This window comes from Paenibacillus tritici (genome assembly GCF_013204885.1).
Lineage (GTDB): Bacteria > Bacillota > Bacilli > Paenibacillales > Paenibacillaceae > Paenibacillus_AQ > Paenibacillus_AQ tritici.
This window is the reverse complement of the sequence record NZ_JABMKX010000008.1, coordinates 288,357-346,027: the sequence shown is the minus strand read 5'-3', so window position 1 is coordinate 346,027 and position 57,671 is coordinate 288,357. Positions and strand designations below refer to the sequence as shown.

50 protein-coding genes, 1 tRNA gene and 1 other RNA gene (1 of these 52 only partly in view) are annotated in these 57,671 nt (G+C 44.7%); 36 read left to right on the top strand and 16 right to left on the bottom strand.

Annotated features, from left to right (window positions below; all coding sequences use genetic code 11):
* Positions 1 to 56 precede the first annotated feature (56 nt).
* A tRNA-Arg gene (locus HQN87_RS16660) sits at positions 57 to 131 on the bottom strand.
* A gap of 291 nt (positions 132 to 422) precedes the next feature.
* Here HQN87_RS16660 and HQN87_RS16655 point away from each other — a divergent pair.
* The 6 genes from HQN87_RS16655 to eno all read left to right on the top strand — a co-directional run bounded on the left by HQN87_RS16655 (position 423) and on the right by eno (position 7,680).
* Entirely contained in the window at positions 423 to 1,475 is a 1,053-nt protein-coding gene (locus HQN87_RS16655) for a sugar-binding transcriptional regulator (protein ID WP_173135649.1), read from the top strand.
* Positions 1,476 to 1,591: 116 nt separating this feature from the next.
* Positions 1,592 to 2,602, top strand: a complete 1,011-nt coding sequence (gap, locus tag HQN87_RS16650; RefSeq protein ID WP_036690087.1) for a type I glyceraldehyde-3-phosphate dehydrogenase — start codon at positions 1,592 to 1,594, stop codon at positions 2,600 to 2,602.
* 217 nt (positions 2,603 to 2,819) lie between these two features.
* The gene (locus HQN87_RS16645) at positions 2,820 to 4,001 is read left to right on the top strand and encodes a phosphoglycerate kinase (protein WP_173135646.1); all 1,182 of its coding nucleotides are present in this window, start codon (positions 2,820 to 2,822) and stop codon (positions 3,999 to 4,001) included.
* A gap of 27 nt (positions 4,002 to 4,028) precedes the next feature.
* Entirely contained in the window at positions 4,029 to 4,784 is a 756-nt protein-coding gene (tpiA, locus tag HQN87_RS16640) for a triose-phosphate isomerase (protein ID WP_173135643.1), read from the top strand.
* A gap of 2 nt (positions 4,785 to 4,786) precedes the next feature.
* Complete coding sequence (gpmI, locus tag HQN87_RS16635; RefSeq protein WP_173135639.1) at positions 4,787 to 6,331, top strand: 2,3-bisphosphoglycerate-independent phosphoglycerate mutase; 1,545 nt, start codon at positions 4,787 to 4,789, stop codon at positions 6,329 to 6,331.
* 62 nt (positions 6,332 to 6,393) lie between these two features.
* Positions 6,394 to 7,680 (top strand): phosphopyruvate hydratase, encoded by a 1,287-nt coding sequence (gene eno, locus HQN87_RS16630; protein ID WP_173135636.1) that lies wholly within the window; start codon positions 6,394 to 6,396, stop codon positions 7,678 to 7,680.
* A 69-nt stretch (positions 7,681 to 7,749) separates the two neighbouring features.
* On the opposite strand, the gene HQN87_RS16625 is transcribed toward eno, so the two are convergent.
* From HQN87_RS16625 to HQN87_RS16590, 8 genes are all read right to left on the bottom strand, one after another.
* Entirely contained in the window at positions 7,750 to 9,039 is a 1,290-nt protein-coding gene (locus HQN87_RS16625; protein WP_173135632.1) for an MFS transporter, read from the bottom strand.
* On the bottom strand, positions 9,036 to 9,395 hold the full coding sequence (locus tag HQN87_RS33005) for a CPBP family intramembrane glutamic endopeptidase (protein WP_367272737.1): 360 nt from the start codon (positions 9,393 to 9,395) through the stop codon (positions 9,036 to 9,038). Before HQN87_RS33005 ends, HQN87_RS16625 begins: the two co-directional genes overlap by 4 nt.
* A 572-nt stretch (positions 9,396 to 9,967) precedes the next feature.
* Complete coding sequence (locus HQN87_RS16615) at positions 9,968 to 10,225, bottom strand: PqqD family protein (RefSeq protein WP_173135626.1); 258 nt, start codon at positions 10,223 to 10,225, stop codon at positions 9,968 to 9,970.
* Positions 10,226 to 10,238: 13 nt separating this feature from the next.
* Positions 10,239 to 11,042, bottom strand: a complete 804-nt coding sequence (locus HQN87_RS16610; RefSeq protein WP_173135623.1) for a nucleotidyltransferase domain-containing protein — start codon at positions 11,040 to 11,042, stop codon at positions 10,239 to 10,241.
* A 15-nt stretch (positions 11,043 to 11,057) separates the two neighbouring features.
* On the bottom strand, positions 11,058 to 11,672 hold the full coding sequence (gene tmk, locus HQN87_RS16605; protein WP_173135620.1) for a dTMP kinase: 615 nt from the start codon (positions 11,670 to 11,672) through the stop codon (positions 11,058 to 11,060).
* A gap of 42 nt (positions 11,673 to 11,714) precedes the next feature.
* On the bottom strand, positions 11,715 to 12,668 hold the full coding sequence (locus HQN87_RS16600) for a peptidase U32 family protein (protein WP_173135617.1): 954 nt from the start codon (positions 12,666 to 12,668) through the stop codon (positions 11,715 to 11,717).
* 92 nt (positions 12,669 to 12,760) lie between these two features.
* The gene (locus HQN87_RS16595; RefSeq protein ID WP_173135614.1) at positions 12,761 to 13,621 is read right to left on the bottom strand and encodes a hypothetical protein; all 861 of its coding nucleotides are present in this window, start codon (positions 13,619 to 13,621) and stop codon (positions 12,761 to 12,763) included.
* 20 nt (positions 13,622 to 13,641) lie between these two features.
* Positions 13,642 to 15,015: a radical SAM protein gene (locus HQN87_RS16590; protein WP_173135611.1), complete on the bottom strand. Its 1,374-nt coding sequence runs from the start codon at positions 15,013 to 15,015 to the stop codon at positions 13,642 to 13,644.
* Between the two features lie 270 nt (positions 15,016 to 15,285).
* Here HQN87_RS16590 and secG point away from each other — a divergent pair, with 270 nt between their 5' ends.
* From secG to HQN87_RS16515, 15 genes are all read left to right on the top strand, one after another.
* A complete protein-coding gene (gene secG / locus HQN87_RS16585; protein WP_173135608.1) occupies positions 15,286 to 15,519 on the top strand; it encodes a preprotein translocase subunit SecG in 234 nt (77 codons plus the stop codon).
* Between the two features lie 232 nt (positions 15,520 to 15,751).
* On the top strand, positions 15,752 to 18,736 hold the full coding sequence (gene rnr, locus HQN87_RS16580) for a ribonuclease R (protein ID WP_173135832.1): 2,985 nt from the start codon (positions 15,752 to 15,754) through the stop codon (positions 18,734 to 18,736).
* Between the two features lie 267 nt (positions 18,737 to 19,003).
* Positions 19,004 to 19,483, top strand: coding sequence for an SsrA-binding protein SmpB (smpB, locus tag HQN87_RS16575; protein ID WP_039296783.1), 480 nt, complete (start codon positions 19,004 to 19,006; stop codon positions 19,481 to 19,483).
* Between the two features lie 201 nt (positions 19,484 to 19,684).
* Positions 19,685 to 20,049, top strand: a transfer-messenger RNA (tmRNA) gene (gene ssrA / locus HQN87_RS16570).
* A 330-nt stretch (positions 20,050 to 20,379) separates the two neighbouring features.
* Complete coding sequence (locus HQN87_RS16565; protein ID WP_173135605.1) at positions 20,380 to 20,955, top strand: hypothetical protein; 576 nt, start codon at positions 20,380 to 20,382, stop codon at positions 20,953 to 20,955.
* A gap of 330 nt (positions 20,956 to 21,285) precedes the next feature.
* Positions 21,286 to 22,383, top strand: coding sequence for a recombinase family protein (locus HQN87_RS16560; RefSeq protein WP_367272736.1), 1,098 nt, complete (start codon positions 21,286 to 21,288; stop codon positions 22,381 to 22,383).
* A 103-nt stretch (positions 22,384 to 22,486) separates the two neighbouring features.
* A complete protein-coding gene (locus HQN87_RS16555) occupies positions 22,487 to 22,921 on the top strand; it encodes a hypothetical protein (RefSeq protein ID WP_173135602.1) in 435 nt (144 codons plus the stop codon).
* A gap of 22 nt (positions 22,922 to 22,943) precedes the next feature.
* Positions 22,944 to 24,071 carry a protein kinase family protein gene (locus HQN87_RS16550; protein ID WP_173135599.1) on the top strand — a complete coding sequence of 376 codons (1,128 nt, stop codon included), beginning with the start codon at positions 22,944 to 22,946 and terminating at the stop codon, positions 24,069 to 24,071.
* A gap of 117 nt (positions 24,072 to 24,188) precedes the next feature.
* Positions 24,189 to 25,493: a glycosaminoglycan attachment protein gene (locus HQN87_RS16545; protein ID WP_173135596.1), complete on the top strand. Its 1,305-nt coding sequence runs from the start codon at positions 24,189 to 24,191 to the stop codon at positions 25,491 to 25,493.
* A 107-nt stretch (positions 25,494 to 25,600) separates the two neighbouring features.
* Positions 25,601 to 25,903, top strand: a complete 303-nt coding sequence (locus HQN87_RS16540) for a hypothetical protein (RefSeq protein WP_173135593.1) — start codon at positions 25,601 to 25,603, stop codon at positions 25,901 to 25,903.
* Between the two features lie 261 nt (positions 25,904 to 26,164).
* Entirely contained in the window at positions 26,165 to 27,097 is a 933-nt protein-coding gene (locus HQN87_RS16535; RefSeq protein ID WP_173135590.1) for a restriction endonuclease, read from the top strand.
* A 641-nt stretch (positions 27,098 to 27,738) separates the two neighbouring features.
* Positions 27,739 to 28,879, top strand: a protein-coding gene (locus HQN87_RS16530) for an IS630 family transposase (protein WP_436836472.1) whose coding sequence is annotated in 2 segments (ribosomal slippage) — positions 27,739 to 28,163 and positions 28,162 to 28,879 — 1,143 coding nt in all. Because the reading frame shifts where the segments join, the coding sequence is not laid out codon by codon here.
* 54 nt (positions 28,880 to 28,933) lie between these two features.
* Positions 28,934 to 29,341, top strand: a complete 408-nt coding sequence (locus HQN87_RS16525) for a hypothetical protein (RefSeq protein WP_173135584.1) — start codon at positions 28,934 to 28,936, stop codon at positions 29,339 to 29,341.
* 1 nt (position 29,342) lies between these two features.
* Positions 29,343 to 30,593, top strand: coding sequence for a hypothetical protein (locus HQN87_RS16520; protein ID WP_173135581.1), 1,251 nt, complete (start codon positions 29,343 to 29,345; stop codon positions 30,591 to 30,593).
* Between the two features lie 591 nt (positions 30,594 to 31,184).
* The gene (locus tag HQN87_RS16515) at positions 31,185 to 32,840 is read left to right on the top strand and encodes a reverse transcriptase domain-containing protein (RefSeq protein WP_173135578.1); all 1,656 of its coding nucleotides are present in this window, start codon (positions 31,185 to 31,187) and stop codon (positions 32,838 to 32,840) included.
* A 713-nt stretch (positions 32,841 to 33,553) separates the two neighbouring features.
* On the opposite strand, the gene HQN87_RS16510 is transcribed toward HQN87_RS16515, so the two are convergent.
* Positions 33,554 to 33,958, bottom strand: a complete 405-nt coding sequence (locus HQN87_RS16510; protein ID WP_173135575.1) for a hypothetical protein — start codon at positions 33,956 to 33,958, stop codon at positions 33,554 to 33,556.
* 164 nt (positions 33,959 to 34,122) lie between these two features.
* On the opposite strand from HQN87_RS16510, the gene HQN87_RS16505 reads away from it, so the two are divergent.
* The 4 genes from HQN87_RS16505 (at position 34,123) to HQN87_RS16490 (ending at position 36,924) form a co-directional block, all read left to right on the top strand.
* Complete coding sequence (locus HQN87_RS16505; RefSeq protein ID WP_173135572.1) at positions 34,123 to 34,923, top strand: polymorphic toxin type 44 domain-containing protein; 801 nt, start codon at positions 34,123 to 34,125, stop codon at positions 34,921 to 34,923.
* A 442-nt stretch (positions 34,924 to 35,365) separates the two neighbouring features.
* A complete protein-coding gene (locus HQN87_RS16500) occupies positions 35,366 to 36,013 on the top strand; it encodes a 2OG-Fe(II) oxygenase (protein ID WP_173135569.1) in 648 nt (215 codons plus the stop codon).
* A gap of 223 nt (positions 36,014 to 36,236) precedes the next feature.
* Entirely contained in the window at positions 36,237 to 36,530 is a 294-nt protein-coding gene (locus HQN87_RS16495; RefSeq protein ID WP_173135566.1) for an AbrB/MazE/SpoVT family DNA-binding domain-containing protein, read from the top strand.
* Between the two features lies 1 nt (position 36,531).
* Positions 36,532 to 36,924, top strand: a complete 393-nt coding sequence (locus HQN87_RS16490) for a type II toxin-antitoxin system death-on-curing family toxin (protein WP_173135562.1) — start codon at positions 36,532 to 36,534, stop codon at positions 36,922 to 36,924.
* A gap of 36 nt (positions 36,925 to 36,960) precedes the next feature.
* Here the strand turns inward: HQN87_RS16490 and HQN87_RS16485 are convergent, their stop codons facing one another.
* Complete coding sequence (locus tag HQN87_RS16485; RefSeq protein ID WP_173135559.1) at positions 36,961 to 39,372, bottom strand: TOTE conflict system archaeo-eukaryotic primase domain-containing protein; 2,412 nt, start codon at positions 39,370 to 39,372, stop codon at positions 36,961 to 36,963.
* Positions 39,373 to 39,499: 127 nt separating this feature from the next.
* Between HQN87_RS16485 and HQN87_RS16480 the strand changes: the two genes are divergently transcribed.
* The 3 genes from HQN87_RS16480 to HQN87_RS16470 all read left to right on the top strand — a co-directional run bounded on the left by HQN87_RS16480 (position 39,500) and on the right by HQN87_RS16470 (position 41,291).
* Positions 39,500 to 40,000, top strand: coding sequence for a DUF6155 family protein (locus HQN87_RS16480; protein ID WP_173135556.1), 501 nt, complete (start codon positions 39,500 to 39,502; stop codon positions 39,998 to 40,000).
* A 132-nt stretch (positions 40,001 to 40,132) separates the two neighbouring features.
* The gene (locus HQN87_RS16475; RefSeq protein ID WP_173135553.1) at positions 40,133 to 40,732 is read left to right on the top strand and encodes a GyrI-like domain-containing protein; all 600 of its coding nucleotides are present in this window, start codon (positions 40,133 to 40,135) and stop codon (positions 40,730 to 40,732) included.
* Between the two features lie 223 nt (positions 40,733 to 40,955).
* Positions 40,956 to 41,291: a hypothetical protein gene (locus tag HQN87_RS16470; protein ID WP_254075522.1), complete on the top strand. Its 336-nt coding sequence runs from the start codon at positions 40,956 to 40,958 to the stop codon at positions 41,289 to 41,291.
* 77 nt (positions 41,292 to 41,368) lie between these two features.
* Here the strand turns inward: HQN87_RS16470 and HQN87_RS16465 are convergent, their stop codons facing one another.
* The 4 genes from HQN87_RS16465 to HQN87_RS16450 all read right to left on the bottom strand — a co-directional run bounded on the left by HQN87_RS16465 (position 41,369) and on the right by HQN87_RS16450 (position 44,293).
* Positions 41,369 to 41,602 (bottom strand): KGG domain-containing protein, encoded by a 234-nt coding sequence (locus HQN87_RS16465; protein ID WP_173135550.1) that lies wholly within the window; start codon positions 41,600 to 41,602, stop codon positions 41,369 to 41,371.
* Positions 41,603 to 41,721: 119 nt separating this feature from the next.
* Positions 41,722 to 42,255, bottom strand: coding sequence for a GNAT family N-acetyltransferase (locus HQN87_RS16460; protein WP_173135547.1), 534 nt, complete (start codon positions 42,253 to 42,255; stop codon positions 41,722 to 41,724).
* A 12-nt stretch (positions 42,256 to 42,267) separates the two neighbouring features.
* Positions 42,268 to 43,548 carry a sensor histidine kinase gene (locus HQN87_RS16455; protein WP_173135544.1) on the bottom strand — a complete coding sequence of 427 codons (1,281 nt, stop codon included), beginning with the start codon at positions 43,546 to 43,548 and terminating at the stop codon, positions 42,268 to 42,270.
* A gap of 46 nt (positions 43,549 to 43,594) precedes the next feature.
* Entirely contained in the window at positions 43,595 to 44,293 is a 699-nt protein-coding gene (locus HQN87_RS16450; protein ID WP_173135541.1) for a response regulator transcription factor, read from the bottom strand.
* 167 nt (positions 44,294 to 44,460) lie between these two features.
* Between HQN87_RS16450 and HQN87_RS16445 the strand changes: the two genes are divergently transcribed.
* A complete protein-coding gene (locus HQN87_RS16445; protein ID WP_173135538.1) occupies positions 44,461 to 45,138 on the top strand; it encodes a TVP38/TMEM64 family protein in 678 nt (225 codons plus the stop codon).
* On the opposite strand, the gene HQN87_RS16440 is transcribed toward HQN87_RS16445, so the two are convergent.
* Complete coding sequence (locus HQN87_RS16440; RefSeq protein WP_173135535.1) at positions 45,130 to 47,457, bottom strand: helix-turn-helix transcriptional regulator; 2,328 nt, start codon at positions 47,455 to 47,457, stop codon at positions 45,130 to 45,132. The two genes, HQN87_RS16445 and HQN87_RS16440, sit on opposite strands and share 9 nt — an antisense overlap.
* A gap of 251 nt (positions 47,458 to 47,708) precedes the next feature.
* Between HQN87_RS16440 and HQN87_RS16435 the strand changes: the two genes are divergently transcribed.
* From HQN87_RS16435 to HQN87_RS16405, 7 genes are all read left to right on the top strand, one after another.
* Positions 47,709 to 48,647: an ABC transporter permease gene (locus HQN87_RS16435; RefSeq protein WP_173135532.1), complete on the top strand. Its 939-nt coding sequence runs from the start codon at positions 47,709 to 47,711 to the stop codon at positions 48,645 to 48,647.
* A gap of 10 nt (positions 48,648 to 48,657) precedes the next feature.
* Positions 48,658 to 49,542 (top strand): carbohydrate ABC transporter permease, encoded by an 885-nt coding sequence (locus HQN87_RS16430; protein ID WP_173135529.1) that lies wholly within the window; start codon positions 48,658 to 48,660, stop codon positions 49,540 to 49,542.
* Positions 49,543 to 49,582: 40 nt separating this feature from the next.
* Positions 49,583 to 51,115, top strand: a complete 1,533-nt coding sequence (locus HQN87_RS16425) for a DUF3502 domain-containing protein (RefSeq protein ID WP_173135525.1) — start codon at positions 49,583 to 49,585, stop codon at positions 51,113 to 51,115.
* Between the two features lie 32 nt (positions 51,116 to 51,147).
* A complete protein-coding gene (locus HQN87_RS16420; RefSeq protein ID WP_173135510.1) occupies positions 51,148 to 52,194 on the top strand; it encodes a glycoside hydrolase family 130 protein in 1,047 nt (348 codons plus the stop codon).
* 139 nt (positions 52,195 to 52,333) lie between these two features.
* Positions 52,334 to 56,818, top strand: a complete 4,485-nt coding sequence (locus HQN87_RS16415) for a polysaccharide lyase family 8 super-sandwich domain-containing protein (RefSeq protein WP_173135507.1) — start codon at positions 52,334 to 52,336, stop codon at positions 56,816 to 56,818.
* A gap of 270 nt (positions 56,819 to 57,088) precedes the next feature.
* Positions 57,089 to 57,583: an RNA polymerase sigma factor gene (locus HQN87_RS16410; RefSeq protein WP_173135504.1), complete on the top strand. Its 495-nt coding sequence runs from the start codon at positions 57,089 to 57,091 to the stop codon at positions 57,581 to 57,583.
* A protein-coding gene (locus tag HQN87_RS16405; protein WP_173135501.1) for a zf-HC2 domain-containing protein crosses the window boundary here: on the top strand, positions 57,580 to 57,671 show its 5' portion. Its footprint extends 574 nt past the window's final position; 92 of the gene's 666 nt are visible here — the first part of the coding sequence; the start codon lies at positions 57,580 to 57,582; the stop codon falls past the right edge of the window. Before HQN87_RS16410 ends, HQN87_RS16405 begins: the two co-directional genes overlap by 4 nt.

Sequence of the window (57,671 nt, the reverse complement as noted above, 5' to 3'; positions counted from 1 at the left end):
TCTTTGGTTAAATATAATGTATCGGTTGCTAAATTATATACAAAAAAAGAAAATAATGGCGCGCCCGCCAAGAATCGAACTTGGATCTCAGGCTTCGGAGGCCTACGTCATATCCATTGGACCACGGGCGCAACAGAAATTATTATAATATACTTATCGGATAAAAGCAATGTGTAAAAGACATCTGCCCAAAATAGTTTTTCACTGCCTCCATAAACAAACCGGGAAGAACGCCTCCATCCTGCTAAGAGATGGACAAGCAGATGCATAAGATGAAACCGCCAAGAGAATTATAGTCTCGGAACACTTGCACTTGGCGTCAGTTTTGGGTAGAATATGGGTGGGACTTAAAAAGTTAACCCGGGACATTTTGAGACCACGAACAAGGGAAAAGAGAAAGACGAAGTTGCAGGAGTGAAAGCATGCGTAATCTATTGGAAATCCAAAAGCAGCTTCTGCCTGATCTCATGGAAACCCTTAAGAGACGGTATACGATTCTACATCAGATCATGCTGTCCGATATTATTGGGCGCAGGACGTTAGCCGCATCGCTTGATATGACCGAGCGGGTACTGCGCGCCGAGACGGATCTTCTGAAATCGCAAGGGCTCATTGAGATCGAGAGCGTCGGTATGCGCATTAGCGATGCCGGTCGCAGACTGCTTGACCTGCTGGAGCCGGTCGCCAAGAGCCTTTTCGGCCTGGATGATCTGGAAGAGAAAATTCGTACAACGTACGGTCTCGCCAAAGTTGTGGTAGTACCAGGTGACTGTGAGACATCACCCTTCACCAAACGTGAATTGGGGCGCGCAGGCTCCAAGGCATTGCTCAGCGTCCTGCGCAGTGACGATACGATTGCCGTCACCGGCGGATCAACACTGGCCGAGATGGCCGATCAGCTGAACCCGCCGTTATCCCATTCCTATAAGAACGCCTGGGTAGTTCCGGCGCGCGGAGGACTGGGAGAAAGCATGGAAATACAGGCGAACACTATTGCCTCAACTATGGCTAAGCGGATTGGCGCCAATTACCGTCTGCTGCATGTGCCCGACCTGCTTAGCGGCGATGCCTATCAGTCGCTTGCACTGGACTCCAATATTGGAGAGATTGTACAAATCATCCGCAGATCGCGTATCATTGTACATGGAATCGGCGATGCCATTGAGATGACCCACAGGCGCAAGCTGGACTCAAGCACCATTTCAGAGATTCAGAGCGAAGGGGCCGTAGCCGAGTCTTTCGGGTACTATTTCAATGAGAATGGCGAAGTGGTTCATACGATGCTGACCATGGGGCTGCGCCTGGAAGACATTATCCGTACGGAAGTCGTTATCGGTATTGCCGGAGGCAAACGCAAGGCTAAGGCCATTCATGCGATGCTGCGGTTCGGGCAAGAGGATATTCTCGTAATTGACGAGGCGGCTGCTGTCGAAATCGGCAAAGAAATCGACAAACAGTTGCAAGAAGTCCTATAGATTCCATTAAATGGGACGCGCACAGACTTATTATGCATTATACTTAACCTTGTTGTCTTGACGAGCCTCACGGCCTGTCTTGAATAAATAAAACGAAATCTAGGAGGAACTATTCAATGAGTGTAAAAGTTGGTATTAACGGTTTTGGACGTATTGGACGCCTTGCATTCCGCCGTATTCAAAATGTAGAAGGTATCGAAGTGGTAGCGATCAATGACTTGACTGACGCTAAGATGCTTGCTCATTTGCTTAAATATGATACAACTCAAGGTAAATTCCAAGGCGATGTTGAAGTGCATGACGGCTTCTTCAAAGTTAACGGCAAAGATGTTAAGGTACTGGCTAACCGCAACCCTGAAGAACTTCCTTGGGGAGAGCTTGGCGTAGATATCGTTCTGGAATGTACTGGTTTCTTCACAACTAAAGAAGCTGCTGAGAAACACCTTAAAGGCGGAGCCAAGAAGGTTGTTATCTCCGCTCCAGCTACAGGCGACATGAAGACTGTTGTTTACAACGTTAACGATGACATCCTTGACGGTTCCGAAACAGTAATCTCCGGCGCATCTTGCACAACGAACTGCCTGGCTCCAATGGCTAAGGTTCTGAACGACAAATTCGGTATCATCGAAGGCCTGATGACTACGATCCACGCTTACACAGGTGACCAGAATACTCTTGATGCTCCACACGCAAAAGGCGACTTCAGACGCGCCCGCGCTGCTGCTGAGAACATCATCCCTAACACTACCGGTGCTGCAAAAGCAATCGGCCTGGTTATTCCAGAACTGAAGGGCAAACTTGACGGTGCAGCACAACGTGTGCCTGTAGCTACTGGTTCCCTGACTGAGCTGGTTACTGTTCTGGATAAGAGCGTAACTGTTGAAGAAATCAATGCAGCCATGAAGGAAGCTTCCGATCCTGAAACTTACGGCTACACTGAAGATGAAATCGTATCTTCCGACATCAAGGGTATGACTTTCGGTTCCCTGTTCGATGCTACGCAGACTAAAGTTCTGACTGTTGGCGACAAACAACTGGTTAAAACCGTTGCTTGGTATGACAATGAAATGTCCTACACTGCACAGCTCGTTCGTACTTTGGAGAAATTCGCTAAGCTGGCTAAGTAAGACCGACTTCATATAAGCAGGACAATCGAGCGGAAACAAGGAAAGTCTGTTTCCGCTCTTTCTAAAAATATAAGACTTTATAGCCTTGTCGCTATAAAGTATCCTTCTATTTCTCGCTGAAACGGTACCGTCCTTAATGGGACGGCACAATCGCTTCTGCTTGATGAAATGCGGATTCGTGAATGAACCAATTTTGGGTGTGGAGGAAATGTAAATCATGAACAAAAAAAGTGTCCGTGATGTAGAAGTAAAAGGCAAACGCGTATTCGTGCGTGTGGATTTCAACGTGCCAGTGGAAGACGGCAAGATCACTGATGATACCCGTATCCGCGAAACCCTTCCAACAATTAAATACCTGATCGAGAACGGTGCAAAGGTCATTCTGGCCAGCCATATGGGCCGTCCCAAAGGTGAATTCGTCGATTCCATGCGGTTGACATCCGCTGCAGCCCGTCTGTCCGAATTGCTCGGCAAACCGGTAGCCAAAGCTGATGAAGCGATTGGCGAAGCGGTAAAAGCACAAATCGCTGATCTGAATGAGGGCGATGTGCTTGTGCTTGAGAATGTCCGTTTCTATAAAGGTGAAGAAAAGAATGATCCTGAACTGGCTAAGCAGTTTGCTGAACTGGCTGACCTGTTCGTCAATGATGCCTTCGGCGCAGCTCACCGTGCTCATGCATCGACAGAAGGGATCGCTCACTTGCTGCCTGCAGTATCCGGTCTTCTGATGGAGAAGGAATTGTCGGTTCTCGGCAAAGCCCTGACTAACCCGGAACGTCCGTTCACTGCCATCATCGGCGGTTCCAAGGTTAAAGACAAAATTGACGTCATCGACAACCTGCTGACCCTGGCTGACAATGTACTGATTGGCGGCGGCCTTTCTTATACGTTCACCAAGGCTCTGGGTTACGAAATCGGCAAATCCCTGGTAGACAACGACAAGATCGATGCAGCACTTGGTTTCATCGAGAAAGCCAAAGCACTGGGCAAAAACTTTGTGCTTCCGGTTGACGTAGTGGTTGCTGACAAATTCGGTGCGGATGCCAATACCAAAATTGTAGATGTAACAGATATTCCTGCGGATTGGGAAGGCCTGGACATCGGTCCTAAGACTCGTGAAATCTATGCCGATATCATCAAAAACTCCAAGCTGGTTGTATGGAATGGACCGATGGGCGTATTTGAAATCGACAAATTTGCTGAAGGTACCATTGCCGTAGCTCAGGCTTGCGCAACTACCGAAGGTTATACAGTCATTGGCGGCGGTGATTCCGCAGCGGCTGCTGAGAAATTCCACCTCGCAGACCAGATGGATCATATCTCCACTGGCGGCGGCGCATCGCTCGAGTTCATGGAAGGCAAGGCGCTTCCGGGTGTAGAGGCACTGAACGACAAGTAATACCGAAGAGGGAGGCAATTCATTACTATGAGTAGAACACCTATTATTGCAGGCAACTGGAAAATGTTCAAAACCGTTCCGGAAGCCGAAGGCTTCATCGCTGAAATCAAAGGCCAGGCGGAAGTGGCAGGCGTAGAGACTGTAATCTGCGCGCCGTTCACTAACCTGCCTGCACTGGTTGCAGCGGTACAAGGCACCAGCATCAAAATTGGTGCACAGAACCTGCACTTTGAAGATAACGGCGCTTATACAGGCGAGATCAGCGGTGTAATGCTGAAGGACCTCGGCGTTGAGTATGTTATCATCGGTCACTCCGAACGCCGCGCTTATTTCGGCGAAACGGACGAAATCGTCAACAAAAAGATGCATGCGGCATTCCGCCACGGCATCACTCCAATTGTCTGTGTCGGCGAAAAGCTCGAAGAGCGTGAAGCAGACCAGACTAAAGATGTATGTAAAGTTCAGACTGAAGCGGCATTTGCCGGTCTTAGCGCAGAACAGGCAGCAAGCGTAGTTATCGCTTATGAGCCGATCTGGGCGATTGGCACAGGTAAATCCTCCACTTCCCAGGATGCCAACGAAGTCATTGCTTACATCCGTACCCTTGTCAAAGGCCTGTATGATGAAGCAACGGCTGAAGCGGTCCGTATCCAATACGGCGGCAGCGTGAAGCCTGAGAATGTAACGGAGTACATGAGTCAAAGCGACATCGACGGCGCTCTAGTCGGCGGTGCCAGCCTGCAGCCTGCTTCCTTCGTTTCACTCGTTGAGGGGGCGAAGTAAGAATGTCAGCTCCAAGACCTGTAGCTCTAATCATCATGGACGGCTTCGGACTGCGTAACACGGATGAAGGCAATGCCGTGGCCCAAGCCAACAAACCGAACTACGACCGTTACCTGAAGCAATATCCGAATACTACGCTAACCGCTTGCGGCGAGGCTGTAGGTCTGCCGGAAGGCCAAATGGGTAACTCTGAAGTAGGGCATCTTAACATCGGTGCCGGCCGGATTGTATACCAGGACCTGACCCGTATCGACAAGTCGATCCGTGACGGAGAATTCTTCGACAACGAAACGCTGGTTGGCGCGGTAAGAAGTGCTAAATCAACCGGTAAAAAGCTTCACCTCTATGCGCTGGTATCCGACGGCGGCGTACACAGTCACATCAATCACTTGTTCGCCATGCTCGATCTAGCCAAAAAGGAAGATCTGCATGAAGTATATATTCATGCCTTCATGGATGGCCGCGATGTACCGCCTGACAGTGGACAGAAGTTCATTCAGGATCTGGTAGCCAAGATCGAAGAAGTTGGCGTAGGTACGATTGCTACGGTATCCGGACGTTATTTCGCCATGGACCGTGACAAACGCTGGGAACGTGTGGAGAAAGCTTACCGTGCAATGGTGTATGGCGAAGGCCCTAAATATACCGATGCTCTTCAGGCGATCACTGCATCCTACCAGAATTCTGTATATGATGAATTCGTGGAGCCAAGCGTAATTGTGGACAGTCTGAACAACCCGGTTGCGACAGTGGAGAACGGCGATTCCGTCATTTTCCTTAATTTCCGTCCTGACCGTGCGATTCAGCTGTCTCAAGTGTTCACGAACTCGGACTTCCGCGGCTTCGACCGTGGTCCTAAGTTCCCGCAGGGTCTGCACTTCGTATGTCTGACTACCTTCAGCGAGACGGTTCAAGGCTTCGTGGCTTACTCCCCGAAGAATCTTGATAACACGCTTGGTGAAGTACTGGTTCAGCAGAACAAGAAGCAGCTGCGAATCGCGGAGACTGAGAAGTATCCGCACGTGACCTTCTTCTTCAGCGGCGGACGCGATGAAGAGCTTCCCGGCGAGACCCGTATCCTGATTAATTCGCCTAAAGTGGCAACCTATGATCTGCAGCCTGAGATGAGCGCATACGAAGTGGCGGCGGCCTGCGTAGCGGAGATCGAAGCAGACAGACAGGATGCCATTATCCTGAACTTTGCTAACCCTGATATGGTTGGACACTCCGGTATGCTGGAGCCTACCATCAAGGCAGTTGAAGTAACGGACGAATGCGTAGGCAAAGTCGTGGATGCTGTGGTTGCCAAAGGCGGAGTTGCCATTATCATTGCCGATCACGGTAATGCTGATATGGTATTCGATGAGAACGGCCGACCGTTCACAGCCCATACCACCAACCCGGTTCCGTTCATCGTGACCACTGAAGATGTAGTTCTGCGCGAATCCGGTATTCTCGCAGATGTGGCACCAACCATCCTGGATCTCATGGGACTTCCGCAGCCTGCGGAGATGACCGGACAATCCATGATTGCCAGCCGTAAATAAGCAAGATCCGAAGAGTTCCACCGCAACACCCAAAACCAAAGTTAAAAGGAGATTAAACTTACATGACTATTATTTCTGATGTGTATGCTCGCGAAGTCCTTGACTCCCGCGGTAACCCTACTGTAGAGGTTGACGTATATCTGGAATCCGGCGCTAAGGGCCGCGCTATCGTTCCTTCCGGTGCTTCCACTGGCGCTCATGAAGCTGTAGAGCTTCGTGATGGCGACAAATCCCGTTACATGGGTAAAGGCGTTCTGAAAGCTGTTGAGAACGTAAACGACATTATCGCTCCAGAAGTTATCGGTATGGACGCTCTTGACCAAGTGGGCATCGACAAATTGATGATCACTTTGGACGGAACTCCTAACAAAGGCAAGCTGGGCGCTAACGCAATCCTGGCAGTATCCATGGCCGTAGCCCGCGCTGCTGCAACAGCACTGGATATTCCTTTGTACGTATACCTGGGCGGATTCAACGCCAAAACTCTTCCAGTACCAATGATGAACATCATCAACGGTGGTGAGCATGCCGACAACAACATCGACGTTCAAGAGTTCATGGTTCTTCCTGTAGGCGCTCCAAGCTTCAAAGAAGCTCTTCGTACAGGTGCTGAAATCTTCCACAACCTGAAGTCCGTACTGCAATCCAAAGGCCTGAACACAGCTGTTGGTGACGAAGGCGGTTTCGCACCGAACCTTGGTTCCAATGAAGAAGCAATCACTACCATTATCGAAGCGATCGAAAAAGCCGGTTACAAACCAGGCGTTGACGTATTCCTCGGTATGGACGTTGCCTCCACTGAGTTCTACAAAGACGGTAAATACACACTTGCAGGCGAAGGTAAATCTTACACTTCTGCTGAATATGTTGACCTTCTTGCTTCATGGGTTGAGAAGTACCCAATCATCACCATCGAAGACGGTATGTCCGAAGACGACTGGGATGGCTGGAAATTGCTTACTGAAAAATTGGGCGACAAAGTCCAATTGGTTGGTGATGATCTGTTCGTTACGAACACTGAGCGTCTGGCAACAGGTATTGAAAAAGGTATCGGTAACTCCATCCTGGTTAAGGTTAACCAGATTGGTACACTGACTGAAACCTTCGATGCTATCGAAATGGCTAAACGCGCTGGTTACACAGCCGTTATCTCCCACCGTTCCGGTGAATCCGAAGACAGCACAATCGCTGACATCGCTGTAGCGACTAACGCTGGCCAGATCAAAACGGGTGCTCCTTCCCGTACAGACCGTGTGGCTAAATACAACCAGTTGCTTCGCATCGAAGATGAACTGGGTGAATTGGCTCAATACAACGGCCTGAAATCCTTCTACAACCTCAAAAGATAATTTCTTTTGACCTAACATTAAGAGCCTGCCGGTTTCCGGCAGGCTCTTTTTTTTAGAGCGTGTTAGGTTTTACAGATTCACGCTATTTGCTTCAGTTTTGTTTGATCTGGAGCCTTTTGCATGATGAGCAGCTGAAATCAATTTGGAAAAGAGCAGACAGCTTGCTAATCCCACCAAAAATATCTCTATTGAAAGAATATATTTTGAGAAAATCGCCCCTAACGTGACAGCCATGCTGCCTAACATGACTGCACCACGGGTTGTTATGGCATTCAGAGCCATATAAGATCCTCGTTTGTCATCTGGAATAATATCTGCCATCAGAGCTTGTTTATGCGGTATATAGATCAGTTCTCCTATTGCAACGATTGCCATCATAAATAACAAGACCCATGAGCTTGTTTCATAACTAATTATTGAATTCCCAATAGTGTATAAAAGCATCCCGGCTATGATTGCATATCTGGAATTCATCTTTTTTGTGAAATACGAAAAAATTGAGGTGAAAAGAATAACGATACCAGCGTTTAAAGTATTCAGTATTCCAAATAAATTATACCCGTCAATGACAAAGGAAAAATTCCCCAAGCTAAATAGGGTCTGTTCACTAACCTCATGGACTAAACGTACCGCAATAAAGTTGCTGGTTTGGGTCTGAACGGAGAGATCAAGCAGGGAAGCGGCAAGGAATAATAAAAAAATACTATCGGTGCTAACCGTTCTATAGTTGTTAAGGAGCTGCCTCCCGAATCGTTTTTTTGGGATATTAGACTTTGAATTCATACAGTTTTGTCTATCCTTGATTAAAAAAATAAGAATACAAAGAGATAGAAGAGACATGAGAGACAAGAACGACAGCAGAATCATTCGGTTTTCCTTGAAGAAAAAGCCTCCAAGTAAACTTCCCGCCAGGAGTGAAAGATTCCACAGCCAATAATCCAGTGTGTATATATACTTTCTTTGTTCCTGGTTGCTCGAATCGATTACGAGCGCTTCACCAGCAGGTCCTGAAACTCCAGCAGCTGCAGAGCTTATAGTCATGGCAAAGTATACAACTATGGCTGAATCAAACAAGGATGTACTTTCCAGTAACATGGGTAGAAGAGCCACAAATCTGACAAGTTCACTTACAATCATAACCTTTCTTCTGCCGAACTGATCTGACAAATAACCGCCGTAAAATCCGGCAATAAAAGCCAGCATTACATTGAACGCTATCAAAACTCCGGCAAACTTTGCGCCTAGCGTAAGTGAAAAATAGATAACCATGAAGGGCTGTATTGAATTTCCTACGATTTGCGTAAAAAACCTTTCAATAAGTCTTATCCTTACATTTGTATCAAGACTTAAAAACTTCATTTCGGGTCACTCCCTTCTACATTACTATTCAATTTGGCTGGCAAATACAATTTAAAGAAAGCAATAATGATATTAGGAAGGTTGTAGAGGAAATGACCGAGTATGGGGAAGAGAATGTTATGCGTGTAGAAAAAGCTGTAAAACCAGCTGCAGCCTAGAAGAAAGATAATTATGTATGATCTTAAAGTAAATGTCTCACGCGTCTCTTTCTGCAGATAGTGTGAAAATGAAAATAATATTGAGGTAATGACCGCTAAAGGGGCATGAGTCCAGAGCGACATCAAATTGTACGAAAAAAACCTGTAGAATAACTCTTCAACAATAGCACTTCCGATTAAAGAAGCTTCAACCAGCAAGAAATGTTCTAAGGTTATAGGTTTGAGGAAATAATAGATGTCCTTTTGGAAAAACAATTTATTACTATCGAGCTGTAGAATTAGAGCAATTGTGCTTGGTATGACAGCCAAAGAAATTCCAATAAGGAGAGAGACCTGTGGAGCAGATTCTATATAGTCATTGTTGATTGTAAACAGGAACAAAGGTAAAACATAGGGTGCAAAAAATAATATTGTTCTGATAAATGAAGAAGCCCGGAAATTGCGTGTAAATTTCTTTATAAGATGGGAAGCGTAAATAACGAACGAATAGATTAGCAGAAAATAAATTAGCTGAAGTATCAAAATATCCCAACCGTTCTTTTTATTCTGATATTATCTCTATTTAAGGAAGAAGATGTCCTTAGGAAAAACTAATAATTACTTAGCTTTATAGTTTTTGAGATGCTGCTGGGGCAGTAACCTTTTTTAATTTCGGTTTTTTATAGGGTTTATTCACGTAGTTCACCTCCTGCCTCTAAATTCTGGCCTTGAATATTTAGGACATCTTCTTCTTAAAATAGAGATAATAAATAGAAATAATTACAACTTATTCAAACAACCAATTCAATCATTTTGGCGTTGGTGAGTTCGGTTAAATAATCTTTAACATCCGAATAGGCAGCGTCAAAGGTGATATTATATTGTTCAGAGACTATAGATGCGATCTGTTCATCCGTCCTTTCGTTATTGACAAGCTTCCATATTAACTCTTCAATCTCTCCAAAAAGATAAACATCGTTATTAAGTAGTGCATAGGTTTTTCCAGAAATGACTCTTAAATGTACAAAAATATTCTTCTCATACTTCATGAGGTTCTCTCCCTTATTTAGATTTGAGCAAATCCTGTGAAAGATCATTGAGATATTGGCAGAATTGAATGGTTTCTTTTAGCTGATATCCAATAGTTTGTTCATCATAAGAGTATCCCTGGAGCCTCATGTACTTCTCAAGTAAACTCATATCCTGCTGATTGGCACAATAACGTTGAAGCTTTCGATACAGCCACTTAGGGTTGGGATTTGTCTCTCCTTGGAGTGCAAGAAACATTGTTGCGCTTATTTCAAGCAGCTTCCTGAGTGCAAAAAAGCATGTTCCAAAATCTCTGGACTGGTAGGCCCCTTCCAGGTCCTCAATCACATGTGAATAAAACGCAGACTGATTTAGCGCCAAATAAAAATTTAAATTATTAAAATTGATATTTTGGATTATGGCTACATGTTCAGCAGATACCTTTATCATTTTAGAAAATCTCAGACGGTGTAAAAAATCAAGATCTTCTTTATCAAATTCATCAGGTCTTCGGTCTAACTGGTGATTAAAATCATTTAGTTTTGTAATTAGCTGCCCAAAATCCTCCCGGCTTATAAAAGTGAAATCATGTCTTAATTCTTCAAGCACAGTATTATAAATAATGGTGTTTTTTTCTTTAATCACAGCTTGGTTAGTTTCTTTGCTACCCAGTTCTGATGCTTCGGGCAAGTGTTCGGAAACTACAAAAACATCAATATCCGAACCGACATTTCCAAATCCTTCGATGGTCGACCCTGCTAAATAAACGAACGCTGTATTTAACAAACGATTTGGAATCTGCTTTAGAATAACTTCAGCATTATGAGTTTGTTCCAAAAAAACATCTCCTTATTAAGACTTCATCTGGATATTCAGTTTTTTGCTGACTTCAGCTTGAATCCTCTTTTCAATCTCTGCTTGAGGCCGGGTCGTATCAAGTAGAATAAAATGATGATCATCTTTCATTTCAAGAAATTTTTCTCTGGCTCTGGTCAAAATATCTTTAGTCTCGTTCATCGAACGTCCCTCATTGCGTTCGTCAATTCTTTCCAGAGAAAGATGGACAGGAACGTCCAAAAGAAAAACCAAATCAGGTTTTATGCAGGCTTCTAAACAAGCTTTTAATGTTTGTGTCTCAATATTACGTGCGTAGGCATAAGCGTAATGTGAAAATATCCAGCGATCCACCACTACGGTGATATCCTCTGCAATCCACTTTTTCACAATTTCGCTCTGTTGGAATAATTCAAAAGCAAGGAGAATGCTCCTATGCTCTCTGGGCATGGGTTTCTTGTTGAGTTCGGAAAACTTTGTACATACTGTATGAAGTTGCGATAGAAAAGCATTATCAGAATTAATTGGTTTATGCTTCTGTGCTTTTATTTGTTTCTCCAACAACCAGTTAGATAAAAATTCAGCGTGAGTACTCTTTCCAGAGCCGTCAATACCACAAAATGCTATAAGCATAATAGCTCCCCCAATATACAAAAGTGATGTTTAATGCTCTGTTTAAAGATAAGAGTTGGTTACTTTGCTTTTCATGTATTTACATCGTTTCTTTGAGCACCACTTGCTCCAGAATTCCTTACACTCAGAAAAGGCTAAATTCCTGGCTGTCATATAATCCATTTGATCCTCCAGGTAAGTAACACATTTTGAATATGTCCGCACAATATCCTCGGTAACTTTAATTGGGATTTCTCTCCCGGTAATTTTAAGTGTCGATACTCCCATTTCATACAGTTTGCCAATGCTGCAAAGGGAACAATATAAATTACTGTCGTAAAAAGAGTAGTCCTGTTCAACTGAGCTTTCAGTGATGACATCATATTTTGATTTACATGGAAAGCCTAAGTCAAGCGACTCACCCATGTTATGGTAAAGGCTGCAGCGTCCGTTCAAAAAAGTCCCTCCGAAATTGGCAAACACCTCAATGTCTATACCTTCAACAAGACATATTTCCCGAATCTCATCGGTTAACATATGGTACTCAAGAGTAACCCTTTTAAAGCCGAGATTTTTCAAAAAGCGGACCTGCTCTGCATTAATAGTTGCTAAATAAACACTTGCATAACATGGAATATCGATATTGTGTTCTCTCAATAATAAATATTGGCCGATGTCTGCAATGACTACGTTATCTATGCCGCAGTTAATTCCTATTTGAATGTAATCAATATAGTTTTGTTCAATTCTGCTTCTTTCACTGCTAGGGAGGCTAAATTGGGGGAGGTTGGACAGAAAGCTGACCTGTGCGTTATTATCATGAGCCAGTTGAATCGTTTCTTTCAACTCAGATTCGTCTATTGTTATTTGTGGGTTATAGGAATTAGAATTCCCCCTTGCACTGTATGAAATGTTTTTAAAGGCTCCGAAGGAAGCGCCCAGATATATTTCACCTGCGCCCGCCCCCAGCATCTTTTCTGCTGACTCTAACGAAATTACTGGAGCTTTAACTTTCATAAAAAAACCTCACTTAGTATAATTTTTAACTCGGGATATGCATTCAAAGAAGGTGAAAAAATTCACGAAATTATCCGTGACACAAAACGGTTTTAGCGATTGAATTGAGGTCGATTAAATGTATAATCTACAATTCCGTATTTAATTGAATCAGACCTGTCGATTAAGAAGTTGTAATCAGGGTTGCGATAATAAGTGATATTGCCAGCAACAATGTATTGCGGAACAACCTGCTTTACTTCTTCTGAAGGCTCTATGTATCCATCCTCTTTTAAACTCCATAACCTAGATAATTTCAGTACAGCCGGTTGTTCACACTTCTCTTTACAATCAGGGTATTTAACATCGTGATACTGCGCTTGGCTGCAAATCCTGCTTGCTGCACCGATTATTGTATCGAGATGAACGATTATATCAAGGCCTCTTTCAGAGATTTCATTTAGACCTGCTATATTCTTTTTGTTGACACTAAGATGAACGCCTGTAACCCCCATATCTTGAAAAAGTTTAATTTTTCTTGGATCATTCATTACAAAGCCGTTCATGTACTTTTGTACATGTTCATCCTCATTCCGGTTTAAATGATCAGACCAAGGACATTCTGAGAATGATTTGGTAAGCAGCCGTCCAAGATAATACTTTACACCGGAGTCCTTGTGGTTGTCCGCCGTATAATAAAACAGGCCGTAATCATTAAATGTTATCGAAGCGATTAATTTGGATGAAATTAACTCATCGATCCTATCTTTTGCTAGCTGTAGATTAGTTTGAGATACAAGCGGTGTGATGAGATGTATTTCTATGGTTTCATCACTTTTCTTAAGCTGTTGAAGTTCATCTTTGCAGGGGAGCTTATAAATACAACCCTCATTTCCAATAAACACACACGAACCTTTTTCCAGCTTACTAAATTCGATTTCATTAAAATTTCGGAAAAAAAGGGCTGTCTTCATGATATCACCGGTCCTCTACACTATTTTTGATTAATAAAGTCTTCACTACTGATATCATCATTTATTAGATTGCAGCGGTTAGACTGAAACTTATAGTTGCTGATTGCAAGGCGCTCTCTGTGGACACAACTATTTATACACGTAGCGTAATCGTCACAAGAATTGCACACTTGATTTGGCGATTTAACAGTTCTATAAGTGTCAAAATAATCAGCTTCTTGCCATAACCATGATAATTTGTGGTCACGGACATTCAGGCCTGAAGGACTTGAGCATGCGCAAGCAGATGTATCGCCGCTCTCAGTAACGTACAGCATGTAAAGGCCGCCTTCACAAATCTGCAATGGTCTTTCATCCTGCATGAAGGACTGTGGTGCGGAAATATATAATATATTCTTGTATTGAGCTCTCAATGATTTAATTAATTGAATGGCTTGATTTAATTCTGCAGCACTGAGCCTTATTTCGTTCCATACATTTTGAGCGTAACCTACAGGCATAACGGGATAAAAGTAAATACTGTATAGATTATGCTTCAGGCAAAACTCGACGATCTCAGGGATATACTTAATATTTTCACTTGTCAGAACACAGCATACGCCCAGCCGTATACCATAATCCATAATGGAACATATGTTAGTTATGTTCTTTTCGATATACTGGTTTCGTATCCTGTCCTCCGCGAATTTTCCGATCATATTGTATGAAATTTGAACTTCATTCAGGTGGGAGCTGACAATGCGCTCTGAATATTTGTCGATGTTATATCCGCTTGTCAATAGTACTATTCTTCTATAATCCAGCTCATGCGCGTACTCTATAAGCTCCAGTGTCTCATGTACGATTTCGTTATGTAGGGGTTCTCCGCCAGTTAAAGAAACCGTTTGGGCGCCTAACTCGGATGCTTCAAGAATGACTCTTTTCTTTTCTGCCAGCGATAGCTCGGATTGTGAGGAATGGATTTTCTTACTGCAGTATGTACAATTAAAAGGACACTTAGCGGTGACGGCCAATTCCAGCTTACCTAAAGAAATAAATCTTTTGTTGCATTCAGATTGAGCATAATTGAGGATTTTTGCAGGGTTGAATGAATAGTGCCGATGCAGTACTTTCTGGGGAGGCCCGTATTGTAGTATGTGATATTCCAGGAATTCATCCAGAGTGTTCTCAATTTCCTGTAGAGACAAGTTAAAGGCCGCTTCATATTTCTGAACATTATTATGTACATCTGTTGCATTACTCATTTCCTCAGAGAAAAGATAAATTAGAAGCTTGTTATAATTAACACTTATTCTTATTCCATATTCGGTTATTATTTCGAAATGGTTCTGATCTACCTTGAAGACACCTTGTTTAGGCTGGCAGAATGTGTATTGATACTTTGAAGGCTTCATTTTTTCACACCCATATCGTATTTTTAAGCACTACAACGAAAAATACATATTTTAATTCGTTGCCCACCTTATTTTATTTATGTTATATATTAAAATAAAAAGGAAAAAATATGTATATGACATTTCTCTCCACTGAAATCTAAAGAGAGGTACACAGCAAGGTATTGTTGTATTTAGTTCGCTGCTATGATAAAATAAGAATGCTGTTTATGAAACGGAAATTCTAATTTAGCATAGATAGTGATGCTTGGACGTAGGAGGTGGAAGTGAATGGATATCTTTTTGAAAGTGGTGCTTCTGATTTTTGCCGTAGGTCTGATTGCGGTCGTTCTTCTGCAAAAAGGGAAAAGTGCAGGTCTTTCCGGTGCCATCTCCGGCGGTGCTGAGCATCTCTTCGGTAAAACAAAAGCACGCGGTATGGAGCTTGTGCTGCAGCGTGTAACGGTTGGCTTGGCAGCGGGATTCTTCATTATGTCAATCGTAGTAGCCGTTGTTGTTGACTAATTGGTCTACAGTAAGCCTTCGCTCTGTTCTGAATGGAATAGGCGGGGGCTTTTTTGTATGCAAATTTGACCATCTGAACCTCATAACAGGGATGCCCGGGATTGATTTCGTGTATACTAGGGTATGAAGTATGTAAAGGTAAATTTTACTTGAATTCTAAGCTGTGCAATAGGACAAGACATACATATATGCCAGCGGCATGTGTGTGCTGCGGGAGGCCGAGGTGACGAACATGATAACACAGGAAATCTTACTTGATTTCATGCGGGAGACCGCTTATAAACCACTGACTTATGAAGAACTGGTGAGCCATTTCGCAATTGAGGATAGTGCACAGTTCAAAGCCTTCGAGGGCTTGCTGATTGAACTGGAAAAGGACGGCCGGATCATTCTGACCCGGAATAGCCGCTATGGCGTACCGGAACGGATGGATTTGTTGCGCGGACGGCTGCAGGCTCATGCGAAGGGTTTTGCTTTTCTGATTCCCGATGACAAAGAGCACCCGGATGTATATATCCACGCCAATGATCTAAAAGGCGCAATGAATGGCGATATCGTATTGATCCGCATTACCTCCAAAAGCCCGTCCGGCGGGCGTATGGAAGGTGAAGTGGAACGGATACTGATCAGAGGCGTGTCGCAGACGGTGGGCGTCTTCCAGAGCATGGAGACCTACGGCTTCGTACTGCCTGATGATAAGCGGATTAACCGGGATATTTTCATTCCCAGGGAGTCTTTCAAGGGTGCAGTGGACGGGGAAAAGGTTGTTGTCCGCATTGTGAACTATCCGGAGGGCCGCTCTGCGGCTGAAGGTGAGATCATTGAGATCCTTGGTCATAAGGATGACCCGGGTGTGGATATTCTGTCGGTCATCCGCAAGCATCAGCTGCCGGAGGCTTTTCCGGCTGAGGTGATGACGGAAGCGGAGCAGGCACCGGATTCCATCACGGATGAAGAAATTATCCAGCAGGGCCGCCGTGATCTGCGCGGACTCAATATCGTAACGATTGACGGGGCGGATGCGAAGGACCTGGATGATGCGGTGAACGTTGAGCGCCTGGAGAATGGTCATTATAAGCTGGGTGTTCATATCGCCGATGTTGGCTATTATGTGCGTGAAGGCTCAGAGCTGGACAAGGAAGCCTATGACCGGGGATGCAGCGTATATCTGGTTGACCGGGTCATTCCGATGCTTCCGCACCGGCTGTCGAACGGGATCTGTAGCTTGAATCCGCAGGTAGACCGGCTAACGATGTCCTGTGAGATGGAATTCGACGAGCAGATGAAGGTCGTGAAGCATGATGTGTTCACCAGTGTAATCCGTACCAAGGAGAGAATGACCTATTCGGATGTACGCAAGATTGTCGAGGATGAAGATCCTGAGCTGCTGGAGCGTTATGCTCCGCTGATCGGTGATTTCCGGCTGATGAAGGAGATCGCGATGAAGCTGCGCGATGCCCGGATGCGGCGCGGGGCGGTTGACTTCGACTTTGAAGAAAGCAAGATCATCGTAGATGAGACCGGTAAGGCTATCGACATTGTGAAACGGGAGCGCTCCGTGGCGGAGCAGATTATCGAGGAGTTCATGCTTGCGGCGAATGAGACGGTAGCTGAACACTTCCACTGGTTAAAGGTACCGTTTCTGTACCGGATTCATGAAGATCCAGACCCGGAGAAGCTGCAGAATTTCATGGCTTTTGCCGCTAACTTCGGCCATCATGTGAAGGGACGGGGGAATTCTGTCCATCCGCGCGCCTTGCAGGATCTGCTGGAGCAGATTCAGGGTACCAAGGAGCAGACGGTGATCAGCACGATGATGCTGCGCTCCATGAAGCAGGCGAAATATGATGCCGAGAGCACTGGACATTTCGGGCTGGCGGCAGAATTCTATTCCCACTTCACCTCCCCTATCCGCCGTTATCCTGACTTGGTCATTCACCGCGTCATGCGTGAGGTACTGGAGAACGGCGGTGCGCTGACGGATAAACGCCATGAATACCTGGCATCCCGGATGCCGGATATCGCCCAGCAGTCATCGGAGCGTGAGCGTGTGGCCGTAGAGGCTGAGCGCGATACCGAGCAGCTGAAAAAAGCAGAATTCATGCAAGACAAGGTTGGCGAGGAATTCGACGCCATGATCAGCAGTGTGACCAGCTTCGGGATGTTCATTGAGCTGGACAACACCGTCGAAGGTCTGATCCGTCTCAGTGCGCTGAGCGATGATTACTACCATTTCGACGAAGCCCATATGGCACTCATTGGTGAGCGCACCTCTAAGGTGTTCCGCATTGGCGATGAGGTGAAGATCCGTGTAGCCAAGGTGAACATGGATGACCACACCATCGACTTCGAGCTGGTCGATATGAAGCCGCGTGCGGCGGGAGACCACCGCAATTACGGTGGGCGGGGCGGCAAAGGCGGCCGTCCAGGCGCCGGAGGCCTCAGCAAGCCGTTCTCAGGCAAAGCCGGAGGCGGCAAGGGCCGTGGTAAAGGCAAGCCCGGCAGCGCTGCTGCCGGTGCTAAGAGCGGCGCTGCCAAGAGCAAGAATGGCAGCGCGGGCAAAGGCGGCATCTTCGGCGGTGCCGGGAAGGGCAAGAACGGCACCGGGGCTGGTAAAGGCGGCATTTTTGGCGGTGCCGCTAAGGGCATGAACGATGCCGGAGCCGATACAGGCGGCATCTTCGGCAGTGCAGGCAAGAGCGGCGGCGCTGACGCTGGCGCCGGGGAAGGGCCGCGCGCAGATGCAGCGCCGGCTGGGGACAGCGGCGGCGCAGCAGGCAGCGGCCGTAAGCGCGGACGCGGGCCGGAAGCTGCGGCGCGGCGTGCACTTGCCGCCGCGTCAGCAGCGGGCGGCGCGGCGAAGGCGGACCGCCGGGGCGAAGCCGGCGGACGCGGCATAGCCTTCGGCTTCGGCTCCGGCAAGGGCGGCTACGGCGCGCCGGGCGGTGGCGGGTCTGAGCAGGCGGGCGGTGAGCTGCGCGGCGTAGACGCGAGCACACGGTTCCGCAGCCGCGAGGATCTCGGGGCCGACGGCCGCGGCGCGGCGCCGGAGGATAAGGGACGCCGCAAGAAGAAGAAAGGCGGCGTCTTCATCGGCACTTCGGTGACTCCAGGGAACGTGGAGACTACCAATCCGGCAGCGGCAGGCGCTGGCGATAAGAGCGGTAACCCGGAGGGCGGCGGCCGCAAGAAGCGGAAGAAGAAGACACAAGAGTAGGCTTGTATATATGGCACTGTTCCTTACGGGGACAGTGCTTTTTTAAACAGATAAGAAAATAGACGGCGCTGCCGTTTCTACTTGTTAAAATTATAATTCATATTGTTCCACACGATCGCTTCCTGACACCCGTATGTCAAAATGTTTACTATGGATTACTATGCTATAGGGTGATCCTTCCTTGCACTGCCTGCTTGACTTTTGATACAATATAGACCTGATGTCCGTTCATGACGGGCCGGGAATTCGATTCAAGGAGTGACTTTCATGGGTAAAAAAGCAGACGGGAAAGTGCTTGCCCAGAACAAAAAAGCTTCCCATGATTATTTCATTGAGGATACTTATGAGGCAGGTTTGGTTCTGACAGGTACAGAAATCAAATCGCTGCGTAACGGCCGCGCTAACATTGGCGATGCTTTTGCTACCATCCGGAACGGCGAGATTCATATTCACAATATGCATATCAGCCCTTTTGAACAAGGGAACCGCGCTAATCCTACTGATCCGACGCGTACACGGAAGCTGCTTATGCATAAGGAGCAGATCCACAAGCTGCTCGGCTCATCCAAACGCGATGGCTTCACCATTGTGCCGCTGAAGATTTATGTACGCAATGGCTATGCTAAGCTCTTGATAGGTCTTGGTAAAGGGAAGAAGGAATATGATAAACGGGATTCCGCCGCGAAGCGTGATGCTCAGCGTGATATCCAGCGTGTCCTGCGCGACAAGCAGAAGATCGCCCGCTAGGTTATTAACCACCAGCCGCCCAATTGTTCCAGATTCGACCTTCAATTCCTCTAACCCACGTGTTAAAGTGTTGATAAATGTGCTATACTGTGTAAGTAAACTTATTGCTTCTGAACAGCCATCTTGATCAAGATCGCTGTGAACCGGATCAGCATTTATGCTTGTGATTGATCCGTTAATCCGAAGCGCCCTTTCTAATGAGGGGCCGTTCTTGGATTCGACGGGGATAGTTCGAGCATGAGTAGCGAGTAGTGGGGACGCGTCCGCTTCATCAACGCTAAAGCCTATTAAACGGCAAACAACAAAACAACTACGCTTTCGCAGCCTAAGAAACTGTGTGCGTGCTTCTACCCTGCATCGCCCATGTGACAGGGATAGGGGCTAACAAGTAGTGGGATACGCCGTCTCATCTCCGCCTGCGGTGAGCTGAAGAAGATAATCAGGCTGACCCGAAGGGGACCCGGTTACGGGGGGCTTCTAGGGTGACATCAAAACTGTAACTACACTCGTAGAAGCTTATGTGCCGTTATCTTCGGACAGGGGTTCGACTCCCCTCGGCTCCATATGGAGTATCAGTAAAAGACACCTTAATCGGTGTCTTTTATGTTTTCAGGAGATAATCAGGGTTACAGTGTGGTTGAAAATCCTTGATAACACTGGGTTTTCGAACAGCGCTGCCCATGAATAGCATAAGTCTCTCTCATAAGGTTTATTCTGTGCTACGTGAACAGCCATGAATACGAGAAGGTACAGCCAGTTCATGGAGGAGTTTTTTCTTAATTGCAGGAAAATAAAACGTAGTAATCAAATACCTTCTTGGATGTCTGTTTTTAATGAGTAACACGTTTTAGAAAAGGCAGTTTGAAGAATTAAAATAGATTTAGGGGTGGTTCTGCATGGGGATTTTTGAAGAACTTAAGGTAAGAAAGGGTTCTGGCGAATTGTTATCTCTTAATGAATTAACACCAGAAAAGCTAAAAACAATGTTTATAGATGAGGGAAAAACAGACAAAATGATTTCACAGCTGTTTGAAGTAAAGGAATCACAAATCACCTATAGACGAAAGAAGTTTGGGATCTCTATTAGAGGTTCTATTCTTGATGATTTTCTAATGGCTAATTCAGAAGATGCAAAAGAAATGAATGAAAAGATTAAACTTCAATTACTTGATGAGAAAAATTTGACAATGATCTCAAAGGCGGTTGCACATTTCGCTTTCAGGAACGGTCCTATTGAAGATATGCATGCAACACCCAACAATCAGCTTTCTGAAGAAGATATGAAAACTTTGAATAAATTTATGGTAAATAGATTGGCTTATATTTTCAAGTTAGTGATTGAAGAACGTTGGATGGAATTCGATTTTTTAATAAAAAGTACCGATCGTTTATATGGTCATTCATGGGACGAAGCTGAGCCAGATGATGGGGAGACAAGAAAGATAATTGAGATGTTGTTAAAGAAAGGTTAAGAACGTGGTATAGAAGATATTTACCGATATACTATAATGCTTGTTATTGATGAGCAAGAGGTGCCTAAGATTCGATGGGATGAAGTTCAGGAGCATTTTCTTAATGTTGAAACTGTATAGTGAATTACATCAGGAAGACCCTTACAGGGAGTATTGTTTCTTTCATATCTCCCGTCCTGAGGTTGTAGCGTGAGAACGATATCTTGGTATCAAAGGACTCAGATGAATATAACAATGTTAGGGTTAATGGAATGGTCAGTGTTGGAGCTTTTTAGGCTCACAATGTTCGAATAAGAAAGACCAATCGAAAGTAGGTATGCCGGATTGACGGTGTACCTGCTTTTTTTGTGCCCAAATAATCCACACAAAGGGCCACCTGAAGAGATTGATATTATCCAGTGGATATTTAATCAGTACGCTTTTGAAAACAAAGGCTATCATAAAATCGCATCCGAATTGAATCAACAGCAGGTGCCTACGCAAAAAGGCGGAACATGGTCGGCCAGTACCATCCGTGCAATCATTATTAATGAATCGTATATCGGAAGCAAAGTGTGGAATAAGCAAGACTATCAAACCAAGGGTGAAAAGTGGAGAGACCGCTCCGAATGGATCATCACCGAGAACGCTCACCCAGCGTTGATTACGAAGGAGCTTTTTGAACAGTGCCAGGCTGCTGCCAAGCGACGCAACAATGGTGGAGGTGAAACTCATAAGCCCTTTGGCAACAAGATCGCATCGCCCTTCTGGCTGCGTGGCATCATGGTCTGCGACAAATGCGGCTCGCGAATGGTTGGCAACTCTGCATCCACACGCAGTAAGAACGGCGGACACCGATATTATACTTGCGGCGGCTATCTAAGAAAAGGCAAGGAATTCTGCTCATATGTGGGCTGGAAAAAGGAACGTGTGGAAGAGGTTGTGACTAATAAGATCAGAACAACGCTGCTGCGATTGTCTATGGATAATCAATTAGAGGAAGAGATCCGAATGTACCATAACGAGAAGAATAAGCATGTCATTGCTCAAGTATCGAGCCTTGCGGCTGAGATCACATTTTTGGAGAAACGTGTAGATGCGGTTGTAGGTGACATGAACGCAGGGAAAGGAAAGTCGTTTCATCAGGAGATGCTGGATGAGATGAAGACGGAGTTGATGGAGAAGAAGGCAGAGCATGCGGCAGTGTCGGAAGGGCTACGAGAGTTCGATGTTCCAGAGGAATACATCGCGTCTGTGAAATATGATATTCAGACATTAATTGGTCTGCTGGATGCAGAGGTTCAGAATCCGCAAATATTGCATCAGATCGTGAGTAAATTTGTGTCGAAGGTGGTCGTGCAGAGGGAGACGAAGAATGTGTATGTGACGGTGCAATTTACGAATGCGGATGAGGTTTTGTATGAGAAGAACGTAGTAGCTGAAATGTAATAAAGCTCTCTGTATGAAGCGGTCGACAATTCTTTTGACAGTTAATTCATGGTATGAGAATATTGCCATATAACATTCCAATATCTTGAAGGAGTTGATAGAGTTGTCGGCTGAACTTCGTATAAACATTCAAGGTGTAAATCCCCCTGTTTGGACTCTGGGAAAGCAAAATGACTCTTACTTCTCATACTACGAGAATGAACATGGCGAACAATGGGTAGCAAAATGTGAAGGTGTTATTCTTCGGATTTCTGGTCTTGATATCGGCTGGAAGGAGTATCAACTCACGATTAAGGAAGCAGAGGCTGAATATAGCCGAATTCTTGATCAAATCATTGCTCTTACGCTTATGCAGGCGAAGAGCGTTCCTGAGAGTCTTAGCCAAACTTATTTAGAAACGGCTGTTGCACGATTACGGGAGTATGAAGGAGAGATGCCTCTTGCTCAAGTTGTTTTAGAGGTTAGTGAATTATTGTGGTTAGCTTCTGTGTTAAATGCTGCTATTCCGCAGATGAAATGGTCAAAAGAAAGAAACTAATAATAAAGGGATGGGATAAATTGTGTTGCAGCCAGGCGAAATAGTGAAATTTAATAGTATGAAAAACTTTAGACATCTCTCACCTTTGGGTGCGGGAGGTACTGGAGATGCTCATCTCTTTAAAGATGAAACGACCGACATGCTATTTGCCTTTAAAAAGTATTCGCCAAAAGGTTCTAATGATACTGATGATACATTTAGACGTTTTGTTGATGAGATAAAGATTTTATTTAAATTATCTCATCCTAATATAGTGAGGATATATAATTACTACCTGTATCCAGAAGCCAAATCAGGTTACTTACAGATGGAGTATGTAGAAGGGATTTCTATTGATAAATTCGAATCGAAGTTAGGTAAGGACTGGGCAACAATTTTTAAAGAGATTATATATGCCTTTGAGTATTTAGAAGAAAATAAAATTCTACATAGGGATATTAGACCATCTAATATTTTAATAGACAAAGATGAAAACGTGAAAATCATTGATTTTGGATTTGGCAAAAAATTAGAGGTTGAAGAAATAGGAGGGAGAAGTATCTTCCTTAATTGGCCAGTTTCCCAATTGCCTAATGAAACTCAATTGGAGGGGATATATAGTCACCAAACAGAAATATATTTTGTGGGTAAACTATTTCAAAACATTCTTAGAGATTTGGGAAAGGAAACAGATTTTAAATTTAATTACATCGTAGATAAAATGATTAAAATCAATCCTACTGAGAGATTCAAATCATTTAACGAGATTTCTCAGTTCATATCAGCGGGAATAATTAGCGAAATAAACTTTTCGAGAATAGAGAAAGAGTCATATAAACATTTTGCAGACGCTTTAGTTAGCCATATATCTTACTATAATGATAAGTACGACCCAATTAATGACATTGACGTTATACTTAGTAGATTGGGTGTTCTGATTCGTAACAGTTCGCTTGAAACCTATATACAGGATAACTCTCAATTAGTTAGATGTTTTATAAAAGGCGGATATGGATTTGATAGTAAACGTGATATAAATGTAAGTCATGTTAAAGACTTTTATCAACTAATAGTGAGATTAGAACCGTATAAACAAAAGATAGTATTAGACAATTTATATACAAGGTTAGCAAGCATAAATGTAATTATTGATGATGGTTTGCCTTTTTAGTGCTAATGTTGGGGATGATGTTGAGGCTGGTAAATATTTTTAATGGTTTAACCATGTTTGAAACAGCTAGGAAATTAAGAGTATGAGGAAATTTGTTTGTAGGAGAGAGAGTATAGTATGTCAATAGATTTATTTAAGCCTATTGTTCCTATGGATAAGCTGAATAGAAACTTTTCAATATTAAAAGATGGTGCATTGAATGAACCAACAAGAGTAATGATGAATAAAGCATTTGAATTTTTCAATGATATTGATGGAAACTTTTTAGAACAATTTCAGACTACTGGTTTTGACGCCCGAGTCTTTGAGTTATACTTGTCCTCCTACTTTTTGGAGGCTGGATATAAACTTAATCGCGATTATGATCGGCCTGATTTTATAGTAGAACGTGACGGATATAAAGTTGCTATTGAAGCTACAACAGTAAATTCAACTGTAGATAGGAAACAAATTATGGACGGAAAGAAAGCTCATCGAGATTTAACTTTAGAGGAGTTATATGAAAAATTGCGTAATGAGCTACCCATAAAATTTGGAAGCCCGCTTTTTTCAAAGCTAAATAAAAAGTATTGGGAACTTAATCATTGTAAAGATATTCCTCTTGTTTTAGCTATAGAAGCATTTCATGAAGAAGATTCATTGAGTTTTACAAGCAATGCATTAATACAGTATCTATATGGAATAAGGCATGAACTTCATATTGACGAAGAGGGTCGAGATTCGGTAAATAAGAGCGATATTAATGAGCACAGATCGGGAAACAAAGTTATTCCATCCGTATTTTTTCAACAGCCTTACACTGAAAATATCAGTGCAATTATATTTACTAACAGCGGAACAACGGCTAAATTTAAAAGAATGGGTTACTATTACGGATGTGTTAGTAGCTTTATAAAGATGTACCGAGAAGGGGTATGTTATGACTTTGATCCAAAGGCTTTAAGACCTAAAGAATTTAAGTACGATCTCGATAATCGTATTGATGAATCTTGGGGGGAAGGACTAGAAGTTTTTCATAATCCCAAAGCTAATTTTCCATTGCCAAAAGATTTTTTCGATGATGCAGCATATCATTATATAGAAGATGGCGAAGTTTTATCATTCTTGCCAGAGTTTCATATATATCACTCTAAGACATTAACAATTGAATTTGAAGATAATTTAATTTTGCCTGGAAATATTAAAAGAGTTATGAAGACAGATGTTGATAGATTTATTCCAAGTAGAAATCAATTGCCGAAGTATCCTGAAAAATGTTGGTTGATAAAAGGTCAGAGGATTGGCATCATTGTAATGGATGTGGATGGAGAAGCTTTTCTGTCCTTTATATATGAATATGATGATGAAGGTTTTGAAGTAGCCAGTATAAATACATTCAAAGGATTCAATGAGGCCGGGACATATCTAGTTGAAAACCTGTGATGTCCATTTTATAGTCATCTAACTTTAAACATGCAACTACCATAGACTAGTACGTACTAGAAGTATTCATATACCTGATACTTAATTTGTATTTTGGAGGCGTTCAAATGGAAAAGTGTATTTGTTGTAAACGTGATTTTGACGAAGCAAAGGTTTTACCGATAGTTGAAAAAGGAACAGATTGTTATTACAACGAAGAAGATCTTTCAGGTAATTATATCTGTAAACACTGTCTTAAAGTGAGTGAAGATTATGGACAATGTGATATCTGTTCTGAAGAAGTAGTCTATCATGAAAGTGATTTAGAATACTCTGGTGGGGAGCAATATTGCTCCGAACATATTTCTGAAACTGAAATGGATGAAGAAGAGGATTGGGATGATTACATAGAGAAAATTAATAAAGACTAATCAAGAAACCCTGTATTTGCAACGCCCCTTAAAAATGAGGTTGGTCTGTGTCGCATAATTATATAAAATTACTTAATTTTGATTACGAAGTGTTTTAATATTCATGAATAGCATTCAGAGGACATATGTTTTAGAAAAGGACGAATTCTAATTGTAATAGCAATCTCCTGACCGCTGGGGGATTTTTCTTTTGTTTATTAAATTACTCCAATATAATGAAAGATACGTGGCAGAAGATTTTTCAGGGGAGATTGTGTAGGTATGCTTAAAACATTTTTAGAGTGGTCAAAGAAAAATCTATCTAATATTTTCAGTATAGTGGGCATTGCCTTAACTATTTATTTTGGTGCTTTCTATGTTCCAGGTTATCTTGCCGAGATGAGGGCAGAGAAAGTTAATGCAATAAATGAGGCAATCATACAAGATATTCAAGAACTAATTTATAACAGGGAAAACATTACTGCAACCGAAATTGATACGCTTATTAAAGCGAAAGAAATAAAGTATAATATTTCGTATCCGTTTACGACTAACGAATTGTTAATTCAGATATCTGGAAGATTTATTGAAAATAAATTTATACCACTTGAACAAAGAAAAGAATTGTTTGATAAGGTAGATGCTCTTCGAAAAACCATAAAGGAACCACAACCTATTAAAAAAGAAGAAGCGAATTCCCTAGTTATGAAAGTTCTTTCGACTATAATTAGTATTCTATCAATTATTATTGCTGCCTTAGGTTTAAATAGCACTTTTTTTAAGGCGAAAAAGGACAGGGAAAATCAAATAGAGCAAGATATAGAAAAAAGAGAGGAAGAAATTCAAAGTAGTATCATGAATGCTTTTGCATTCGAATTAGTTGTTAAAAATGCTTTAAACGGATATGACTTCGAGTATAATATTTGGGGAAGTGACCAAGGCATTGATTTTAAGTTGAATGTCGGCGGTGTTGAGTATGTCATTGTATGTAAATACTATAAGAGAGCTATAAGTATTGTCGACGTGCGGAAGATACTTGAGACTGCAAACTTGACACAACTAAAGACAATACTCGTTACCAATAATTCATTAACAAAGTCTGCTAATCAACATATAGAAGAGTATAACAGTAAAAATATAATTAAATTATATGTTATACAGGGCGAAACCGAGAAGGATATCAAAAAACAAATAGCTGCCATTGTCGATAATTAACCACTGCACTAATGGCACTATGTATGGATTGGGATTACTAGCATCCATGTAAAAGTTTATCTAAATTAGCAATCACTACTCAAGTCATGTGGAGTGCCTAATATTGATGGTACGAAATGAGATGTGACGGTACTGCTTTTTAACAAATCATAATAAACTTTTTCAAGCGGAAGCACCGTGCCTAATTATTTTTTAGGCATGGTCTTTTTAATGGAGGACATGGAAGGATGAAACATTCTTTAGAAATGATCTTGGAAGAAATAAGGAGCAGTGTTGAGGCGAAGTATTAAATATTGGGAATAAAAGTCTCGATTTGCTGAGATACAAGCATTTCTAGTTGTACAGTAATGATACTATAAATGAGACCTTATTAAGGAACTAAAAGGCATTTCAGCACCGAAGTGGTTCTTTTTTACATTGCAGCATAGTCACCTAAACAATAGATTTCGAAATGAACTTTAGTAGGTCTCTTTAAGAGATAAAAGGATGTAATAGAAACTATATACATAAATTGAGCAATCTTGTATATTCATTTTAAAGAGATAAGCTTAGATTGAGAATAAGTACTAGTACAGCATCAGATTTAAAATAGTTAAAATATGGTGAATGTGATATAGTCGAGATAAAAAGAGGTATCGACTATGAGAAACCGTGAATATACCGTTTGCTTAACCGCAAATCAGCAGAATGAATTAGTGGAGATTTGCTCAAAAGGAAAGGTGGCCGCACGATCTCTTCGGCGAGCCCAAATTCTGTTGTGGGCAGATGAGAATCGACTGGACGGAAAACTTACAGATGTAGAAATTGCCAAGCAGCTACACATCCATACGAACACCGTATATCTGGTGCGCAAGTCCTTTGCAGTGAACGGAATGAAGGCGGCGCTTGAACGAAAAAAGAGACTGACTCCGCCCAATCCTCCAAAAGTGACTGGCGAATTGGAGGCGAGAATCATCGCGCTCAGTTGCAGTACACCACCGGTGGGAAGAAGTCGGTGGACCCTTCGGCTGTTGGCAGATAAGACCGTAGAACTGGGGTACATTGACAGTATTTCGTACGACACGGTGGATCGGATTTAAAAAAAACGAACTCAAACCCCATCTTCGTAAATGTTGGTGTATCCCGCCAAAGCAGAATGCGGCGTTTGTAGCAGCCATGGAAGATGTGCTAGAGGTCTACCATTTGCCCTACGATAGAGAATGTCCCGTCATTTGCATGGATGAGAAACCCTTCCAACTGCTGGATGATAGGCGTAACCCTATTCCGATGAAACCGGCCAAACCGCTGAGAGAAGATTCCGAATACGTACGCCATGGAACCTGTAGTATCTTTATTTTCACAGAACCACTTGCAGGCTGGCGGCATGTCAGCGTTCGTCCACGACGTACCAAAATCGAATGGGCGGAGCAAGTTCGGGAACTCTTGGATGTTCATTATCCGAGCATACCGACCCTTCGTTTGGTGATGGACAATTTAAACACACATTCCATTGCCTCGTTATATGAAGCTTTTGAACCCGAGACGGCGCTGCGTCTAGCCAAACGGCTCGAGATCCACTACACGCCTAAACATGGCAGTTGGCTAAACATTGCTGAAATTGAGCTGAGCGTTATGACAAGCCAATGTTTATCCAGACGGATTCCCTCTATGGAAGAGCTAGCCAGCGAACTAACCGAATGGGAAACGACTCGAAACGCTGTTCACAAAGGAGTGGATTGGCAATTCACTACGGAAGATGCACGAGTCAAACTCAAAAGGTTATATCCACAGTTTAAAGACTGATGAGCTACTAGTTTAATGTAAATAACTTATTTTGAACAGATGGGGGGGCAGTACTTGTTGCATCTGCAAAACAAGTTTGTATCCTATGTTATTAATAAATACGACCGTCCACCAATAAAAATTTTAAAGAGTTCTGATGATAGGGAAATTGAACGCTATTTAGAATCAATACCAGCAGAGGCTGCAGCAAGTATGGATGAAGATGGTACAATATTTATTTTACTTCATGATACCATCGCTGGTTGTGCCGCAATATTTGAAGAATTTGCCCATGCGATACAGTACGAGAAAAGGGGAAATATCGCTATTAATTCTGCGGAAGTTTGTATTAGGGAAATTGAAGTTGCAGAGTGTTTATTAGAATACGGGGTCAAGTTGGGTTTAACCCAGCAAGAACTTGATCAAACTAGGACTAACTTAGAGTCATATAAAGATCAACTATTATTTTACAAGGAGGGGTAAGATGAACATATTTGCTGGTTACGCAAAGAAAGTCATTAAGGCCCCTTTTGGAGATAACATTACAATTATTGGTGCGTGGTCTGATTTTATTTTAAAACCATCAGAAGAGCACTATACAGTAAATCAATACCGAAATGAGGAATGCATAGGAATTTGGATAATTAAGTCTATTTCATCTTTTTATGGTATTAACACCAGTAGTAAACAAGGAGTAATGTTGTCTCCAATAAATGGAAATAAAGTAATATTTAAAGGAGACATTTTTGTTGATGCTAGATGTAAAGTGAATTTCTATGAGGTAGTACTACCATTTGAGCTGAACGAGCCTATAGTAGGTAAACCAACAAACGAATATGATAACTGTAGAGTTGTAATTTATAATAGAATTGGTTTAGATAATAAGTACATAGCGTTTATTCATAACAAAGAGGAAATAGGGCCTATTCAAGATATAACAATTAAGTGTTTAGACCCCGTAGATACTGGGCTAATAAGAGTGGAGATTATAACTCAAAACTCAAGTGATAATTTAGATATTAAGCAGCTAGAGATTAAGATTGATTCTGAGAAACATATTACACTAAATAAGTTAATTAACACTATGAGTCCAATTAGATCATTTCTTTTAGATGCTGGCGATAATCACTATTATGGTAGGGAATCTGTACGCAGGAAAAATAATAGTATATTCGAACCAGTAGTTAATGTAAGGGCGGGGAGTATAAGGGTTATTCTAACACCTAATGAAGGTCAGATTGATGGCTTTGTTTCACCAACATACCCATTTGAACTTTTTTACAAGTCCTTATCATTGGCAGAATCTAAAGATACTCAGGCATTATTTGAATTGTTAAGAGAGAGCTTGCTGGATCTGAAAAGAGGTTTGTACCACCTATTGTCGATTACACGGTTATATGAAAAGGAAGGTATATTTGAAGTAATAGTTTCAGAGAACGAGCATTTGCGTGTCACAAAAAAATCGTTCGACACTATTAGAAACGCTTTGCAGGATTTGAACACAAGAGAAGTGCTTATTATAGGGCGGATATATGCGATCGATTCTTTGAGAAGATGGTTCAAGGTTAAGGATGAAAAAACAAGTGTTGACTGGAAATTTGTATATAGTACAGATATCGATTCAATGTCTATTCGTGAACATGGTGATTATGTAAAAGTAATTGGGGAGACGCAGACTCCAGAGAATGCAAGAAAAGGAATTGCTGAATTAAAAGGAATTGAGTTTTTAACCTAGAGGATAAAACTCTGGCTTTTTCACATCGTCGAGGTCGTAATAAATTTCCCGTAAGGTAATCTTTACTGGTGTTAATTACTACAGGTTTAGGAGTTGAATGTTTTGAATAAGTCTGGCGGATTGCCCTTGGTAATCCTAATGAGGATTTATGTGCCATTATAAAATGATTTCGGTATAAAATCTTTTTTCGGGGTGATACATATGAGCTTCTACACCGCTGCAGGTACGGAATGTACTTGGAAATCCTACAACTTTGGATAATATACAATTGATGTACACAAAATGTATTACAAGTTTTCATGGCATTATGAAGCTCCGACAAAATTTTTCAGTAAATTCATGGTATAAGATTATTGGTATATGCTATTCCAATATCTTGAATATAAATGTTGAATAAACGAGACAGAGGGAGCTCAGATAGAGTATAATACTATAGGCAAACAAGTTGTATTTGAACTTTTGATGGTGATAATCGCTATCTTATATTTTAATGTATCTACACATCTCTCTGCACTATTCTCATTGTTGGATCCAATTGTCTCACATGGTATCTACGCGGTGATTTAGAAAGGTAGAAATGCAGCATTACTTTTGGAAATTCCCACCGAGTTTCTTTGGAAAATTCTTATAAGGGACAAGTCAAATAACTATACATCATTTCCCATAAGCAAAAAAAGTGGTGGCTATCGCACAATTCATTCTCCTTCCTCAAACCTAGCAATTCTTCAAAAAAAGCTTGCCTATGTCCTCTCTCTACAGTTCAATCCCCATAACCGAGCACATGGTTTTATAGAAAAGCGAAGTATTGTCACTAATGCTTCTGAACACTTAAAAAAATCTTTTGTATTAAATATAGACCTGGAGAACTTTTTTGAAAGTATATCTTTTGCTAGGGTAAGGAAGATGTTTGCTTCTTACTTTAAGTTAAGTGGAGTAGTAGCCACAACTCTTGCGAATATATGCAGCCATCCAGAGGGTTTTTTGCCTCAAGGGGCGGCGACGTCCCCGATTATTTCCAATATTATTGCTAAGAGTTTGGATAAAGAACTTAAACAACTCTCCGTTGAAAGTAAGGGGGTTAAGTACACACGATATGCCGATGATATTACATTCTCTACAAATAAGAAGGATTTCCCTAGAAATATCGCGTTTTTAAATGAGGATAGTCATGTAGTATTAAGTGAGAAGTTATTACGAATTATTGAAAACAATGGGTTTAATGTGAATGAACAAAAAATAAGGTTACAAGATCGTCAAAGTAATCAATCTGTAACTGGAATAGTAGTGAATGAGAAATTAAATGTAAGCAGGACATATATTCGCAGAATTCGTTCCATACTGAATTGTATTGAAAAGAACAATAATGATCTTGATGCTGCTAGAGAAATTTTTATTCGTAGATATCCATTTCGACAGAGAGCGAAAGTAAATCAACCAGAAATGTTCTCAGTATTGCGAGGTATGATTAATCATGTAGGTCATGTGAAAGGTAAGAGCGACCCAGTTTATTTGAAATTAGCTAATCGTTTTAATAGTGTATCTCCGGAGCAGAAGGTTATTAAGTCTGTAGAAAAACAGATTAACAAACGGAAAATGTATGAAGATTATACTTTTGTGATTGAGCAGGAAAAGCCTGTTGTAGCGTTGGTTTCTAAAGAAAGTACTGAATTCGAACATGTCTACCATAATCAAGGGACTGGATTTTTATTAAAAGGAATTGGAATGGTTACAAATGCTCACGTTTTAAAAGACTTAGTAAGTGCAATTGAACTTGAGATGCTGATCCCAATACCCTATTATGTGAGGGGATTCAACTCTAAGGACTTTAATGTTCATATGATGCGAATCGAATGTTTTGATACCGAAAAAGACATTGTGATTCTAAGATCAAAAAGCTTAGATCATAATAAAGAAGGTTTTAGTTATAGTGAAGCCATACAAACAGATCAACTTATTGAATTAGTCGGTTATCCAGATTACAGAAGAGGTCAAGAAATAAGAGTGGACAATGGTTTTGTAAGGGGCATCAGGATGCATATTAATAGCGGTGATAAAACAGTTACCCATAGGCGTTATGAAATAACTCCTACTATTTATGGCGGAAACAGCGGTGGGCCTATTGTTAATGAGGTAAGCGAAGTCATTGCAGTTGCTGTAAAGGGGGCTACAATGAACGGAGTCGTACCAAATGAAGTGATACCAATATCTGAAGTGATAGGACTAGCTAAAAGGAATTCGCTTATATAATAAGTATTGAGTGAGCTTAATAATCTGTGTGCGTGCTTCTACCCTGCATCGCCCATGTGACAGGGATAGGGGCTAACTAGTAGTGGGATACGCCGTCTGGTCTCCGCCTGGGGTCAACGGAAGAAGATAATCAGGCTGACCCGAAGGGGACCCGGTTACGGGGGGCTTCTAGTGTGACATCAAAACTGTAACTACACTCGTAGCAGCTTATGTGCCGTTATCTTCGGACAGGGGCTGAGTTGTAGACCAAATGTAGACATGAGATATTTGCAAAGTAATAAAACATAATTCTTGTAGACGGAATGTGTACAACGTTCAACGATGCCTTGATCGCATTATTGTTATTGCCAATCTATCCAGTCCAAAGGTCGATGGGATGGGTTGTCCTCATTTTAATGGAGATCTAGTCCAAAGCCTATGATTATGCGATTTCACCCTATCTTTTGGATATTGAGGATCGACTTGCTGTGGTGGATTTAGAAAATACTTGCCCCCTTCCGCCCCCTGAGGGAAACACGCAGGAGATTTCTCTCCTGAACCCCATCGCTCGCTGCGTGGCAAGTCCAGCAAGGGTTTACTGGGCTAGGGGATAGCTTCGCAGGTTGGAAACATCCGTCAAGGCTAAATGAACGCTTCGCGGCATTGACGTGTTCCAACTATTCCTGGACAACCTATTCCGTCATGTTTCGGACAATTATGTGGTAGCAGAAACATCAATTGTATTTAAGAGTACTTAATAAATTTATAAAAGTTATATAAAAAGGATAAATAACAACAGCTCCAGTAGCAAGGAGCCCGTGTACTGGAGGAACCCTTTCAGCAGGATTATCAATTGGCCATATTGAGGTGAAAACAAATATGAAAAAGGCGAAGTATGGCAGCCATAAAATTGCGGTAAAATAATTTAATTTAGATTCTTTAAAATGCTTGTTAGTATAAAAAACGAAAAAAGCTGTACCTAATATAAATATTATTATATTAAAAATTGAAATAAATCTATTTGCAAGAATGAATTCTAAACCAGTCACCCTACTCAATCTATTTACATTCCCCATTAATTGCAATTCAATAAATAATAACAAAGCATACATACAACTGATCGTGTTCAGCTTTATCATAATTATCCTCCTTCATATAAGAACATTTAGTTACATAATATTACACAGGATTACATTTTCGAGATGTTCTTCTCCCAAGTAAATCGGACCCAATGCCTATATCCCATTTATTTTATTTAGTATAGGGTGTATTTACTACCATTTTATTCTAGGCAGGCTATTTTATGAAGAAAATATTCACCTTGGCCACTTTAATGTTTTTTCTAATTTCAAGCTTGGTTTCAGCAAGTCCACAAAATGAAAATAAAAGTAAAAACGATGAGATTATGGAGATTCATCAAACTGTAGTATCGAAGGGACTAGCAATGATTGATAACGCGGGAAAAATTGCAATTAATACTAATGCTCTTCAGCTTGGAGTTGATGAATTTCTTTTCAATAAATATCTTGAAAATATGGACAGTATCAACTTTGCCATTGAAATCGGCGGGATACATTTCGATAAGGATTTCAATGTGAAAATTGGCACAAAAGAAGAGGTAATTAGAGATGTATTCGAGAAAGACCAAGAAAGAACAAATGAACTTTCATTTGTAGTTCCTTTTAGTGATCCCGGAGCTCCTCCAACATTAAGTGCTTATAACATAGCTTATACAAATAGAAATCAAATGATTAACTATTATCAGTCATTAGCTGGTGGTATTTTTGGAGATCCGGAAGCCGCATATAGTGCAACTTTTGGGTACTGGGTAGCAAGAGTTCAGGCGGGTGGTGCTTGGGACTACAAATCAGTTCCAGGATATACTCCTTACTACAAACAATGGACTATGTCATTAAAATATAATAACGAACTACATACTTCAGAGTGGTTTGGCAACTATAATTATGGATTTACAGGTAGTGTTTTATTCTCTTTATCGGCTCTATACGCTGGAGCAGATGGAGCTGGCTATGTATGGGGAAATGGACCCGATGATGCAGCGGATAGACAAGCTGTAAATCAAGGGAATTATGAGTCACAGTAAATACATGGTAGTTTGAGAATAGAACATAGTTTTACAAAACTTATTATCTTGCCAAGAGCTGTAAAGCAGAGTTGATAAAAGTAACTGAAGTCTCTGCAGGTAAAGAAAAGATAACTTGGATATTGAATGAAAATAAATATGATTGCATAGGTTATGAGTCTATGCTACCTCCCCAAATATTCTAAGCATCATACGGCGTCGGATTGTGGATTTTGCCACGAAGCGGCTCCATATGGAGTATCAGTGAAAAACACCCTTAGGGGTGTTTTTTATGCCTTTGTCATGATTTACTAAAGAAATTAGAATACATGCTAATGGTTATGTACATTTTTCGATCTCCCTAATAGAGTCTTTGAAGTTTCTGAAGTAATGTGAGCAAATAATTCCATTTTACGGTATATTACTTTTGTAATGTATGCACTACTGTGGGAGCTGTGTAAATATGGCAGGGAATACAACAGACAAAGAACAGACGATATTTGAACATGCTGGAAATACGATTAAGACAGAAGACCGGGAGATTCGAATTCTTGCCAAGTATGAGGAACCACTGGTTGTCTTACTAGGAAATGTACTTAGCGATGAGGAATGCGATGAGCTAATAGAACATTCTAGGGAACGATTGCAACGTTCAAAGATCGGTGAAGATCATGTGGTCAATCAAATTAGGACGAGCAGTGGTGTGTTCTGCGAGGAGAATGAGACGGTTACAAGAATCGAGAAACGAATCTCTCAAATTATGAATATTCCTATCGGGCATGGCGATGGTCTGCAAGTTTTGCTCTATACCCCTGGTCAAGAGTATCTACCTCATTTTGATTTCTTTGCACAAACGAGTAGAGCTAGTAACAACAATCGAATTAGTACTCTCCTGTTGTATTTGAACGATGTGGAGGAGGGCGGACAAACGGAGTTCCCTATGCTTAATTTATCTGTGTTTCCTAACAAGGGAATGGCGGTCTACTTTGAATATTTTTACGATAATCATGAATTAAACGAGTTCACCTTGCATGCAGGTACACCAGTAATTAAAGGTGAAAAATGGGTTGCAACAATGTGGATGAGAAGACAAGCCCATCGTCTCTCCTAATGGTATGAATACGTAGTGCGTGGTTTAGAATCAATGGTAAGTCAGGAATTATAATTTCTAGTAATCAGCTGGAGAATTAAAGCTGGAGATATGCAAAAGAGATCATCTGAGAAGATGGTCTTTTTTATGTGGTTCTGATAAAATGTACATACGTTATAACTTTTATTACTGTTATAAGTTATAACTTGAAGTGAATGAGCATACTATAGGAGGAAGAAATAAAATGAATGGTGTGGTCAATGTGAAAAAGGACAAATCGAAGGTGATTCGCTATTCCCGCAAAATAGGACGAATGGGGAATAGCTTAGGAGTAAGCTTACCAAAAGCCCTGGCAGATAAGTTGAATGTCTCGCAAGGGGATGAAATCGAGTTTATTGAAAATGAACGTGGAGAAGTAATATTAAGAAAAAACCGAATCGGCCATTTGCCCAATCAGGTTCGGCCTGAGGTGCTGGAGGCGTTTTACGATGTGTTTGAAGAGGATTTGGGTATCCTTGAAGACCTAAGGGATCGTTGATATGACTAACTTTCTTACAAAGGAAGAGGTTATTTCAGCACACTATTTTATAATGAAAAGAATGAACGACGCAGATCAAGCAGGAGTGAAAGATCACGGCCTGTTGGAATCTGCGGTACATAGGCCGCAGCAAAGTGTTTTTGGCGAGGATGCGTACCCCACTTTATTTGATAAGGCGGCTGCTTTACTGGAATCGCTGATCAAAAACCACTGCTTTCATAATGGAAATAAGCGTACTGCTTATCTGGTTACGAAGTCGTTTTTAATCATGAATGGCTACCATTTAAGCATGGAACGGGAGTTTGCAGTTGAGTTTATAGTGAATATTGCAAAAGGTCTACCTACATTAGAAATGACCGCTCATATTCTAAAAGAACACTCTAAAGAAAGATAACCTATGGATGCTTCAACACTATTTTTATAAGCTTTGTTACAGCTCCGCACCCCTATATCCCATCTTCCGATAGCCCTTCACTCTTTTCTTGAACATCGCCATCAGCATAGGGACCTGAAGGTCGATATAATCATATATTCTCACTTCTTCTTTATTCGCATGACTCCGGTGCAGGCGGCCTGCATATTGCTGCAAGGTACCTGACCAGGAGATCGGATGGACGAGAAACAAGGTGTCCAGTCTGGCATCATCGAAGCCTTCACCGATTAGCTTACCCGTAGCGATAACTACACGCTCTTGATCATCGGGAATAGAAGCGATTTGGGCACGGAGAGCCTCCCTCTGCTTTTTTCCCATTCCGCCTCTGAGCATAATTACGTTTTTGGCAAAAGGCTGCAATCGCTCTGCAAAATATTCAGCATGTGCGGTCCGTTCAACCAGCAGCAGCGGAGAGCGGCCTTCATCCAGACAGGTAAGTAAATCGTCAAAAATAAGCGTGTTACGTTCCTCGTGATCTACAAGCTGCTGATAGATCTCCTGAATGCCTGCAGCCTGCTCCCCTGGCTTGAGCTGAAAATGGGTATACCGGGGAACGACGCTTAACGAAAATCCTCTGGAACTGCTTAAGGTTTTGGCATCCACTTTCAATAGCACAGGTCCAAGCTGGAACCGTACGATGGCTTCTTGTCCATCCTGGCGTTTAGGAGTGGCAGTTAAGCCGAATACATACTTTCCTTTGACTTCCCGCAGAACCTGTTCGAAGCTGTAGGCGGATACGTGGTGGCACTCATCCACAATGACCTGGCCGTATTCACTAACGAAAGGTTTAACCTCCCCTTTATAGTTGAGGCTCTGAATGACAGCAATGTCGATCATGCCGGTCCGCTTGTTTTTGCCGCCGCCGATCAATCCGATCGCCTGTTTTGGCACGTTAAGAAAGGTTTGCAAGCGTTCCTGCCATTGCTCCATAAGCTCCCGGCGATGCACCAGAATAAGGGTATTTGTCTTTCTTGAAGCGATGATGCTGGCGGCTACGACCGTTTTGCCAAATGCGGTTGCCGCTGATAGAACGCCTATGTCCCGGCTTAGAATCGCTCTGGCGGCTGTATCCTGAAGAGTGGTCAGTGTACCGGTGAACTCTGCCTCGATAGAAGTTCCAGACGAACGTTGATCCTTAAGCGATACCTTGACCTGATTAAGCTCGAAAAAAGATAACACATCTTGCAAACATCCCCTCGGAAGAATCACGTAATCATCTTGGTCTTCTGCGCATGAAATCACCCGGGGTTTACCGTAGGTGGAGAGCCGCATGGCTTGTGCTTTATAAAAATCCGGGTTGGAGAAGGAAGCAGTTTTGATCAGAGCATGAATTGCACTTGAAGGAAGCCCAGACTTGGGGATGTACAGACGATCCGATTGCAGAATCTGTATTTCAGCAGGCATAGGTTCAATCATGACCTCTCCGGTCTGAACCGGAATCTCATGTAACAAGGTTAATCCATCTGTTTCGTGGTCTAACCCCGCTGTAAGACGGTCATTGTTAAAAAGTCCGCGCTCCCCGTGCTTATATATAAATTGCTTCACCATGTCTTCGTCCAGCTTGCCAAGCTCGGATAATATACCCCATTGATCAGCATAGGGCTCAAAGCGTTCATTCACAAAGACACTGTTCCCTTGTTTACGCGGCCCGCCTTGAAGAGGAAGGGCAATGAGGTTGCCGAGTCCGCCCTTGGGCAGCGTATCCTGATTGGGAAACATACGGTCATAGGATTCCATGCCGATCTGATATCTTTTGTTCATGGTCAAACTCAGCAGAGTCATTCCCAATCTTCTGGCTGTAGCTGCCTCTATTTTTTGACTGAAGAAAATCCAGACATGCCCCCCGTTGCCGGAACGTGAGCGCTCTAAGAGCGCAGGAATTCCATGACTTTTACATACCTCCATTAAGGAGGTGACATCCTGTTTCCAATCGTTTTTATCAAAATCTATGGCCAAAAACCAACAGGTCTCATCCGGCAGCATGGGATAGATTCCAACCGTTCGGTCTTGCCGTGCGTCTAAATGAGCGGATAGCACTTCGCTTGTAAGGGGCATGAAGCTCTGGTGTTTGCAGACCGAACACTTCACCCGGGGTTTCTCGCAGACGGAAGTCCACTCATTGGCGCAGGCGGGCGAATATCCGGACTTGCCTTGCTTGTTGCTCCAGCGAATCGGGTATACATCTTCTCTGCCGCGAAAATAACTTTGATATAGGGCGAGCTTGTCCTCTACGGTAGAGTACTGGTGGACGTTAGTTGCCGGTGAGGTAGGGGCATCTGTTATTTGTGCATTAGTACTTGTGGTATGGTCATTCTGAAGCTCCAACAGACTTCTCAATCGGGTGACTTCCTGCTTAAGTTCCTCAATATACGCCAGAGCCGCATTATATTTGGCCTCTATATTGTCCATTGCTTGGTCCTCGCATTTTATTTATATTATACCTTGTAAGCTAACAGAGTAATAACTATGGGAATTATAACCTAATTAGGGAGATCGGAAAAATGCTAAATTTAAAGAAAACAACCCTTAAAAGCACTTGAGCACTCTCACGAGAGAGGAGCTTGAGGCTGAAATCTTAGATTTCGCCAAGAAATATCCGGTCATTCAAGAGTATTATTTCTCGTTGCTATTTCCTGACCAAGAGGAAGTCTTAGACAAGTACAAAAAAATTATTGGGAAGGAATTCGGCGACAAGGGAGAGATTCTGCGATACCCGATTATGAAGAAAGCCATCAAGGAGTTTAGTGTAATCTCAAACAACAAGCAGCATATTGCTGAATTAATGGTTTTTACGGTGGAATGTGGAGTGGACTTCACGCTTTCATATGGAGACATTGATTCAAAATTTTATCACAATATAGAAAGCGTATATCAACAAGCTTTAAAGTATATTGTGGACAATGATTTAGAAGATGAGTTTGTAGAAAGATGCTACGATTTGATGGCTAAAAGTCAACATATTGGCTGGGGTTTTGGAGATGGGATGATGGAGCTGTATGGCGATTATCTAGGACACATGAATGAGGAAGAGGACTGAGTAACGGACACAGACTTTAAGTAGTCTGATGCAGCAGGAGATCAATGCTTTGCCGAGATGAAGAATATGGAAGTACTAACACTGAGACACCTTTAGGGGTGTCTTCTTTTGTCATACCTACTATAGGGGACCTTGTCGCATAACTTAACCCGTGCAGACGAATTTGGTAAGAAACATCAAAAAAGAGTCGGCTCGATCAGTTATACTCCGGTTATTAACCAAGACAGGGGCGATTGCATGGTAAATGTTAGAATAGAATGTAAATCAGAATTCAGAATTTATGGACGTAGGACTTGGGTAGAACAGGATAATGAAATGTTTGGTCAGTTCTGGGAAAAATGCAGACAGGAGGGTTTGACGGAGTTGTTCCGTAATAGGCGTAACAATCTTGAGGATACAGTTACAAATAGTTATGCCATAGGTGTCTCGCGTGTTGAAAAAGATCCGGCCAATCGAAGCTTTTGGTTTTATGTCGCTACGGAAAGTGATCAGGCCCCGGAGGGCTGGGGGTTGGAGGAATACACTGTGCCAGCTTCGATGTGGGCAATCTTTGACAATTACGGAGAAACTGTTGACGCCTTAATTGAAGCTGAACTGTATGCGTTTGAAGAATGGCTCCCTAATTCTCCATATGTTCATGCAAATGTACCGGAAATAGAAGCCTACCCGCCCTCTAAAATAGATGAAGTCAATTGTTATGAGTTTTGGCTACCGATTAAAGAAGGCCCCTAAACATTCAATAAACAGTAACATCTTTCAATAAAATTCACTGGAGTTGCTTAAAATTTTAGATTAAACTGATTCTATACTTTGGGATAAGGCAGGGGATTGCAAGCTGGAAGATGAATTGTTTAATCAGACGGTCGCTGAGCTGTTAGCCCTTTCTGATAGTAAGGTGAAGGTAACCGTCGAGCCCAGGTTCCGGAAGAATCGGCTGGTTGGCGGTAAATATCATTTGGGCAGTCATACTATTTATCTATATAAAGAAGAGATCGTGAGGCAATGCTGTGAGCTGTTCGGTTCACCTTGCCGGCTGAAGGAATACATTGCGGTTATATTGGCCCATGAGCTAGGGCATTCCGAGGATCTGGAGCTGGAGCAGCTAGCCGCTGCTCTGGATGGCCCCCTGACCGGAAGGCAAGAAGCCGAAATCCGGCTGAGGATTGAGGAGAATGCGTGGGCGTATGCGAGCTCCTTACTGACTGAAGCAGACCCTTCGTTTATGCATATTATTAGGGAAGAGTCTCTCTTCAGTTACCGGGATCAACTAGACCGGTTCCATATTGCTTAGAACTAGTGAAAAGGCCAGGTTCTCTTTCGAGAACCTGGCCTTTATCTTTATATTGCTCTATAGGGTTGATGCCTTATTTAATTGTCACGTTGACGCGCCCTAGCTTCGCCGCCTTTGCGCCCTGCTTCTTCACGGCTCATCTTGCCGTCGTCTCCATTGCCGCCTGAATTGCTGTTGCTGCGGGCTTCTCCGCCTTTTTCGCCAATTTCCTGGTAAAATTCACGGTCATGGTTTCTTGCCGTGGCTTCGCCACCCTTACGTCCCGCTTCTTCGCGGCTCATCTTTTGATCGTTCTGGTTGTTCTGTGCCATTCGAAATCGCTCCTTTTCGGGTATTGAGTATTTTTTGTTGCACTTTTAATTTACCCGCACCTCTGGGCATGAAACATAGATTTAGAGAATTTCTCCCAGATGTAATCGTAGAGCGATAGTCACTGCTGCAACCATTCCCGCTTCAATATGGCGAATTGCTGAGTGTTCTCGTATTTGGGGGTGCCGTCGGCGTTGGTGGTAAACGAGATGAATTCCATGAAGCAGCCCTCTCTGCGCATCCCCAGCTTCTCACACAGCTTCTGCGATTTGGAGTTGTCATCCTCAACGTACGCATAGATTCTTCTGGCTTCTTGTGTGATGAACAGGTATTGCAACAGTGCACGGGCGCTTTCGCTTGCATACCCGCTGCCTTCATACTTAGGATTCAAATGCCATCCTACACTGTAAGTATCCGGTTCTTCTTTCATGCAGAATAATTCGCCAATGATAGAGCCGGTATCCTTCAAGCAGACCGCAAGATGGGAGTCGTCCTGACTCTTGGTATTCGCGGTGGCCACGGCTTCGTCCAAGGTTGAAATTCGTTCGCTGAGGAAGCAGTTAACCCTGGGATTAGCCAGATACTCGAGCATCCCAGGTGCGTCGGTCTCCCGGAAGTTTCTGATGATTAACCGGTCGGTGATTATTTCTTGCATGATATATCCTCCTTAAGTGTGGGTGGGAGCCGTGTTTACAAGCAAACGAAGATTAACTGAATACTGGTTCCCATTCCTTGTAAAAGCGATTTCTCCTCTATGCTGCCCGATGATTTTTTGGCAGGTTTTCAGCCCGATCCCTGTACTATGGACCTCCTGGGCTTCTGTTTTGATAGTATTTTGAATATGGATCATTAACCAGCGGTCTGTAATTCCATACTGGATGCTGACAGTGTCGGCCGTATCGGCGTACTTAATGATATTGGAGAAAATGTTATCAAACACGCGCCGGAACGAAATCAGATGAAGCTCCATGCGGAAGGGGATACTGCCGGGTTCCCATTCCACCTGGAATCCATTGTTCTCCAGCAACATGAACTGCTCATCCATTAATTGGTCCATTAATTGAATTCCATCGTAGGTTTCGAACTCCAGATCGTTGTCCTCCGTGTTAAATACAGTAAAGTACTCGAATAGCTTGTCCGATAGATGTTTGATTTGGTAGGCTTTTTCCCTGCTGCTATGGATGTATTTCGTTAGTGCCTCATTATTCTGATATTTCTTGTATTCGATAATGTCCAAATAGCCGACCAATGCCGTAAGCGGTGTCCGTAGATCATGAGACATGGCGGTAACCAGCTCGCTGTTGGCGACTCTGGCTTGCTCTTCGCTCTCCAAGCGCTCAATAAAAGACTTCCTCATCTCATTAATGCTCTCCGCGAGGGAAGACAGCTCGTCGTTGCCCTTCATAGTAATGGGATAGGTCAGGTTTCCTCCCTCCAGAATTTTGATTTCGTTCTCCAGCACCCCAATGTAGGAGGTTTTCCGGTTGATGAAGAACAGGACAAGAACGATGAAGAATAGAAATGACAGAATCACACCAAGAATAGTGATAACATGGTAATACTTGTATTCAAAGAAATATTCCATATAGACTTGAGCAGTCGTGTCGGCAAATTCAATATTGGATAAGAGCGGATCATGGGTTAAGCTGGGCTGTAACATTACTTTCTGATTCTCGGCCGTTGAAGTATACCCGTCGGTGGAGTAGAGCAGCTTGTGGTTTGAATAGATATACAGGCTGATATACTTCGCGTCCCTAACCCAGGCAGTGATTTGATCGTGATCCTTAAGCGAAAGATGGTGCTCGGAGACATACGTTTTGAATTTGGGAATGGCTGATTTTTCTTGCTTTTCAATGAATGTGCTTTTGGTCAGATAATGCTCCAATAGCCCTTCGCCTGTGGCTTGCAGCCACAAGAACAGAGCTGCCGACAGAAGAAAGGAAACCATAAGGCACAAGATTAATTTTAATTTCAGCCTGCTCCAGCGAAGCTTGTTATTCAATCCGGTACCCCTTTCCCCATACGGTTTTGATGAGCTTGGGATTCTGGGGGTCTTTTTCCAGCTTCATTCTGAGATTCCGGATATGAACCATGACTGTATTGTTGCAGCTGTAGAAATAAGGCTCCTCCCAGACGCTTTCGTACAGATTTTGTGCGGAGAAAATCTTGTTTCTGTTACTGGACATCAGGGCCAGCAGCTTATATTCAATTTCGGTCAGGGTAAGCTCTTTCTCATTCCTCCTTACGTCGTTGACCGTAGTATTCACGGTTAGTTCGTTGAAGGTAATAACGTCCGGGGGCGCTGGGGTATCTTTACCTTTATATACATAATATCTTCGGAGCAGGGCCTTCACCCGTGACACTAGTTCGGTATAGGAGAAGGGCTTGGACAGGTAGTCATCGCTTCCCGCAGAGAAGGCAAGATATTTGTCAGAGTCTTGCGTTTTGGCCGTCAAAAATAGAATCGGAGCACTTGTCTTCTCCCGAATCTCTACACAGGCCTTGAATCCCGACTTTCTGGGCATCATGATATCCAGGATGATCAAGTCTATGGTATCGTCTACTTTATTCACAGCGTCTTCGCCGTCTACTGCCTCTGTCACGTTGTATTGTTCGCTCTCCAGCAGCACCCGGACAATCTCTCTGATCTCATTGTTGTCGTCAGCTATGAGTATCTTCTTGGTATGATTCATCCATCCCCCTCCTCTGCGCCGTGCCGTGCTTCCATTATAGATTGTACCTGTCCCGTTAACCACAGCCTGGAGGCGACTTAAGAATTCTTAAGAATTATAATGCCCCATTCTTAAGAAGATTCCCCTATGCTGAGTACATCGTAAGCCAGTGAAGAGAGGGATTCGTTATGGAATGGTTATCGCACAAAAAGCGGGCCGGCAAAATTGTTCTCGCTTGCTTGGGAATGGTACTTACTATTCTTTTTCTCCAATACTTACCGCAATTACTTAAGCTGACCATGTCGCTGGAGAGCTTTCGGGAATACATCCTCTCTACGGGCAAGCTGGGGCCGATGATCCTTGTGTTTTTTCAGGTGCTCCAGACGGTTATTGCACCCATACCAGGGGAGGTCATTCAGATTGCCGGGGGATATATTTATGGGACAACCTTAGGAGCGCTCTTCGTTACCGGGGGGATGCTGCTAGGGGCGGTTATGGCGTTCTACTTCACCAGGCTTCTGGGCGGAGCTTTCATTGAAGGTCTGCTGACCAAAGATAAGTTCAAGTGGATGGCGGCGATGACGGACAGCAGCAAGTTCTCGGTCTTCCTATTCATTATCTTTATCATCCCCGGACTTCCCAAGGATGTATTCATTTATGCAGCAGGACTGACGACGATCAAGCCGTTAAGATTCTTTGCAATTCTAGTGATCGCCAGGCTTCCGTGGCTTCTGGCCTCTGTGAGCATTGGTGCTAACATCTATCACAAGAATTATGGCTCAACCATCGTCATATCCGCTATCTCTGTCGTAGCCTTTGTCCTGGGGTTAATCTATAAAGATAAGATTATGAATCGGTTAAGATGAGTGGGTATTGTCCTCTCTATGCTTCCTCCGGTACTGGGCCGGTGTCATGCCATATACTTTTTTGAAGATGGAATAGAAGGTGTTCAGCGACGAGAAGCCGGAATTCTGGACGATGGGCTCAATGGGCGAGTCGGAGGCCAGTAGCTCCTGACAGATGAAGTTCAGGCGCTTCTCCGAGATCTTGTCCGTGACGGACTGGGTGGTCTCCGCTTTATACAAACTGCGGAAATAATTCACGGATAATCCCAGATGATCGGCCAGCATGGTTGCAGACAGATTCGGATCGGTTAGTTGTTCATCAATGAACCGGTCCGCCTGCTCGATCAGCGCCGCGTTCTTGGACAGGCTGCGGACAGTTACGATATCTTCGAGTGTCTTGGTTACCAGGGCTTCCATCCATGGCACTACGTTGTCCATCGTCTCCTGCTGGTTAATCTGCTTTTCGATCGAGGTCAGACCCCATGAACTGGGCAGCGGCTGGACGGAGTGCTCCTGCATGAGACGGCGTATATCCATAAATAAGGTAATCAGCGACATTTTACATTCAAAATAGGGCATTTCCCGCAGCTTGACTACGGCAGAGCGTATCACTTCCAGCACCGTCTCTGCGTTCCCCTTGGGTAGAGCCTGAGCGATCTGCCGCTCCTTGTTCACAGGCAGGTGATACAGCTCTCCGGCTGCACCGGGCAGCCACGCTTGTACGATGAGTGCTCTGTGTCCGAAGCGGAACCGTTCCTGCGTCAGCTCATACGTCTCCATATATACCTCATGCATATCGGTCAGGACGGGCAGCATTCTGCCCCAGGCAACAGTTGTTCCAACGGACAAATACTGCTCTATTAACTGTTGCGATCCTTGCAGCTTCTTCACATATTCCTCGGTCAAGGGGGCGGATAGGACAACGGCTACGTGATCGTCACCCATATCCACCGTTTGCAGCTTATGCCTGGACGATTGCAGCGACTCTTGAATAATATTGGACATGGCGAACCGGAGCAGACGCCGGTCCTTCTCCGGATAGGTCTCCGAGAATTCCGAGAAGTGGTCAATCCGGAAGATGGCCACCGACAGCTGATCTACCGGCAGGTCAATACTCCACTCCAGAAATTGCGAACCAATCTCCTCTGCAGAATGGTAAGTCTCCCCCAGGAAATCCCGTAGAAACCTCTCTCTGCCCAAAAATTTATGAACCCGCGATTGCTCAGTCAGTTCGTTAATCTGATTATGCTGCGCTATAAACACACTCGATAAGTAGTCTAGCTCATTGGTGCTGTATCCCAGACCGGGCTTTTCCGCTTGATGCTGCTGCATGACTCTGGTAATCAGTTCTTGAATGGGCGAATACACCCGTTTGGAGATCAGCACGATAACGGTCCATGAGGCCGCGAACAGGGCAATGAACAAGATCAGGCTGGTGTTGCGCAGAACTGTAATTTTCTCCAAAATGACAGACTTGGGTACCGTTTCGATAAAGGTCCAATCCTGGATTCCCTTAATGGAGATATCCGCGTATACCATTAGCTGCTCTCCCTGAGTTTGGGGATGAAAGAGCTTCCATCCGCTTTCGCCCTTAATCACGTGGTGCCTGAGCTCCGCAGTTTGTTCCTGATTCAAAGAAGTGCTGCTAAACACCGTCTCCTCCCGGTCATTCAGAACTGCAACTGATCTGTCGGCATACTTCGAATTGTTCTGAAGCAGGGTCATGAGATTATCTGTATCTACATTCATAACGAAAGCGGAGATGGAACTGCCTCTTTCGTAAAATCTGATGATGGTCATCACCTCTTTGGGTGTATTCCCGGTAAGAGGGAGAGACAGGGTCCTTGGGATAAGCACGCTGTGGTTCGCGGTATCCGGGTCTCGTAAACGCTTAATAATGTCCTGGTCGTAGAAAGTTTCCGCATCATTCAATCCAAGTCTGGAATCAACAACCGTATTCGTGTAATCGTTAATGAGGTATACCGAATCGATAGACGGATTGGCGTTCTTAATGTCCATAAGCCGGCTCCATACCTCGAAGGTTTCAAAATCGCTGTACTGATCTGAAAGGGCATATACCTTGAGAGCGCTGTCATCACTGGAAGAGAAGCTGAATTCCAGCGCCCATTCCATCAGCCGCGCGGTGTTCTGGGCGCTGTTCACCAGCAGAGATTCGGAATGATCGCCGATCTCCTCCAGAAGCGTCTTGGAGGACTGCCAATAGAGCAGTGCAAAGGATACACCCAGCACCAGAACGTTTGCGCTGACGAAATAAAAAATAAGCTTCATATAAGTAGGATGCTGTTTCAGCGATGCGAGGAGCGGACGTCTGAATTTCATTGCTGGAACCTCCGTAATCTTAACTGCCGGGCATAAATTGTAGATTTATTATAGCATACCGGGCATATTCGTCTTCAGAATCGTTCATTTCCGAAGTAGTGTTGTTTTTGGGAAGTTCGTAAATCTGCGCTTGCAGGAGTTATCGGAGCTTTTCAGAATTGCCGTTGCCGCAAGGGCTTGATAAGGTGACGGCAGAGATAACGGGACGCTCTTGGGGCGATTGCCGGTCTTGAGAAAGGGGGGATGTAAAAATGAACTACCAGCTTAACGCAGGTAAACGTTCAAAATGGAGGCATATCGTGCAGAATCCTTTTCTGTATGTGATGGCTGTACCGGGGCTGTTGTTTTTTCTCGTGTTCAGTTATTTGCCCATATACGGGATTATGATTGCCTTCAAAGACTATGATTTTGCCAAGGGGATCACGGGGAGTGACTGGGTAGGGTTTAGAAATTTTGATTACTTTTTTACATCAGATGACTTCTGGATTATTCTGCGGAACACACTGATGCTCAACGTGCTGTTTATTGTGTTTACGACAGCGGCTGCCGTTCTGATTGCGCTCATGTTCAATGAGATCCGCAATAAGTATTTCAAACGGATCTCGCAGTCGCTTATTTTCCTTCCTTATTTCATGTCCTGGATTGTGATCGGAATGATTGTGCAATCCTTGTTCGGCGGGGAAGAGCCCATGATTAATGTCTGGCTGCACAATATCGGCATGGAACCGGTCAACTGGATGTTTGAGTCGAAGCTTTGGCCGTATATACTGACTGTAATCCGTGTGTGGCAAGGTGCTGGTTATCTTTCGATCATTTTCCTGGCTTCCATTACGGGAATACCGGAGGATCTGTACGAGGCTGCCCGGATTGACGGAGCATCCAAGCTGCAGATTGTAACCCGCATTACATTGCCGCTGCTGGTGCCGACGATTATGATTATGACGCTGCTGGCCGTAGGCAAAATTTTCAATGGTGACTTTGCGATGATCTATGCCATCATTGGAGACAACTCCATGCTGTATCCGACTACGGACGTTATTGATACCTTTGTCTTCCGCTCGATGAGACAGCTGCACGATTTCGGCATGTCTTCGGCTGTAGGCCTGTTCCAGTCCATTATGGGTCTGATCTTCGTCATTGCCGCCAACTGGGTAACCCGGAGGGTATCTAAAGAATCTGCTTTATTCTAGGAGAGTAACTATGAAACAGAAACATAGCGCTGCGGATCGCACCTTTACGGCATTCGCCCATACGTTCATTTTGCTGTTCACTATATTTTGTCTGTTTCCTTTTCTGCTGATGATTGCCGGCTCGTTTACGGATGAGGAGGAGCTGATTGCACACGGCTACACCTTATTTCCGCAAAAATTATCGCTGGCCGCTTATAAGGCGGTTCTGCAATCCGATGTATTGTTCAACGGCTATGGCGTCACCGTGTTTATTACGGTTGTCGGGGCCTTAAGCGCCCTGTGCATTTCGGCCATGCTTGGCTATTCACTGGCGAATAAACGGAATGTTCTGCAAACGCCTTTTCTGTTGTTCTGCTACTTGCCTATGCTCTTCTCGGGAGGTATCATTCCGTTCTATATTGTGGTCAGCCAGTGGCTGCATTTGCAGAATACGATCTGGGTACTGATTCTAACCATGCTGTGCCAGCCATTCCTCGTCTTCCTGCTGGTCAGCTTCTTCCGCACCATTCCTGAGGAGCTGGAGGAAGCCGCCAGAATAGACGGAGCCAATGAGATGAGAGTGTTCTTCCAGATTATGATTCCGATCTCGAAGCCGATTCTGGCTTCTGTCGGGCTCTTCTATGCGCTGAGCTTCTGGAATGACTGGTTCATGGGACTGATGTTCATCGATAACGAGAAGTTATTCCCGCTGCAGTTAATCCTGCGCCGGATGGTCTCCAATATGGAAGCAGCCAAGAACCTGATTCCTTCCGGTGCAGCCATTGCAGTGACTCCACCGACGTACGGAGTGCGGATGGCGACCACAGTACTGACCATCGGCCCGATTGTACTGCTGTATCCGATGCTTCAGAAATATTTTGTCAAAGGTCTAACGGTAGGAGCGGTAAAAGGGTAAGCCATTCAGATTGTGTCCATAGATATGGGAGGGTTATGAGATGAGGTTAAAAAGATGGTTTGGCACGGCAACAACAGCGGTATTGGTATCGTCACTGGTGCTCGCGGGCTGCGGGGGAAATGCGAAAAATGAAGGCAATGCAACGAATTCTCCGTCCAGTACAGACAGTGCAGCTCCTGCTGCCAAAGACATTGTGACGCTAAAGGCTTATTTCCCGGGAGATAAACCTGCGGGGTTCGATACTGTGCTGCAGGCGGTTAACGACAAGCTGAAAGCGGATAATATCGGGGCCGCCCTGAATGTCAATTTCATGCCATGGTCCGATTACGGGAATGCGGTATCCGTGAAGATGTCTGCCGGGGAAGAGTTCGATATGTATCTGGACGCTCCTTGGATATCCATGAATCAGATGATTGAGAGTAAATCTCTGATGGAGCTGGATGCGGCAGTGGCTGCACGGCCCGAGCTGAAGGCGTCCATTCCGGAGGAAATGTGGGAGTACAACAAGTTCGGCGGCAAAATTATGGGTGTTCCGCTCGGCACCACCCAAGGCCAGCTCTATGGCCTGCTGATCCGCAAGGACTTACGCGAGAAATACGGGCTTCCCGAGCTGAAAACGCTGGGTGACCTGGAGAAATTCCTGTATGCGGTCAAGGAAAATGAGAAAGACGTCAAGCCGTTTGTCATTAACGGAATTAAGGCGGATAAGCTGCCATTCATCCTGAGTGACTCTGCGAATCTGGCGAAGGATGAAGTGCTGGAGATTGGGGTCAACATGTTCTCGTATTCGATCAAGGATAAGAAGGTCATTGGCCAATGGGTGAGTCCGACGATTGCCGATGCCTATGAACGTGTCACCAAATACTATAAGGATGGAATTATCTCCAAGAATATTGCCCAGGAGCAAAATGCGGAGACGCTGTTCAAGCAAGGTAAATATGCGGCGACCTACTATGCAGCCGATGGTGTGGAAGGATTGAAATATTCGGAAATGCTGAAGGATGGCAGCGACAAGCTGGAGATCTTCATTCCGAACGGGGAGCAGGCCAAGCCTTATACGGCTTATCAGCAATGGAACTTCCTCTGTATACCGACGACTTCCAAGCATTCGGATACAGTTATGGATGTAATGAACTGGCTGTCGATTAAGGAGAACCATGATCTGATGGAATACGGCATTCAAGGGAAAGACTGGGAGCCTGTCGGCGATTCGAGCTATAAGGTACTGTCCAGCTATACCTTCCCTGGTTATGTGCTGACCTGGCGGCCGACGCTGAACCGTACACCTGACAACATGATGCCGGATGACAAGAAGTGGTTCGATTTCTCGACCAAGACATCCAACTTCACGCTGAGTCCTATTGCAGGCTTCAACTTCAACGCCGAGAAGGTAAAGACGGAATATGCCAAAATCACGCCGCTTCATGATTCGATCTTCCTGCCGCTCAGCCAAGGCCTGATCCCTGCAGAGGAAGGAAAGAAAACGATGGAGGACAAAATGGCCAGTCTCGGCGGGCAAAAAGTGGTCGCTGAAATCCAGGCCCAGATTGACGCCGTCACCGCAGGGAAATAACAGCATTTCAAACACAGAAAGAGGTTACTCCAATGAAAATAAACCGCAGCGCGCACAATCCGCTGATTGAGGCCGGGGATGTTGCTCCCTCCCGTCCCGATTTCCAGGTGCTGGGCGCGTTCAATGCAGGCGTTGCGCAGTTACAGGATGAGACGATCCTCTTACTGCGCGTTGCCGAAGCGCCAATACCGGACCGGGCGGACGAGGTACTCGTTCCCCGGCTGAATGAGGCAGGGACGGAGGTGCAGGTTGAGCGTTACGACAAGAACGATCCGGGCTATGATTTCGCCGACTCGCGCTTTGTAGCCAAGGATGGACAGACGGTGATGCTCACCTCCTTGTCCCATCTCCGGGTAGCGCGGAGCCGGGACGGCATTCATTTCGAGGTGGAGCCGCAGCCGGCCCTGTTCCCGGAGCATCCCCTGGAAGCATGGGGGATTGAAGATCCGCGTGTGACCCAGATCGGGGACACTTATTACATCACTTACAGCGCTGCTTCCGCGCGCGGAGTCGGCGTAGGGCTGGCGGAAACCAGCGACTTCCGGACATTCAAACGGCGGGGGATTATGCTGCCTCCCGAGAATAAGGATGTTATGATTTTCCCCGAGAAAATTGGCGGCAAATACTACGCTCTGCATCGTCCGGTGCCGAAGTCATTCGGCGCTCCCGAGATGTGGATCGCCGAATCACCCGATCTCGACCATTGGGGGAACCACCGCTTCCTGATGGGACTCGGCGAGCAGGGCTGGGACTCTGCCCGCATGGGTGGCGGAGCGGTTCCGATTCGAACCGAACGCGGCTGGCTGGCGCTGTACCATGGCGCGGACAGCAGCCACCGCTATTGCATGGGGGCGGTTCTGCTGGATCTGGAGGACCCGTCACGGGTCATTGCGAGATCGCGTGTCCCTGTGCTGGAGCCGGAAGCTGCCTATGAGGTGAATGGATTCTTCGGCAAGGTCGTATTCTCGTGCGGAGCCTTGCTGCTGGATCAGACGGTCCGCATGTATTACGGTGCCGCGGACGAAGTGATGGCAGTGGCGGACATCCCGCTAGAGGATATATATAATACGCTAGTGTAGAAGGCTGAGGGCAGTGCAAGCTGCCTTCTTTCATCCGCTAAAAGGAAAGCGCTGTCAAAATAATGGCCCCAGATAACAAAGGAGCGTGTACATGACTGTTAATACGCAAAGCAGGATCAAGAGATGGATATGTTTCGTTATGGTTGGTTTGATGATCTCGACCCTCGGGTTCCAATATCCTGTGTCGGCAGATGGCTCATCGCAAGAGCTGGCTGAAATGAAGCTGATGAAACAGCGGGTGGTAGACTTCTATATCTCCAAAGATATCATTAACGACGGAACGAACGGCCGGGTCGAATGGACCTTCAAATCACAGGCCGGGGCCTACTTATCTAGTCAAAAGGCGAATGGAAGCTGGGGCGATGTAGATTATACCAGTACGGCCTCCAGTGCCAACGGGCGGGCATGGTCGCCTTACCTTGCGCTGGACCGGATGCAGTCGATGGCGCAGGCCTTTGCTGACCCGAAGAGTCCCTACTATCATAATGAAGCCCTGCTGAAAGGTATTCAGAACGGGCTCGACTATTGGTTCACGGTAAAACCGACTTCAACCAACTGGTGGGAGACCGGCATCGGCAAACAACTGCGGCTTAGCAAAATTGCGCTGCTGTGTGAAGGCTATCTGACTACAGAACAGGCTGCCAATATTGTTGGTACGTTAGACAGCAAACCGAATACGATCGATGGGGCCAATTCGTCCTGGTACAATCAGAATTATATGATCCGCGGCTTATTGCTGGAGGATGCCCAGAATGTCCGTAGCGCTGTAGAGGCGTTTAACGTGCTCTCGGCGGTGACGGAGACGCTAACGGGAATCCAGTCTGACATGTCCTTTTTCATGCATGGGAAAACGAATTATACCACGGGTTACGGAAGAAGCTTCGCCAGAGATATGTCCTTCTGGGCCTATGTAGTCTCGGGCACAAGCTTCGCCTACAGCCAGGCGGCGATTGACTCGTTGTCCTCTTATGTGCTGGATGGGACCAGATACCTGGTGAGAGGCGATGTTGCCGATCTGGGCATGGGGATGAACGGACCGGAGTGGCCGGATTATGAGAGCTCAGCGCTGACCTTCTATGAAGATCCGCTGGAGTGGATGCAGGCGGCTAATCCGAAGCGGGCGGATGAATTCGCCGTATTCCTGAATAATATCCGGGGTATTGGCACAGTCACAGGCAATGGACTGGATGCGAACAATATGACGCAATGGCAGACCCTGGTCTCCTCTCATATGCGGAAGGATTACGGAATTACAGTCAAGATGTCCTCCAGCACGGTCAAGGGCGGCGAATGGAGAACGATTAATCCAAGCGGATACAACCTGCTCTACTGGACTTCGCAAGGCGCCACGGCCATCCAGAGAACCGGGGATGAGTACAGGACCGTGTACCCGCTGATGGACTGGGCTCATGTTCCAGGGACAACAGCTCCCTACGTATTCACCAAGGAGAATAATTTCAACAACCCGAAGACCTTTGTAGGCGGTGTGACCAATGAGCGTTATGGAGCGACTGCGTTTGATTTCAACAAGCTGAGTACCAGCGGTAAAAAAGGCTATTTCTTTTTCGATGATGAAATGGTAGCGCTGGGCGCAGGCATCACTTCAACGAACGCTGCACCAGTCCATACCACGCTGAACCAGAGTCTGGCAGCAGGCGATGTGCTTGTAGACGGCAAAGCCGTTGACGACGGAACCTCGCAGGTTAAAGGGCGCTGGGCGTATAACGATCATACCGGGTATATTTTCCCGGACAAGACGGATTTCCAAGTGAAGCAGGAGACGAAGACCGGGAAATGGAGTGATGTGGTTACTGGCAGTTCAACGGAGCCAATCACTAAACCAGTGTTCTCAATGTGGCTGGATCACGGCGTGAAGCCGGTCAATGCCTCCTATCAATACATTGTGCTGCCGGGTAAAACTGCCGGAGAGGTTGGCAGCTACGCAGAAGCAAGCCCGATAAGTATTCTCGCGAATACAGCTTCCGTGCAGGCAGTCCGGCACCGTTCGCTGGGCATTTCGGAATTGCTATTCTATCAGCCGGGTACGGTGACGCTAAGAGAAGGACTGACCGTTACCGTAGACAAACCTTCGATGGTGGTCGTCGATGAATCCGCGGACCCTGTCCGCATCTCGGTGGCTAATCCTGAAACCCCGGGAATTACAGTGAACGTGACGCTGAACCGGAATGGGGACAAAACGACAACCACCTATAGACTCGGCAAAGATACGTTCACCGGCCGCAGCGTGACCCTGAACGAGGGAACCTCGCTCGACGACAGAGGATTCGATCTCGCTTACAGTAAAGGAGCGACTGCTTCCTCCAGCGAGAGCAAGCAATTTGCCTCGAATGCTACGGATCTGTACAGAAGCTCCTATTGGAGCTCCAGTGCTTCGGACAACGAGTGGATCTATGTCGATCTGCAGGATCAATATACGATCAATAAAGTTAGGCTAAATTGGCAAAAGGCCTATGGGAAAAGCTATAAAATTCAAGTATCGGACGATGCGGTCACCTGGAAGGATGTTTACACAACCTCGATGGGTGACGGCGGAATCGACGAGCTGTCCTTCGGTAAGGTCAGTGCCAGGTTCGTCCGGATGCAGGGCGTTCAGCAGGGCACCGGAGACGGCTATTCACTGGCTGAATTTAACGTATTTGAAGCGGTGGCGCCTAATCTCGCTGAAGGTATGCAGGTAAAGGCAAGCTCATCCAAAGCCGCCGACGTGGCAGTGGAGAATGCGGTAGACGGCTCATTGACGACCCGCTGGGGGTCCAACTATGCCGACCCGCAGTGGATTTACGTCGATCTTGGCGCTAGCCAGCTCATTTCCAAGGTTATGCTGCACTGGGAAAGCTCCTATGGGAAGGAATACCGGATTGAAGTCTCCGATACCATGGAGGACTGGAAGACTGTATACAGTACCGCGAATGGAGACGGTGAAATTGACGAGATCTCCGTAGGTCCGGTGAATGCCAGATATGTCCGGATGTATGGAACTCAGAGAGCATCCAAGTACGGATACTCGCTCTGGGAATTCAAAGTGTTCGGACCAGAGACGCAGCAAAGCGTTCCTGCCCGGATGGAGCTTGAGGCAACGCCATCCGTAACAGTGGGAGGCCGCATGTCCGTTACGGGAACCGTGTACGGCGACGGCGAACTTCCGGTTCCGGGTGTAGAGGTTGAGCTCACAGCCGCCGCAGGGAGCCTTGAACCTGCAAAAGTAACTACAGATGTGTACGGCCGGTTCAGCACCGTCTTTACCGCACCGTCTGTCCCTGGAGATGTCTCCATTGCAGCCGTCCTGCCGGCTAGTCCATCCGTGGCAGGGGCGATCACCGTGTCTGTAGAAAAAGAGGATGTACCTGTATCTGCCCGGATTGAACTGGAGGCCACGCCGTCCTCCGTATCCGCTGGAGGCAAAATTTCCGTTACAGGAACTGTCTATGACGGCGAAGAGCTTCCGTTAGCGGGCGCTGGGGTCGAGATTATGGCAGCCTCAGGCAGCTTCGAGCCTGCTTTTGCCGTAACGGATGAGTACGGCCGATTCAGCACGGTCTTTACGGCACCGTCCGCAGCCGGAGATGTGGTAATTACGGCTGTACTGACTGGCAGTCCTTCCGTGACGAATACGATTACCGTTACGGTAAGCAAGGCCATACCAGTCCCTGTGCTCATTGAACTTCAGGCGACACCGTCTGCCGTGAATACCGGAGATAACGTATCCATTGGGGGGATCGTCTACGATGGCGACAATCTTCCGGTCTCCGGCCTGGAGGTCGAACTCGCGGCTTCCTCGGGCAGCCTTGAACCTGCTCATGCCGTAACAGACGCGAACGGCCGGTTCAGCGCGATCTTTACGGCACCGTCCACACCTGGAGAAGTGACGGTTACGGCGGTCTTGAGCGCGTATCCGTCCATTACGGGCAGAATTAACGTTTCGGTAAACGAGCGTTCGGGCGGCGGAAATGGCGGCGATCCCGGAGGCGAAGCGCCAGTGACTCCGCCGGTAACAGTGCCGCCGGTTATTGTTGGAATGCCTAATAAGTCGGACGAAAGCCCGCAAGCCCCGGCTACTCCGGTGCCCGGTCCATCCTTCACCGATATTGCCGGACATTGGGCCGAGTCCAGTATCCGCGAAGCCGTCAAGCAGGGCATCATTACAGGTTATCCGAACGGCTCTTTCCAGCCTAACCGTAACGTGACCCGTGCAGAATTCACGGTGATGCTGGCGAAGGCGCTGAAGCTTCAGAACCCAGAAGCAGCGTTGTCCTTCAAGGACAGTGACCGGATCGGTTCGTGGGCCAAGGAATCCGTTGCACAGGCGGTAGCTCTGGGAATCATCCAAGGGGATAACAACAGCAACTTCCGCCCGGATGCGCCTGTAACCAGAGCGGAAATGGCTGTTATGCTGGCGAGAGCACTACAACTGGCTCCTGTTGCCCGCTCCGCTGGATTCACGGATGACCGTGACATCCCAGTGTGGGCACTTGGAGCGGCAGCCGAGATGAAGAAGTCAGGACTGATGCAAGGCAAAGGCAACAACAGCTTCTTCCCGAAAGATGCCGCAACGCGGGCAGAGACGGTTACGGTTCTGCTGCGGATGTTGGAGGCTAAGAAGTAGGCAGAAAGGACTGTCCCGTAAGTGAATTATTGAATCCTAAACCTTGCCAACGTATAATTGGAAACAGTAAAATACAGCAAAGCAGCGATTCCGATATTAAGGGATCGCTGCTTTGTATTTTTAGTTATGTGCGGCTTGCTTCAGCAGTTTGCGGACAACTCTAAGAATGCGTCAAAGATGACGTGATGTTTTTCTTTTTTGTACAAAAAATCAAAATTATTGTAACGTTTTTATGTTTAGTTAGTCGTATGGATAGAAGGTGGTGAACTCTTGGATGGTTTAGATAAATTAGAAGGAGTCTATAATCAACATTTCCGCGATGTGTACCTGTTTGTGCTGTCTTTGAGCAGAGACGAGCAGATTGCCGAGGAAATCACACAGGAGACCTTTTTTAAAGCGCTAAAGCAAATTGATCAATTTAGAGGGGAGTGCAAAATGAGTGTTTGGCTGTGCCAGATTGCGAAAAACACGTATTTCTCCTATATGGATGCGCAGCGCAGGTTCGTACGGATGGCTGTCCAGGAAAAAGAAAATAGCGTTAATCTGGAGCAAAGTCTTATTGATCAGACTGAATCTCTGCGCATTCATAAAGTCCTGCACAGTTTAAGTGAGCCGTATAAGGAGGTTTTTATGCTCAGGTTATTTGGAGAATTGTCCTTTGACCACATTAGTCAAATTTTTGGGCGAACGGAAAGCTGGGCAAGAGTGACCTATCACCGGGCCCGGGCAAGGATACAGAATCTGTTGAAGGAGGATAATGGATGACCAGAATCCCATGTGATGTTATTCAAGATCTCCTCCCCTTGTATTATGATGAAATTTGCAGTGAAAGCACCAAGCAGCTGGTGGAAGA

Coding starts and splice junctions, on each gene's coding strand:
- HQN87_RS16655 (WP_173135649.1), top strand. CDS start 423: ATGCGTAATCTATTGGAAATCCAAAAGCAGCTTCTGCCTGATCTCATG.
- gap (WP_036690087.1), top strand. CDS start 1,592: ATGAGTGTAAAAGTTGGTATTAACGGTTTTGGACGTATTGGACGCCTT.
- HQN87_RS16645 (WP_173135646.1), top strand. CDS start 2,820: ATGAACAAAAAAAGTGTCCGTGATGTAGAAGTAAAAGGCAAACGCGTA.
- tpiA (WP_173135643.1), top strand. CDS start 4,029: ATGAGTAGAACACCTATTATTGCAGGCAACTGGAAAATGTTCAAAACC.
- gpmI (WP_173135639.1), top strand. CDS start 4,787: ATGTCAGCTCCAAGACCTGTAGCTCTAATCATCATGGACGGCTTCGGA.
- eno (WP_173135636.1), top strand. CDS start 6,394: ATGACTATTATTTCTGATGTGTATGCTCGCGAAGTCCTTGACTCCCGC.
- HQN87_RS16625 (WP_173135632.1), bottom strand. CDS start 9,039: ATGAAGTTTTTAAGTCTTGATACAAATGTAAGGATAAGACTTATTGAA.
- HQN87_RS16615 (WP_173135626.1), bottom strand. CDS start 10,225: ATGAAGTATGAGAAGAATATTTTTGTACATTTAAGAGTCATTTCTGGA.
- tmk (WP_173135620.1), bottom strand. CDS start 11,672: ATGCTTATAGCATTTTGTGGTATTGACGGCTCTGGAAAGAGTACTCAC.
- HQN87_RS16600 (WP_173135617.1), bottom strand. CDS start 12,668: ATGAAAGTTAAAGCTCCAGTAATTTCGTTAGAGTCAGCAGAAAAGATG.
- HQN87_RS16595 (WP_173135614.1), bottom strand. CDS start 13,621: ATGAAGACAGCCCTTTTTTTCCGAAATTTTAATGAAATCGAATTTAGT.
- HQN87_RS16590 (WP_173135611.1), bottom strand. CDS start 15,015: ATGAAGCCTTCAAAGTATCAATACACATTCTGCCAGCCTAAACAAGGT.
- secG (WP_173135608.1), top strand. CDS start 15,286: ATGGATATCTTTTTGAAAGTGGTGCTTCTGATTTTTGCCGTAGGTCTG.
- rnr (WP_173135832.1), top strand. CDS start 15,752: ATGATAACACAGGAAATCTTACTTGATTTCATGCGGGAGACCGCTTAT.
- smpB (WP_039296783.1), top strand. CDS start 19,004: ATGGGTAAAAAAGCAGACGGGAAAGTGCTTGCCCAGAACAAAAAAGCT.
- HQN87_RS16565 (WP_173135605.1), top strand. CDS start 20,380: ATGGGGATTTTTGAAGAACTTAAGGTAAGAAAGGGTTCTGGCGAATTG.
- HQN87_RS16545 (WP_173135596.1), top strand. CDS start 24,189: ATGTCAATAGATTTATTTAAGCCTATTGTTCCTATGGATAAGCTGAAT.
- HQN87_RS16540 (WP_173135593.1), top strand. CDS start 25,601: ATGGAAAAGTGTATTTGTTGTAAACGTGATTTTGACGAAGCAAAGGTT.
- HQN87_RS16535 (WP_173135590.1), top strand. CDS start 26,165: ATGCTTAAAACATTTTTAGAGTGGTCAAAGAAAAATCTATCTAATATT.
- HQN87_RS16520 (WP_173135581.1), top strand. CDS start 29,343: ATGAACATATTTGCTGGTTACGCAAAGAAAGTCATTAAGGCCCCTTTT.
- HQN87_RS16510 (WP_173135575.1), bottom strand. CDS start 33,958: ATGATAAAGCTGAACACGATCAGTTGTATGTATGCTTTGTTATTATTT.
- HQN87_RS16505 (WP_173135572.1), top strand. CDS start 34,123: ATGAAGAAAATATTCACCTTGGCCACTTTAATGTTTTTTCTAATTTCA.
- HQN87_RS16500 (WP_173135569.1), top strand. CDS start 35,366: ATGGCAGGGAATACAACAGACAAAGAACAGACGATATTTGAACATGCT.
- HQN87_RS16495 (WP_173135566.1), top strand. CDS start 36,237: ATGAATGGTGTGGTCAATGTGAAAAAGGACAAATCGAAGGTGATTCGC.
- HQN87_RS16490 (WP_173135562.1), top strand. CDS start 36,532: ATGACTAACTTTCTTACAAAGGAAGAGGTTATTTCAGCACACTATTTT.
- HQN87_RS16485 (WP_173135559.1), bottom strand. CDS start 39,372: ATGGACAATATAGAGGCCAAATATAATGCGGCTCTGGCGTATATTGAG.
- HQN87_RS16465 (WP_173135550.1), bottom strand. CDS start 41,602: ATGGCACAGAACAACCAGAACGATCAAAAGATGAGCCGCGAAGAAGCG.
- HQN87_RS16460 (WP_173135547.1), bottom strand. CDS start 42,255: ATGCAAGAAATAATCACCGACCGGTTAATCATCAGAAACTTCCGGGAG.
- HQN87_RS16455 (WP_173135544.1), bottom strand. CDS start 43,548: ATGGTTTCCTTTCTTCTGTCGGCAGCTCTGTTCTTGTGGCTGCAAGCC.
- HQN87_RS16450 (WP_173135541.1), bottom strand. CDS start 44,293: ATGAATCATACCAAGAAGATACTCATAGCTGACGACAACAATGAGATC.
- HQN87_RS16445 (WP_173135538.1), top strand. CDS start 44,461: ATGGAATGGTTATCGCACAAAAAGCGGGCCGGCAAAATTGTTCTCGCT.
- HQN87_RS16440 (WP_173135535.1), bottom strand. CDS start 47,457: ATGAAATTCAGACGTCCGCTCCTCGCATCGCTGAAACAGCATCCTACT.
- HQN87_RS16435 (WP_173135532.1), top strand. CDS start 47,709: ATGAACTACCAGCTTAACGCAGGTAAACGTTCAAAATGGAGGCATATC.
- HQN87_RS16430 (WP_173135529.1), top strand. CDS start 48,658: ATGAAACAGAAACATAGCGCTGCGGATCGCACCTTTACGGCATTCGCC.
- HQN87_RS16425 (WP_173135525.1), top strand. CDS start 49,583: ATGAGGTTAAAAAGATGGTTTGGCACGGCAACAACAGCGGTATTGGTA.
- HQN87_RS16420 (WP_173135510.1), top strand. CDS start 51,148: ATGAAAATAAACCGCAGCGCGCACAATCCGCTGATTGAGGCCGGGGAT.
- HQN87_RS16415 (WP_173135507.1), top strand. CDS start 52,334: ATGGTTGGTTTGATGATCTCGACCCTCGGGTTCCAATATCCTGTGTCG.